At 38.7% G+C, this 57,671-nt stretch carries 49 protein-coding genes (1 of these 49 running past the window's edge); 32 read left to right on the forward strand and 17 right to left on the reverse strand.

The genetic code is table 11. The features are described 5' to 3' along the window. Positions 1 to 15: 15 nt before the first annotated feature. The 7 genes from rpmG to A37Q_RS0108655 form a co-directional block, all read right to left on the reverse strand. Positions 16 to 171, reverse strand: a complete 156-nt coding sequence (rpmG, locus tag A37Q_RS0108625; RefSeq protein WP_018299875.1) for a 50S ribosomal protein L33 — start codon at positions 169 to 171, stop codon at positions 16 to 18. A gap of 23 nt (positions 172 to 194) precedes the next feature. Next, a complete protein-coding gene (gene rpmB, locus A37Q_RS0108630; RefSeq protein ID WP_018299876.1) occupies positions 195 to 431 on the reverse strand; it encodes a 50S ribosomal protein L28 in 237 nt (78 codons plus the stop codon). Between the two features lie 215 nt (positions 432 to 646). Continuing rightward, positions 647 to 1,000, reverse strand: a complete 354-nt coding sequence (locus A37Q_RS0108635) for a histidine triad nucleotide-binding protein (protein WP_018299877.1) — start codon at positions 998 to 1,000, stop codon at positions 647 to 649. Between the two features lie 23 nt (positions 1,001 to 1,023). Then, entirely contained in the window at positions 1,024 to 2,688 is a 1,665-nt protein-coding gene (gene ubiB / locus A37Q_RS0108640) for a ubiquinone biosynthesis regulatory protein kinase UbiB (RefSeq protein ID WP_018299878.1), read from the reverse strand. After that, on the reverse strand, positions 2,681 to 3,313 hold the full coding sequence (locus A37Q_RS0108645) for a ubiquinone biosynthesis accessory factor UbiJ (RefSeq protein ID WP_018299879.1): 633 nt from the start codon (positions 3,311 to 3,313) through the stop codon (positions 2,681 to 2,683). Before A37Q_RS0108645 ends, ubiB begins: the two co-directional genes overlap by 8 nt. Before the next feature lie 18 nt (positions 3,314 to 3,331). Further along, positions 3,332 to 4,108 (reverse strand): bifunctional demethylmenaquinone methyltransferase/2-methoxy-6-polyprenyl-1,4-benzoquinol methylase UbiE, encoded by a 777-nt coding sequence (gene ubiE / locus A37Q_RS0108650; protein ID WP_018299880.1) that lies wholly within the window; start codon positions 4,106 to 4,108, stop codon positions 3,332 to 3,334. A 53-nt stretch (positions 4,109 to 4,161) separates the two neighbouring features. Beyond that, complete coding sequence (locus tag A37Q_RS0108655) at positions 4,162 to 5,418, reverse strand: dicarboxylate/amino acid:cation symporter (RefSeq protein ID WP_018299881.1); 1,257 nt, start codon at positions 5,416 to 5,418, stop codon at positions 4,162 to 4,164. 324 nt (positions 5,419 to 5,742) lie between these two features. Here A37Q_RS0108655 and A37Q_RS0108665 point away from each other — a divergent pair, with 324 nt between their 5' ends. From A37Q_RS0108665 to A37Q_RS0108695, 7 genes are all read left to right on the forward strand, one after another. Continuing rightward, entirely contained in the window at positions 5,743 to 7,878 is a 2,136-nt protein-coding gene (locus A37Q_RS0108665) for an adenosylcobalamin-dependent ribonucleoside-diphosphate reductase (protein ID WP_018299883.1), read from the forward strand. 31 nt (positions 7,879 to 7,909) lie between these two features. Beyond that, on the forward strand, positions 7,910 to 8,596 hold the full coding sequence (locus tag A37Q_RS0108670) for a TSCPD domain-containing protein (RefSeq protein ID WP_018299884.1): 687 nt from the start codon (positions 7,910 to 7,912) through the stop codon (positions 8,594 to 8,596). Between the two features lie 5 nt (positions 8,597 to 8,601). Beyond that, positions 8,602 to 9,084 (forward strand): hypothetical protein, encoded by a 483-nt coding sequence (locus A37Q_RS0108675; protein WP_018299885.1) that lies wholly within the window; start codon positions 8,602 to 8,604, stop codon positions 9,082 to 9,084. Between the two features lie 75 nt (positions 9,085 to 9,159). Further along, on the forward strand, positions 9,160 to 10,152 hold the full coding sequence (locus A37Q_RS0108680) for an HlyD family secretion protein (protein ID WP_018299886.1): 993 nt from the start codon (positions 9,160 to 9,162) through the stop codon (positions 10,150 to 10,152). Then, on the forward strand, positions 10,149 to 11,066 hold the full coding sequence (locus A37Q_RS0108685; RefSeq protein WP_018299887.1) for an ABC transporter ATP-binding protein: 918 nt from the start codon (positions 10,149 to 10,151) through the stop codon (positions 11,064 to 11,066). Before A37Q_RS0108680 ends, A37Q_RS0108685 begins: the two co-directional genes overlap by 4 nt. Continuing rightward, positions 11,063 to 12,205 (forward strand): ABC transporter permease, encoded by a 1,143-nt coding sequence (locus tag A37Q_RS0108690; RefSeq protein WP_018299888.1) that lies wholly within the window; start codon positions 11,063 to 11,065, stop codon positions 12,203 to 12,205. Before A37Q_RS0108685 ends, A37Q_RS0108690 begins: the two co-directional genes overlap by 4 nt. Positions 12,206 to 12,334: 129 nt before the next feature. After that, complete coding sequence (locus tag A37Q_RS0108695) at positions 12,335 to 12,553, forward strand: hypothetical protein (protein ID WP_018299889.1); 219 nt, start codon at positions 12,335 to 12,337, stop codon at positions 12,551 to 12,553. Here the strand turns inward: A37Q_RS0108695 and hslR are convergent. The 6 genes from hslR to A37Q_RS16260 all read right to left on the reverse strand — a co-directional run bounded on the left by hslR (position 12,550) and on the right by A37Q_RS16260 (position 18,193). Continuing rightward, positions 12,550 to 12,951 (reverse strand): ribosome-associated heat shock protein Hsp15, encoded by a 402-nt coding sequence (gene hslR, locus A37Q_RS0108700; RefSeq protein WP_018299890.1) that lies wholly within the window; start codon positions 12,949 to 12,951, stop codon positions 12,550 to 12,552. The two genes, A37Q_RS0108695 and hslR, sit on opposite strands and share 4 nt — an antisense overlap. Positions 12,952 to 12,961: 10 nt before the next feature. After that, the gene (gene gorA, locus A37Q_RS0108705; protein ID WP_018299891.1) at positions 12,962 to 14,323 is read right to left on the reverse strand and encodes a glutathione-disulfide reductase; all 1,362 of its coding nucleotides are present in this window, start codon (positions 14,321 to 14,323) and stop codon (positions 12,962 to 12,964) included. Between the two features lie 132 nt (positions 14,324 to 14,455). Then, complete coding sequence (locus tag A37Q_RS0108710) at positions 14,456 to 15,928, reverse strand: APC family permease (RefSeq protein WP_018299892.1); 1,473 nt, start codon at positions 15,926 to 15,928, stop codon at positions 14,456 to 14,458. Between the two features lie 98 nt (positions 15,929 to 16,026). Next, positions 16,027 to 16,764 (reverse strand): queuosine precursor transporter, encoded by a 738-nt coding sequence (locus A37Q_RS0108715; RefSeq protein WP_018299893.1) that lies wholly within the window; start codon positions 16,762 to 16,764, stop codon positions 16,027 to 16,029. Further along, positions 16,757 to 17,938, reverse strand: coding sequence for an MFS transporter (locus tag A37Q_RS0108720; protein ID WP_169710271.1), 1,182 nt, complete (start codon positions 17,936 to 17,938; stop codon positions 16,757 to 16,759). The genes A37Q_RS0108715 and A37Q_RS0108720 overlap by 8 nt, the downstream gene beginning before the upstream one ends. Positions 17,939 to 18,025: 87 nt before the next feature. Further along, positions 18,026 to 18,193 (reverse strand): hypothetical protein, encoded by a 168-nt coding sequence (locus A37Q_RS16260; RefSeq protein WP_018299895.1) that lies wholly within the window; start codon positions 18,191 to 18,193, stop codon positions 18,026 to 18,028. 243 nt (positions 18,194 to 18,436) lie between these two features. Here A37Q_RS16260 and argS point away from each other — a divergent pair, with 243 nt between their 5' ends. Both argS and A37Q_RS0108735 read left to right on the forward strand, forming a co-directional pair. Further along, positions 18,437 to 20,230, forward strand: coding sequence for an arginine--tRNA ligase (gene argS, locus A37Q_RS0108730; RefSeq protein WP_018299896.1), 1,794 nt, complete (start codon positions 18,437 to 18,439; stop codon positions 20,228 to 20,230). Positions 20,231 to 20,378: 148 nt separating this feature from the next. Then, positions 20,379 to 20,585 carry a cold-shock protein gene (locus tag A37Q_RS0108735; RefSeq protein ID WP_018299897.1) on the forward strand — a complete coding sequence of 69 codons (207 nt, stop codon included), beginning with the start codon at positions 20,379 to 20,381 and terminating at the stop codon, positions 20,583 to 20,585. A gap of 30 nt (positions 20,586 to 20,615) precedes the next feature. Here the strand turns inward: A37Q_RS0108735 and A37Q_RS0108740 are convergent, their stop codons facing one another. Then, the gene (locus A37Q_RS0108740) at positions 20,616 to 21,038 is read right to left on the reverse strand and encodes a hypothetical protein (RefSeq protein WP_018299898.1); all 423 of its coding nucleotides are present in this window, start codon (positions 21,036 to 21,038) and stop codon (positions 20,616 to 20,618) included. Positions 21,039 to 21,414: 376 nt separating this feature from the next. Here A37Q_RS0108740 and A37Q_RS0108745 point away from each other — a divergent pair, with 376 nt between their 5' ends. From A37Q_RS0108745 to A37Q_RS0108790, 10 genes are all read left to right on the forward strand, one after another. Then, positions 21,415 to 22,080 carry a hypothetical protein gene (locus A37Q_RS0108745; protein WP_018299899.1) on the forward strand — a complete coding sequence of 222 codons (666 nt, stop codon included), beginning with the start codon at positions 21,415 to 21,417 and terminating at the stop codon, positions 22,078 to 22,080. Then, the gene (locus A37Q_RS0108750) at positions 22,080 to 22,934 is read left to right on the forward strand and encodes an RHS repeat-associated core domain-containing protein (RefSeq protein WP_018299900.1); all 855 of its coding nucleotides are present in this window, start codon (positions 22,080 to 22,082) and stop codon (positions 22,932 to 22,934) included. The genes A37Q_RS0108745 and A37Q_RS0108750 overlap by 1 nt, the downstream gene beginning before the upstream one ends. Positions 22,935 to 23,280: 346 nt before the next feature. Further along, positions 23,281 to 26,076 carry a hypothetical protein gene (locus tag A37Q_RS0108755; protein ID WP_026196607.1) on the forward strand — a complete coding sequence of 932 codons (2,796 nt, stop codon included), beginning with the start codon at positions 23,281 to 23,283 and terminating at the stop codon, positions 26,074 to 26,076. A 13-nt stretch (positions 26,077 to 26,089) separates the two neighbouring features. Further along, positions 26,090 to 27,676 carry an RHS repeat domain-containing protein gene (locus A37Q_RS0108760; protein ID WP_018299902.1) on the forward strand — a complete coding sequence of 529 codons (1,587 nt, stop codon included), beginning with the start codon at positions 26,090 to 26,092 and terminating at the stop codon, positions 27,674 to 27,676. A 120-nt stretch (positions 27,677 to 27,796) separates the two neighbouring features. After that, a complete protein-coding gene (locus tag A37Q_RS0108765; protein ID WP_018299903.1) occupies positions 27,797 to 29,485 on the forward strand; it encodes an RHS repeat domain-containing protein in 1,689 nt (562 codons plus the stop codon). A gap of 108 nt (positions 29,486 to 29,593) precedes the next feature. After that, positions 29,594 to 31,186 (forward strand): RHS repeat domain-containing protein, encoded by a 1,593-nt coding sequence (locus A37Q_RS0108770; protein WP_018299904.1) that lies wholly within the window; start codon positions 29,594 to 29,596, stop codon positions 31,184 to 31,186. Positions 31,187 to 31,241: 55 nt separating this feature from the next. Continuing rightward, a complete protein-coding gene (locus tag A37Q_RS0108775) occupies positions 31,242 to 32,831 on the forward strand; it encodes an RHS repeat domain-containing protein (RefSeq protein WP_018299905.1) in 1,590 nt (529 codons plus the stop codon). A 38-nt stretch (positions 32,832 to 32,869) separates the two neighbouring features. Then, entirely contained in the window at positions 32,870 to 34,405 is a 1,536-nt protein-coding gene (locus A37Q_RS0108780; protein ID WP_169710273.1) for an RHS repeat domain-containing protein, read from the forward strand. A 155-nt stretch (positions 34,406 to 34,560) separates the two neighbouring features. Next, the gene (locus A37Q_RS0108785; protein ID WP_018299907.1) at positions 34,561 to 36,123 is read left to right on the forward strand and encodes an RHS repeat domain-containing protein; all 1,563 of its coding nucleotides are present in this window, start codon (positions 34,561 to 34,563) and stop codon (positions 36,121 to 36,123) included. A 72-nt stretch (positions 36,124 to 36,195) separates the two neighbouring features. Next, on the forward strand, positions 36,196 to 37,860 hold the full coding sequence (locus A37Q_RS0108790) for an RHS repeat-associated core domain-containing protein (protein ID WP_018299908.1): 1,665 nt from the start codon (positions 36,196 to 36,198) through the stop codon (positions 37,858 to 37,860). Between the two features lie 128 nt (positions 37,861 to 37,988). Here A37Q_RS0108790 and A37Q_RS0108795 read toward each other — a convergent pair whose 3' ends face one another. After that, positions 37,989 to 39,224, reverse strand: a complete 1,236-nt coding sequence (locus A37Q_RS0108795; protein ID WP_018299909.1) for an SLC13 family permease — start codon at positions 39,222 to 39,224, stop codon at positions 37,989 to 37,991. Positions 39,225 to 39,508: 284 nt separating this feature from the next. Between A37Q_RS0108795 and A37Q_RS0108800 the strand changes: the two genes are divergently transcribed. The 9 genes from A37Q_RS0108800 to A37Q_RS0108840 all read left to right on the forward strand — a co-directional run bounded on the left by A37Q_RS0108800 (position 39,509) and on the right by A37Q_RS0108840 (position 50,801). Then, entirely contained in the window at positions 39,509 to 40,582 is a 1,074-nt protein-coding gene (locus A37Q_RS0108800; protein WP_018299910.1) for a hypothetical protein, read from the forward strand. 10 nt (positions 40,583 to 40,592) lie between these two features. After that, on the forward strand, positions 40,593 to 41,420 hold the full coding sequence (locus tag A37Q_RS0108805; protein ID WP_018299911.1) for a hypothetical protein: 828 nt from the start codon (positions 40,593 to 40,595) through the stop codon (positions 41,418 to 41,420). Positions 41,421 to 41,427: 7 nt separating this feature from the next. Beyond that, positions 41,428 to 44,037, forward strand: a complete 2,610-nt coding sequence (locus A37Q_RS0108810; RefSeq protein ID WP_018299912.1) for a WD40/YVTN/BNR-like repeat-containing protein — start codon at positions 41,428 to 41,430, stop codon at positions 44,035 to 44,037. A 182-nt stretch (positions 44,038 to 44,219) separates the two neighbouring features. Beyond that, complete coding sequence (locus tag A37Q_RS15085) at positions 44,220 to 45,242, forward strand: hypothetical protein (RefSeq protein ID WP_018299913.1); 1,023 nt, start codon at positions 44,220 to 44,222, stop codon at positions 45,240 to 45,242. 16 nt (positions 45,243 to 45,258) lie between these two features. After that, the gene (locus tag A37Q_RS0108820) at positions 45,259 to 46,527 is read left to right on the forward strand and encodes an ATP-grasp domain-containing protein (RefSeq protein WP_018299914.1); all 1,269 of its coding nucleotides are present in this window, start codon (positions 45,259 to 45,261) and stop codon (positions 46,525 to 46,527) included. A gap of 1 nt (position 46,528) precedes the next feature. Further along, a complete protein-coding gene (locus A37Q_RS0108825) occupies positions 46,529 to 47,584 on the forward strand; it encodes an MFS transporter (RefSeq protein ID WP_018299915.1) in 1,056 nt (351 codons plus the stop codon). Between the two features lie 90 nt (positions 47,585 to 47,674). Further along, positions 47,675 to 48,241, forward strand: a complete 567-nt coding sequence (locus tag A37Q_RS0108830) for a flavodoxin family protein (protein ID WP_018299916.1) — start codon at positions 47,675 to 47,677, stop codon at positions 48,239 to 48,241. Positions 48,242 to 48,393: 152 nt separating this feature from the next. After that, complete coding sequence (locus tag A37Q_RS0108835) at positions 48,394 to 49,479, forward strand: RHS repeat-associated core domain-containing protein (RefSeq protein WP_169710277.1); 1,086 nt, start codon at positions 48,394 to 48,396, stop codon at positions 49,477 to 49,479. 128 nt (positions 49,480 to 49,607) lie between these two features. Further along, positions 49,608 to 50,801 carry an RHS repeat-associated core domain-containing protein gene (locus A37Q_RS0108840; protein WP_018299918.1) on the forward strand — a complete coding sequence of 398 codons (1,194 nt, stop codon included), beginning with the start codon at positions 49,608 to 49,610 and terminating at the stop codon, positions 50,799 to 50,801. A gap of 30 nt (positions 50,802 to 50,831) precedes the next feature. Here A37Q_RS0108840 and A37Q_RS0108845 read toward each other — a convergent pair whose 3' ends face one another. Both A37Q_RS0108845 and A37Q_RS15090 read right to left on the reverse strand, forming a co-directional pair. Continuing rightward, complete coding sequence (locus A37Q_RS0108845) at positions 50,832 to 52,928, reverse strand: RelA/SpoT family protein (protein ID WP_018299919.1); 2,097 nt, start codon at positions 52,926 to 52,928, stop codon at positions 50,832 to 50,834. 67 nt (positions 52,929 to 52,995) lie between these two features. Then, positions 52,996 to 53,622, reverse strand: coding sequence for an ATPase (locus tag A37Q_RS15090; protein ID WP_018299920.1), 627 nt, complete (start codon positions 53,620 to 53,622; stop codon positions 52,996 to 52,998). Between the two features lie 241 nt (positions 53,623 to 53,863). Between A37Q_RS15090 and A37Q_RS0108855 the strand changes: the two genes are divergently transcribed. The 4 genes from A37Q_RS0108855 to gcvPA form a co-directional block, all read left to right on the forward strand. Next, positions 53,864 to 54,928: an RHS repeat-associated core domain-containing protein gene (locus A37Q_RS0108855; protein ID WP_018299921.1), complete on the forward strand. Its 1,065-nt coding sequence runs from the start codon at positions 53,864 to 53,866 to the stop codon at positions 54,926 to 54,928. Positions 54,929 to 55,039: 111 nt separating this feature from the next. Next, positions 55,040 to 56,146: a glycine cleavage system aminomethyltransferase GcvT gene (gene gcvT, locus A37Q_RS0108860; RefSeq protein WP_018299922.1), complete on the forward strand. Its 1,107-nt coding sequence runs from the start codon at positions 55,040 to 55,042 to the stop codon at positions 56,144 to 56,146. Between the two features lie 31 nt (positions 56,147 to 56,177). Further along, on the forward strand, positions 56,178 to 56,570 hold the full coding sequence (gcvH, locus tag A37Q_RS0108865; RefSeq protein WP_018299923.1) for a glycine cleavage system protein GcvH: 393 nt from the start codon (positions 56,178 to 56,180) through the stop codon (positions 56,568 to 56,570). A gap of 174 nt (positions 56,571 to 56,744) precedes the next feature. Continuing rightward, positions 56,745 to 57,671, forward strand: partial view of an aminomethyl-transferring glycine dehydrogenase subunit GcvPA gene (gene gcvPA / locus A37Q_RS0108870; protein ID WP_018299924.1) — the 5' portion only. It continues 453 nt past the right edge of the window; 927 of the gene's 1,380 nt are visible here — the first part of the coding sequence; its start codon is at positions 56,745 to 56,747; its stop codon lies off the right edge, out of view.

Genomic DNA, 57,671 nt, shown 5'->3' on the forward strand with positions numbered 1-57,671 from the left:
AATTGTTAAAGAGAGCTATTTGATTTTTGCTTCTTTATAAAGAACGTGCTTACGCGCAACTGGATCAAACTTTTTGATTTCCATTTTGTTAGGCATAGTACGTTTGTTTTTAGTTGTTGTGTAGTAGTGACCTGTGTTTGCACTAGATACTAATTTGATCTTATCACGCATTACTTATACTCCTGAATCGGTTCTTAGAATTTCACGCCACGGGCACGTAAATCAGCTAATACAAAATCGATACCTTTTTTATCGATAATGCGCATACCTTTTGAGCTGACACGTAAACGAACATAACGGTTTTCGCTTTCTACCCAAAAACGGTGAAAGTGAAGGTTCGGCAAGAAACGACGCTTTGTCTTGTTCTGTGCGTGCGAAACATTATTTCCAGTTATTGGGCGCTTCCCAGTAACTATACAAACTCTAGACATGTTATCCTCCAGTCAATTCTTATTCTTCTAAAATGTTATAATTATAAAAACTCTTAAAGGGCAACTTTATATCAAAAAAACACGAGCCTTTCAAGAATTTTGTGAATCTTGCCAGATATTACGAGGCTAATTTTCGAGCTGCATTCTAGCATTAACAAGACGCGCTTACAATCTTTAGTTTCATTTTATCTTAAAATCATGATTGAGCTTTTCACTTAGCCAATATGTTTCAGTGATTCCAAGGCATGAATTTTACCACCAATAATATGGTAGTGTAAGTGAAAAACTTGCTGACCGCCGCCTTTACCTGTATTGATAAGTGTCTTATAGCCAGCATCAAGACCAAGTGTCTTTGCAATCTTGGGAATATGTAGAGTTAGTTTAGCAATTAGCTTCTCATCACTACTATCAAGCTCATTTAAACTGGCAATATGTTTTTTGGGGATAACTAGAACATGGACATCAGCGGCAGGCTGAATATCATGAAAAGCCAGTATATCATCATCTTCATAAACTTTGTTTGAAGGGATATCGCCTTTGATAATGCTGCAAAATATACAATTACTCATAATTATGTACGCTCCATGAGTTATTACTGTCTTGGGTTTGTAAAGAAATACCAAATTAAAATGATAATGCCAACAACGCTCACAGCGACAGAGTGTGTGCTGAGAAACTGATGTAGCGTGTTTAAAAACTCTTTAGCGCCACTTGCTAAGATGCCAAAACCGGTTAAAGCAATGCCAATGCCTAAAAGCACGCCTCTTCTTTTAGAGCGTTCGGCTCGTGTTTGATTTTGAGTTTTGTCTTTACTTTGCTCTTTAGTTTCTTTTTGTTTTGCCTTTAATATATCAAATATAATCTCTGGCAGCTCTGGCAGTGATTCACTTAAATCAGGTAAATGTGCCTTGGCACGTTTAATAAATCCCTTATAGCCAACACGCGCTTGCATCCAGTTTTCTAAAAAAGGCTTAGCAGTTTGCCAAAGATTTAAATCAGGGTAAAGCTCTCGCCCAAGGCCTTCAATATTAAGCAGTGTTTTTTGCAGCAAAATCAATTGAGGCTGAACGCTCATGTTAAAGCGTCTAGCCACTTGAAAAAGCCGCATCAGGGTATAACCAAATGAAATCTCAGCAAGCGGTTTTTCAAAGATAGGCTCGCACACGGTCCTAATGGCAGATTCAAGTTCATCAACACGCGTATCAGGCGGAACCCAGCCAGATTCCACATGAAGTTCAGCAACTTTTTTATAGTCACGATTAAAAAAGGCCAAAAAATTGCCAGCAAGATAGTGTTGATCCTCACTTGTTAAAGTGCCAACGATGCCAAAGTCAATGGAGATATATTTAGGATCGCCTGGGTTCTTTGCATCGACAAATATGTTGCCAGGGTGCATATCAGCATGGAAAAAGCAATCACGGAATACTTGTGTGTAGAAGATCTCAACCCCACGCTCAGCAAGGAGCTTTAAGTTGGTGTTTTTCTCTTTCAGTACTGGAATATCCGAGACAGGAATGCCATTGATTTTTTCAATGACAAGCAGGTTTTTGCGGCAATATGGCCAATAAACCTCTGGTACATAATGGATGTGACTATCTTTAAAGTTTCTTCTAAGCTGTGATGCATTGGCAGCTTCACGTAGCAAATCAAGTTCATCAAGCAGGTTTCGGTTAATTTCTTCAACCACTTCAACAGGTTTAAGGCGCCTTGTTGAAGGAAGGTAGCGCTCAAGCATGCGAGCGAGCATTTTTAAAAGAGCAGTATCTTGTTTTAATACTTTGTGAATATTCGGGCGAAGCACTTTTATCACCACTGACTTTCCATTGGGTAATAAAGCGCTGTGCACCTGTGCAATAGATGCTGAGGCAAGTGGTATCTCATCAAATGAGATAAAGGCATCACTGACTTTCATTTTTAAGGCAGATTCAATGGTGCTGATCGCATACTCGCTTGAAAAGGGCGGGACTTTATCTTGTAGTTTTGCAAGCTCTCTGGCAAGATCGCCCGGTAATAAATCACGCCTTGTTGAAAGCGCTTGACCAAATTTAATGAAAATGGGGCCGAGTGTTTCAAGCGCAAGGCGAAGCCGTGTTCCACGATCAAGTTTCTTTCTTGCTGTCCAGTAAAAAGGATTGCAAATCACAATAATTTTCAACATGCGAAGGAGTGGGACATCCGCAAGCATGGTTGTAACATTATAGCGATTAAAAATATAAGCGATATAGATAAGTCGGATCCATTGTTTTACTTTATGCATCCTTTTTTCCTTGTGGATTAGAATGTTTGATTTGGGAGAGCTTTGCAAATTTTGCCTGCATGCGATCTAAATCTTCTTTGAGTAATTGAACATCATCAAAAAAGTCTTCCATTTCTTCTTGTGGTGGAAATAGGCGTTTTTCTTCTTGGAGATATTCACTAAGATCATTTAAGGTGTTGGTGTGATTAAGCTTCAACCATTCTCTGGCAATATCATGTGGCTTTTGCAGTAAATCAGCAAGTGGTAGCTTACAGGTTTGGTTTAAGTGAAATAATAGATCAGGACGAATAGCGCTAAAGAGCTGGTAATAAGCCTGAAGCGCATGCATGTCTCCTTCAAAGTGAATAGATTTTTTACGTAAGTAGCTTTGAGGGTCTGGGCTTATCCCCATGGCAAAAAGTGAGCCTGTGTTACCAGTAAGCTTTGTGAGTTTTTCACTTTGAGGGTACGTCTTGGTGACAGTGAGTCGATTTGCCTTTGGGTATAAATAGAAAGTCGTATTAAGATCAGTAATCTTAATCGCAAGAACAGCATCATTAAGCTTTTGTAATAACAGCTCTTTTTGTGGGTCAAGATTTAAAATGGCATTGATCGAGTTATCGAGAATGTATCCAATATCTTTCATGATCTTTGCTTAGCACCTTTAATACTTGTAACCAATATGTAGGGCAACAATGCCTCCAGTAAGGTTGTGATATTGCGCTTTATCAAAGCCAGCTTCAAGCATCATTGATTTTAATGCTTCTTGATCAGGGTGCTTGCGGATAGATTCAGCTAAATAGCGATAGCTGTCCTCATCCTGTGCAATAAGTTTGCCAAGAATGGGTAATATTTTAAAAGAATACTGATCATAAACCTGACTTAAAAGTGGCAAAAGTGGCTTTGAAAACTCTAAAATTAGAAGCTTTCCGCCGGGTTTTAATACCTGATACATAGAGTGAAGTGCTTTTGACTTATCAGTGACATTTCGAAGTCCAAATGAGATGCTGATGCAATCGAAATAATTATCTCCAAATGGAAGTGCTTCTGCATTTGCTTGAACATATTGAATATTGCCAACACAGCCTCTGTTGGTCAGTTTTTCTTTACCTACATTCAACATTGAAGCATTGATATCGCTCAGAATAACAAGACCATCTTCGCCAACTTTTTGCGTAAATTGATAAGACAAATCACCTGTTCCACCTGCAATGTCAAGCACACGCGCGCCTAGGTGGATATTTGCTTTTGAAATGGTGAAACGCTTCCAGAGCCTGTGAATACCAAGCGACATCACATCGTTCATTATATCATATTTGCTGGCAACCGAGTGGAAGACTTCTGCAACCTTTGTTTGCTTATCTTGCCACTTTACTTCTTCAAAACCAAAGTGTGTTGTTTGTTCATCTGTATCTTTGGTTTTAGTTGTTTTATCTGTCATTTTTGGTTGCAATGTCTCAGCAATTAATGGGCTCAGTATATACCACTTATAGCTTATTTTACAGCGCTTGTTTGAAAGGTTTTTTCATCGAGCTGTTTTTCAGTTTTAGCAACAAGTGTCGTAACCGCAGCATCACCTGTTACATTCACAGCGGTTCTTATCATATCTAAGATTCGATCGATTCCGATAATAAGCGCAATGCCTTCAACAGGCAGCCCGACTTGTGTTAAAACAAGCGTCAGTGTAATAAGACCGATTCCGGGAACACCAGCAGTTCCAATGGAGCTTAATGTTGCGGTTAAAATAACCATTAGATACTGAGTTAAGCTCAAATCAATGTTATAAACATGGGCGATAAACACCGTTGCAACCCCTTGCATAATGGCAGTTCCATCCATGTTAAGTGTTGCCCCAAGTGGTATTGTAAAGCCTGCCACCTTATTATCAACGCCCAGATTTTTTTCAACGGTTCTAAGTGTAATCGGTAGTGTTGCATTTGAGCTTGCGGTTGAAAAGGCAAAAAGTTGCACGGGTAGCATTTTCTTGAAAAAGATAAATGGGTTGACCCGGGCAAACACCGATAAAATAATACCATTGGTAAAGAATAAATGGATAAATAGCACCAGTATTACTGTGAAGAAGTAGCCAAAGACATATAAGAACTTCGATAGCTCGGTTGTAATGACAAGTTTGGCGATAAGTGCAAAGACACCATATGGCGTAAGGGCAATGACAATTCTTACAAATGACATAACCACTTCATTCATGTCATCAAACCATTTTTTAACTCTTGATCCTGATTCTTGCGTCAGATTAATAGCAATGCCAAACATAAGGGCAAACACAATAATTTGCAGCATATTTCCTTTAGCAAAAGCATCAAATGGATTGGATGTGAATAGACCGATAATGGTTTGAGTTAGGGACTGTGGTTGAGCGGCGCTGAAGGTGTTGCCATCTGTTGGAATGTTTGCCCCATGTCCCACCTTAAGTAACAATGAGATAATCACCGCAAGGGCAATGGCTATTGCAGTTGTCATGATGTAAAGCACAATGGTTTTTCCACCCACGCGCCCAAGAGATTTTGGGTCAGTGACATTACTGGCGCCACACACAATTGAAACAAAAACAAGTGGCACAACCAGCATCTTCATGAGGGTGACAAAGATAGCCCCAACAATAAATAAAATGCCATTTGTAACATAGCCATTGACCCATGATATATCGGAAAAAGGATGAAATATTAGCCCAACAATAGCCCCTAGAATCATTCCCAATAAAATATTACGCGTTAGCTTATGATCTGTCATATTCCCTCCCTAAAGAACTTAGACTTTAATTGCAAACTGCTGAATTGTTGTACGTTATAAGCGCACAATAACAATTTACAATTGATGTAAGACGTTCACACGAATTTAACTATAGGGTGTTTGAATTTATTTTTCAAATGGAATTTTATGACAAAACAGCCACACCAAAGGCGCTGTGGTTAAGTCAAGTGGACCTAAAAAAATATATGCAAAAAAGTCATGGGGTATTTTCAGAAAAAATCGTTAAAATAATCAGATAGATGGGAACGTCAGTTGCAACTGAATGTGTGATTGGTGTGGGCAATAAACAAATAGAGTGTAATTATGTCTATACGTGAAGCGATAGTTGATTTGGAGTTACAACCAGCATCTTTGGATATTTGGGATAGTAAATACCGATTAAAAACAAGATTGGGTGAAGCCGTTGATGAAAATGTAGATCATACGTATCAGCGTGTTGCCAAAGCATTATCTGATGTGGAAAAAACGCCAGCGCTTAGAAAAAAATGCTATGAGAGCTTTCTTTGGGCGCTCCGACATGGCGCAATTCCAGCAGGAAGAATTATTTCAAATGCAGGTGCGCTTGAGCACAAACCTGCAACCTCGACAATTAACTGTACTGTATCAGGGACAGTTCATGATTCGATGGATAATATTTTGCAAAAAGTACATGAGTCTGGATTAACATTAAAAGCAGGGTGTGGTATTGGCTATGAGTTCTCTACGCTCAGACCAAAAGGGGCCTTTGTTGCAGGGGCTGGAGCAACCACCTCAGGGCCACTGTCTTTTATGGATATCTACGATAAAATGTGTTTTACCGTCGCCTCTGCCGGTGGACGACGCGGTGCACAAATGGGCACATTTGATGTGGGTCACCCTGATGTACTTGATTTTATCCGAGCGAAACGTGAAGATGGTAGATTACGACAGTTTAATCTTTCGTTATTAATTACAAAAGATTTTATGTATGCCGTTGAGCATGATTTACCATGGCAGCTTGCTTTCCCAATGACAGAGGCGGAACAAACAGCGCATAAAATTGACTTAAAAAATAAGAAGAAAGTCTTATGGCGTGAATGGCCAATTCAAGAGGGCTATATTACCGATGAATCAGGATTGGTTGCGTGTAAGGTTTATAATACGATTAAAGCTAGACGACTTTGGGATATGATTATGTCGTCAACCTATGATTATGCAGAACCTGGTTTTATTTTGATTGATAAGGTTAATGAAGAGAATAATAACTGGTTTTGTGAGACAATTCGTGCAACAAACCCTTGTGGCGAGCAGCCGCTTCCACCTTATGGGTCTTGTCTTTTAGGCTCGGTGAATCTAACTAAATTTGTAAAACACCCCTTTACTGATAAGGCTGAATTTGACTGGTCAAACTATAAAAAAGTCATTCGTATATTTACTCGTATGCTTGATAATGTGGTTGAAATAAATGGTTTGCCATTAGAAAAACAACGTGAAGAGATTACCTCTAAGCGCCGTCATGGAATGGGCTTTTTAGGGCTGGGTTCAACTTTAAGCATGCTTAGAATGAAATATGGCTCTAAATCCTCTGTTGATTTTACTGAAGAGGTGGCAAAGCAGATGGCGTTAGAAGGCTGGCGTGAAGGCGTTGCCCTTGCTAAAGAAAAAGGCAGTGCGCCTGTGCTTGAGAAAGATTATGAAGTGACACCAGAGTTTCTAAGACTTCGCCCAGAGATGTCCGCAGATGGAGTGAAAGTGGGTGATAAATTAAAAGGGCGCACACTGCATGCGAAATATTCTCGTTATATGCAGCGCATCGCCAAAGAAGACATCTCCATTATTGATGATATTTGTGAATATGGTTGTCGTTTTACGCATCACAGCTCAATTGCCCCAACCGGTACCATTTCTCTGTCATTAGCAAATAATGTAAGTAATGGTATTGAGCCAAGCTTTGCACATCATTATTCACGTAATGTCATTCGAGAAGGTAAAAAAACGAAAGAAAAAGTGGATGTGTACTCTTATGAGCTTTTGGCTTATCGACATTTGATCAATCAAGAAGCGATGCCTCATGCAAAAGAAGACAGCGAGAAATTGCCAGAGTATTTTATTGCTGCAGATGATGTCACGCCAAAAGAGCATGTCGATATTCAGGCAGCTGCACAAATATGGGTAGACTCCAGTATTTCTAAAACTGCAAATATCCCAACAGATTTTCCTTTTGGCAAGTTTAAGGATATCTATCTATATGCATATCATCAGGGGCTTAAGGGGTGTACAACTTTTCGCTTTAACCCGGAGGTGTTCCAAGGGGTGTTGGTTAAGGAAGAAGATCTTGCCAAGACAACCTATCGCTTTACTTTGGAAGATGGGTCTCTTCTTGAATTAAAAGGGAATGAGATGATTGAATATGATGGGGAAGAGCATACGGCAGCGAACTTGTATGATGCGCTAAAAGAAGGCTATTACGGCAAGTTTTAATTGTGAATTGAAGTGATATAAAGGTAGAGAAATGGCTGTAAAAATTGAAAAAAAAATCACCGGCTTTAAAATTGTTAATGAAAAAGAAAAATTAACAAAAGTAACCGCTGAGAAAAAAGAAAAACGACATCAACAGATGAATGAAGATATTAAACGCCCAGAGTCACTGGTTGGCGAGACTTATAAAATCAAGCCGCCACAAGCAGAACATGCACTTTATGTGACGATTAATGATATCGTGCTAAATAAAGGAACTGAGCATGAAGTCAGACGGCCGTTTGAGATATTTTTGAGCTCAAAAAACATGGAACATTTTCAATGGACCATTGCATTGACGTTGATTATTTCTGCGGTATTTCGTAAGGGTGGCGATATTACTTTTCTGGTTGAAGAGCTTCGTTCTGTATTTGATCCAAATGGGGGTTATTTTAAACGTGGCGGGAAATATATCCCTTCTTTGGTTTCAGAGATTGGTGATGTGATAGAAAAGCACTTGAAAAAAATTGGAATGTTGCCAGATGATGAACTGGATGAGGAGCAACAGCTTTTTATTGCAAGCAAAAAAGAAGAGTTTTTAAATAAGCAACAAGCCAGCAATGATAACAGTGGTGGTTTCCCGCCAGAGTCTCAGCTTTGTAGCAAGTGCAGCACAAAAGCGATGGTGAGAATGGATGGCTGTATGACTTGTTTAAGCTGTGGCTATTCCAAATGTGGATAGCATAAATGTATCTGTTGTTCTATTTGGCGTTTTGCATCTACTTTGCCTATTTTCTAAGATCAAAAGTGGCAGTAGCAATTCTTCTTGTATCGCTTATCAGCTGGGCTGCCATTAGACTCAGTCCTGAGATTAATGCTAATTTCAGTTTAAGGGCAGTGCTTTTAATTATTTCATATGGATTTGAGTTTATTATCCTTGGTTATTTTATCCCTAAAAGGGTGATTGAACTCACAAAACCCAATATCAAAAAATCACTTATTATCGCAGGCTTTCTGCTTATTTTGTTTAGCCTGATTGTATTGTATACAAGCTTATATATTCCCTATCTGCAAAACTATGTGATGCAGTCTGACTCAGTTGATGTCAATCAGGTAATTCAAGAGGTGAATTTCAATTATCGTTTGGGCGTGTTTACAGGCTATTTGTGCTTTTTCAGTTATATTTATCTTTGGTTTGGTATCTCTAAACTTATGTTTATCAGGCGGTAGTGTATAACGATTGCCAACTAAATTATAACTTAGTTATACTCTGTCTTATGGGTTTGTCAGAGTGTAAAGCGTTAAGTGAAAAAATATATCCAAGTGATTACTATTTTATTAGTGGTTGTTGTAATTATCAGTTTTCTTATTTGGCGGGAGTTCAGTGAAGATCAAAAACCGCTTCCAGGCTATATTGAGGCGAATTTAACTTATATCTCTGCCAATAATGTTTCCGGTGCGCTGAAGAAATTAATGGTGTCGCGTGGCCAAGAAGTTAAAAAAGGCCAGTTGTTGTTTACTATTGATCCCACACAGTATCAACTGCAAAGACTTGCAGATCAGCAAAATTATCTTTCAAAAAAAGCCAGTTACGAAGATTTGCTAACAGCAAAGCGTAAGCCTTATATAGATCAAGCTAAAGCAGATATTGAAGAAGAAAAGGCAAATCTGATTTATTTGGAAAAAAGTTATGAGCGCTCAAAGGCGCTATTGGCTGATGGTAACACTTCAAAAGAAGATTATGATTTAAGTAAGTCACAATATGAGCAAGCAAGAAAGTCTTTAAGCTCACTTGAGCAGCAGCTCAGTATTTATAAGCTCAAAAAAGGCAGAGAGAATGAGATTGTAAGCGCCAAAAAAAGTATGGATATGGCAAATGCTGAAGTGCAGCTTGCAAACTGGAATGTGGCGCAAACGAAAGTTACCTCTCCTCAGCATGCGCGTGTTTTTGATACGTATTATTGGCCAGGCGAGCAAGTACAGGCATTCTCTCCGGTATTGTCTTTGCTGGTTCCAAATCAGATCAAACTTATTTTTTATGTGTCAGAGAAGGCACTGCATCGTATTAAACTTGGAGAGAGAGTTTCTTTTCAGATTGATGGTGTGAAAAAAACGTTTTTGGCAGAGGTTAGCTTTATCTCACCAGAGGCAGAATATACGCCACCTGTTATTTACAGTGAGAATGCAAGAGAAGACTTAAGTTATAGAATAGAGGCTAAAATCATGAAATCACAAGAGAATATCTGGCACCCCGGTCAACCGGTGAGTGTGTATCTTTCAAGTGAGAAAACTTCATGAGAACGGTTATTGATGTAGAAAATATCAATAAAAGCTTTTATGGTAAAAAGGTTGTGAACAATATTTCTTTGAAGGTTGAAAAGGGAGACATTTATGGTTTTTTGGGTCCAAATGGCTCTGGGAAAACGACAACTATTCGTATGATTTGTGGTTTATTGCCTATTGATAGTGGAACTGGGACTTGTTTGGGCTATGACATTCAAACGCAAAGTGCAATGATTAAGCAGCGAGTTGGTTATATGACTCAAAAATTCACACTCTACAGTGATTTAACAGTAGAGGAGAATTTAAAATTTTTTGCTCAGCTGTTTCAGGTAAAAGATAAAAAAAGAAAAGTAAAGGAAATGATTGAGCAATTAGAAATTGGTCAGGCGCGGAAAAAACAATTAGCTGGGACACTCTCAGGTGGTTGGAAACAGCGTCTTGCGCTTGGTGTGGCAACAATTCACAACCCTGATCTATTATTGCTTGATGAACCTACAGCAGGGGTTGACCCAAAGGCTAGGCGAGACTTTTGGGATGAAATATTCAGACTATCATCACAAGGGATAACAACACTTGTTAGTACACACTATATGGATGAAGCTGAGCGTTGTAATAAGCTTGCTTATATTGCTTATGGGAATATGTTGATAAAAGGAAGCTGTAAGGATGTCATTGAGTCTGCTGGAATTCAAACGTGGTTAGTTTCAGGGGATAATTTAAATCGGCTTGCTAAAGCATTAGAAAATTGTGTGGAAATATCACAAGTCAGTGCGTTTGGTCTTGAGCTTCATGTCAGTGCTCCTGCAGCTGAAAACCTTACTTTTATTATTGAGCGCTTTGCAAAAGGCTACAAGTGGCGTCAAATTACACCATCACTTGAAGATGTCTTTATTCATTTGATGCAGGAGAATAAGGATAACTTTGCATGAAAATGATCATTAATTTTAGTGTCTCGCGTTATCTTGCTCTGGCAATAAAGGAGTTTATTCATATGGCTAGAGACCGAGTGACAATTGGCATGGTGATTGGCATTCCGCTTATTCAACTTATTTTATTTGGCTTTGCTATTAACACCAATCCAAGGCATTTGCCAACGGTCTTAATTAATGCAGATAACTCACCACAGGTGCGCACCTTAGTTACTGCACTTCAAAACTCCTCGTATTTTGACATACAGCATAATCATATTTCAGTTGCCAAAGCAGATCGATTAATGCAAGAGGCAAAGGTGCAGTTTATTATTCAGATTCCTGCAAATTTTTCCAGAAAACTGATTCGTGGTGAAAAGCCAGATATGCTTTTGATTACAGATGGGAGTGACCCATCAGCTTCTGCAGCAGCAGTGAGTGCGGTTGAATATCTTGTTGGTCATGTGTTTAAAGATACATTTGAGAAAAATGGCCTAGCCTATTTACAGAATAAATCATCGTCTTTTAATGTGGTTGTCCATAATCGTTACAACCCTGAGCAAATTACGCAATATAATATTGTTCCGGGGCTTGCTGGTGTGATTTTAACGATGACTTTGGTGATGATCACAGGTCTTGCTATTACGCGTGAGCGTGAACAAGGAACGATGGAATCGCTGTTAGCAACGCCTGTCACGCCACTGGAAGTTATGCTTGGCAAAATTACACCATATATCATCGTTGGTTATATTCAATTATTGCTCATTGTTTTTGCAGCAAAGGTTTTATTTTCCATCCCTATTTTAGGCAGTGTGCTATTGCTGCTTGTTGTAACTTTCCCCTTTATTATCGCAAATTTAATTGTCGGAATCACCTTTTCAACTATTGCAAAAACACAGCTGCAAGCAATGCAAATGACCTTTTTCTTTTTCTTACCTTCCATTTTGCTTTCTGGGTTTATGTTTCCATTTTATGGCATGCCGAAATGGGCGCAGTGGCTTGGAGAGATTTTACCCCTAACACATTATTTAAGGATTATTAGAGGCATTATTCTTAAGGGGAATACTTTTGAAACCTTATTTTCAAGTATTTGGCCGATTTTGATTTTCATTTTAATAGTGGGGATTATTTGTATTAAGCGTTATCGTCGTACGCTGTAAGTTTTTACGTATTCAATACGCTATGAAGTGAAAGATATTTTACCTACAATGGCGCCTATATTGATTTTGTCTTTGTAATCAGGATCACTGTAATATCATTTAGACATTCATAAGAGGAGAATAATAAATATGATGAGCATAGTTAATATCTATCGCATTTTGGCCTGTTTTTTGCTTTTAACTGTCGCCTTTGGCTTTGCCTCTGGCATTGCTACTTCAACCGTTAATGTGACCAATAAGCCATTAGAACATCAAAAGAAGCCACTTTTTGAGCAAAAGAAGGTTGATTATAATAAAACAAAACCTGCCGAGCCGCATGATCATAGCGTAACATTGGCAAACTTCTAATCTTGTTGTTTAAAGGAAATAATTTTGCGCCTTTCTTTTTTGGTTGGCTTAGTAGGATTGGGGGTGTTTGCCTTATTTAATTTACGCAAGAGCGCCTCTTTCTCTCTTTTGGCGAGACTATCTTCAGTCTCCTGATAAAGAAGCTGTGCGTTGGCGGCAGGTCCACGCTTATCTGATAGGGCGTTGACAACAATAGTTTTAATATCATAGCCCTGCCTGATGTCGATGACAGCATCAATTTCGACCTTTTTGCTTACCTTGCTTCGCGTGCCATTATAGTGCACTTTCCCGCCTTCAATCGCTTCCTTTGCAAGTTGTCTTGTTTTGAAAAAGCGTGCAGCCCATAGCCACTTGTCAAGGCGAACTTCTTTTGCTTCATTGGACTTGTTATCAGCCATGTTGATATTCCTAGCGCATAGTTACAAGCTCTTCTGCACTTGTCGGGTGAATTGCAATAGTGTCATCCAAGTCTTTCTTGGTTGCTCCCATAGAGATAGCAACCGCAAAGCCTTGTAATATTTCATCTGAATCAAGTCCAATTAAGTGGCAGCCGACAACTTTCTCTTTCTCTGTTGCGGTAATTAATTTCATCACTGTAGGCATTCTAAAGCCTGAAATGGCAGAAAAAAGTGGCGTAAATCTGCTTTGATAGATTTTAATATTGTCCTTGCCATATTGTGCTTGCGCTTCTTTTTCTGTTAAACCAACTGTGCCAATAGCTGGGTGTGAAAACACAACAGTTGGAATGAGTGAGGCGTTGAGCTTGAGATCTTTTTCATTATTAAATAATCGCCTTGAAAGCCTTCTACCTGCAGCAATAGCAACTGGCGTCAGTTGAGCAGCCCCAGTTGCATCACCCAAAGCAAAGATATGTTTCGAAGTTGTTTGCTGATAAGCATCAATGGGAATAGTGCCATCATCTTTTAATGTAATAGAGGTATTCTCAAGTCCAAGGTCACCAGTAAGCGGTGCACGCCCTGTTGCCCAAATTAAACAATCGACATGGGAGATGATTTCATTTGTGTGAAGTGTGATGGTGAGTGTATTATCAGCTTGCTTTTCTATATGCTTGATATTTGTGTTTACTTTGACATTAAGCTCAAGCAGCTTCATAGACTCCAAAAGTGTGTCAGATAACATTTCATCAAATTCTTTTAGGGGCTTATCACGTCGGATAATCAAGCTTGTTTCAGTGCCGAGCTCATGAAAAACGCCGGCAATTTCAACACCGATGTATCCTCCACCAACAACAACCGCTTTTTTCGGCTGTGTTTCAAGTTCAAAAAACTCATCTGAAGTAATACCCAATTCAGCTCCCGGAATATCTTTAGGTATGATTGGGTGGGCGCCAGGAGAGAGATAGATATAATCAGCAGTGATAATTTCACCATTATCTAAAACAACACTGTGCTCATCTTGAAGTTTCCCCCAGTTATTATAGTGAGTTACTTCTTGTGTTTGAAATAGCTTGTTATAAAAGTTATGGATGTTCTGGATATATTGATCACGTTTTTCTTTTAATACTTTCCAGTTGAAGCCTTTATACTCAACGTCAAAGCCATACCCTTTGAAATCATGTTTGAGTAAATGTGCAAGATTGGCACCATACCACATTGCCTTTTTCGGTACGCAGCCGCGATTCACGCAAGTGCCACCTAAATCTTTGTATTCAACTACCGCCACTTTTTTTCCTAAGCGTGCAGCTTGAACGCCAGCTGCGATCCCGCCACTGCCGCCACCTAAAGCGATAACATCAAAGTGTTTTGTCATTTTCTATTGTATTGATTTAATTTTAGACTAAGCACATTATATCAAATTTAGTATAAAAATCAGTGGCTGCATGCAAAGCGTTTTTATCAACTTCTTTTTGCTAAGTGGCTTATGCTTGTGATGGAGCTACATCTAAGGCTTTGCGGTGTCCCCTTGAAAGCCAACAATAGTGTGCTCCAATCGCTGTAGAAACTTCTCATGGCTCATGATGACAAAAAATACACAGGCAACAGCAATAACAGCAAGTGAGCTTGCTGCAACCAGCATCGTAATCCATAAGAACAATACAAACAATAATGCATATGGGTTAAAGCTGCCTTGGCGGTATTGTAATGCTGCATAAATGACCATCATGACAGTGACAACAAGGTTGCTAAGTAAAAAGTCATCAAATGGTAATGTGCTCATTAGTAGAGCAAGGCAGACAAATACAAACAAGGTGGCAAGTTTTGTTCTAAGCGAGTTTCTAACAAGCACAGATAGTGCAAGTGGTGCACCCATGTAACCTATGACATTAAACGCAGTGGTAATCACCATCAATGATGCCCAGCTACTAGAGTTGAAAAGGATAATAATGCCAATAATGAAGTTGATGGTTAGTGAGCGCTTTGATAGATGATGCACTGGACAGATTTTTGCAATCCATTTTGGCATTTGACCTTTATCTGCCATTGCATAGAGCATTCTTGAGCAAGAGCCAAGGTAGGTTAAACCGGTAATAGATGGGCTTACCACTGAGTCAGCAATCAGTAAAATAGTCAGAAGGTTCAAGCCAAGAAGCATTGTTAAATTTACAAGTGGGCTTGAGAAGTTAAGTGCAGCCCATCCTTTGGAAGCAACATCATGTGGTAGTGATGTCATAAAGGTAAGCTGTAAAAGCATATAAAGTGCTAAAGTGATGGCGATAGAAATAATAATGGCACGTGGAATGGTTTTTTCAGGGTCTTTGATTTCACTGGCAAAAGAAGCCACGACCTGAAAACCATTAAATGCATAGACAAGACCTGCGCCAATAAGGGCTATTTTGATTGAACCTGCGGTATAACTATTTACCGCTAAATCAAGATTGGTTGTATCAAAATGTGCTGCTAATAGCGTTATGATGGTTAAAATAGGAATAGCAATTTTAAACACCGTTGCAACGTTATTAACCTTGGCAAGAAGCTTAATGCCAAAATAGTTAATGGCAAAATAAACAGCAAGGATAATAATCGCAAATAGCTTTCCACTAGCTGTCAAAGAGGCGCCTTCATAGAGGGTTGTAAAGTGAATAAAAGGGCTTAAATATTGTACCGTCGCCTGTGCTTCAGTTGGGATCATTGCTAAAAGCCCAAACCAAATGGCAAATGCAAACACCATGCCAAAGTCTTTTCCATGGCTAATGGAAACACATTTAGCATTTAATCCGCGCTCTGGATAAAGTGCACAGAGCTTTGCAAAGCAAAGCCCAACAATAAGCGCAATAAACGCTGCACCAATCCAAGCAATAAAGGCATAATTTCCCGCAAGCTGTGCGTTTAATTGTGCGCTAAATAGCCATCCAGAACCAACCATAGATGTCACCGGAATGGCGACAGCCGAAAAGAGTCCAACTTTATGTTTCATAATTCCCCGAGTCCCTGCAAATAAATTGTATTGGAGAAATTATATTAGCGCGGAATATTTTGAAAGAAAAGTAGCGCTATGTAATTTTTTTTCAAATGTTACTGGTAGTGGTTGGCTTCTTTTGTGTAGCGATCATCAAGTGAAAAGAGACTAAACTGGGTGTCGCTATCATAGATATCAGTACGCTCAGCGCGCTTTAAACGTTTGGATAAATAAACAGAAAATGGCAATCCAATAAGTTCAATACAGACCTTGATTAACCACATTGTAATGGCAAGTGTGATAATCGTTTTAATGCTAAAAATATGTGCAAACGCAATAAAGCTAAAGATAAAACTATCGATAAAGGCGGCAATAAAGGTTGATAGGAAAAAACGCACAGGCATATACTTTCCTTGAAAGCGAAGCTTCAATTTGGCAACCAAAAGTGCATTTAAGGGCTCACCACAAAAATAGCTGACTACAGAGGCAATAATAATCCAGATATTCATGCTAACAATCATATCAAAGGCATGATTGGTGCTGGTTGCAAATTCAGGTGAGGGAAGATTGACAATAAGAATGCCAAAGAGTAAAAAAAGCATATTAAGCAAAAAAGCGCACCAAATTGCCATACGTGCACGTTTATAACCATAGACTTCGGTAATAATATCTGCACAGAGAAAACTAATCGGGAAAATCAGTGTCCCAGCATCCGTATTAATGCCAAAAATAGAAATAATGCGTGCATCATACCAGTTTGACATTAAAAGAACGGTGACATACAGCACAATAAGAAACCATAAAAAGCGATAACCGCTCGTGTGAGAGGGTGATGTATTGGCTGTTTTAGGCATGCTGTTTTCTCCTTCTTACGAAAAAGCTCAATAACACAGCAACTCCAAGGCAGATAAGAAGAGGCATAAGTGCACTTTGAAAGCTTTGAACTGAATCAGCATTACAGGCAAATGCATTTTGATACCAGCCAAGAATCCAGCCGATAACAGGTTGTAGTATGGGGCCACCAAGTCCGATGATAATCATATTGGTAAATCCCATGGCAACCCCTTGAGCATCTTTATGTGCAATTGCTTCGATGCTGGCAAAAGGCAAAATATAAGCACCAGAGCTTACACCTAAAATAAGCAGTAAAACATTGACCATGATAAAACTGACAGGAATATAAAGAAGAATAATAAAGACAATAAGAGCCACTATACTAAAGAGCTGCATGATGATTTTACAGCCAAATTTATTGCCAAGATAGCCACTTAAACCTGCCCCAATGGCCGCACCAATGAAGATGAAAGCTGTGGCGAATGAAGCGCTGTGCATATGATCTGGATAGAGAGCCTGCAAAAAGCCAATACTCCAAAGTGAGGCAAATGCACTGATAATGGCAAAGATGCATCCACCAAAAAGACAATGTTTCCACACTTCAATATTTTTAATCAAGACAACAAAGTGCTTTATAGTATGCGGATCTTGTTTTTTTGTGGGGACATTTTCTGCTTTACTATTTGATTTGGTACGAACAAAAATGAGGATTAAAATAGCTAGAATAATACCAATGATCGCACTTATAATCATCGCGACACGCCAGCCATATTGATGAATACACATTTCTAAGAAGAAATCACCAAGTGCGCCGCCTAACATTCCCATCATCTCAAGAAGGCCTGCGACAATAGCAAAGTGTTTCGGAAACCATCTTGCGGCTAAAAACATAGCACAAGCAACGCCGGGGGCGCTGGCAATTCCCATGATGATTCGAGAGAGGTTTGCGCTCATAAAGCCATCAGAAAAGGAAAAAGCAAAGGTACTAAGTGCAAGAATAACTGTCGCAACAAAGAGTGTTTTTTTGGGACCAAATTTGTCGACAAGAATCCCCGATGGAATCTGCAACAAAATATAAGGATAAAAAAACGCAGAGGATAAAAAGCCAATTTGTGTTAAGTTCAAGCATAGGTTATCCATCAGTTGATGAACCATTAAGCTTGTTGATCCTTGAATTAAAAATTGGTACAACACGAAAAAGCCACCCAGAAAACAAATCCAGGCCGCAAGTATTTTATCTCGGCGGAACATCTTTTAATTTGCTGTATGATTAATATGTGCCTATTTATAAACAACTTTATTTAGATTGCAACCAGAGTTTGATTTTATTTTTTTATCACTCAGTTGTAACTTGGTTTGGACAGCTGCTGCCAGTAGAAAGGCTAATATACCACCCGCAAACCATTTTACCCTATTTCTGCCATTGAGTTTCTTGTTCTTTTGAGTCATCAGATATTGCTAATAGTCCGAGCTATTACCTGCAACCAAATGACTCAAAACTATCAAAAACTTCTTCAACATTAAACACCGCAAAATGATTCGCGAGTGGTATAGCATTGTTTACGGTGACTGATGCAATATTTGTTGAAGTGGATTTTAAAACCACAGAATTAAAATCTCCAAAATAATATACAAGTGGTATAATGGCTCAACTTTTTATAATTTTGTAAACGAAAATAAACGATTAATATCATGACTAAAGCCGTTTTTGATACTCCTGATCTTGAGTCTCTTATAGAGAAACATGGTAATTTAGAGGCCTATTTGAGCCATTTGTTTGCTTGTGTGTTTGATCAGCTTGGGTTTGATCAAAAGTATGCTAAAGTGCAAGTTTCAGCAAGACCTGAACTTAGCCAGTTTCAATGTAATGGCGCAATGCCGTTGGCAAAGATAGCAAAAAAAGCACCATTTGACATTGCAGAGCGTATTGTTGAGTGTCTAGCAAATGAGTCAATCTTTAAAACTATAGAAGTGGTTAAACCTGGGTTTATTAATATCACCTTAACAAATGGGTTTATTGCTAAATGGTTAGCGGCAACTGCCAAGTTAAAACATCTAGGGTGTAAACAAGTAGAAACGCCAACAAAAGTCATGTTTGATTTTGGTGGACCAAATGTCGCTAAACCGCTTCATATTGGACATATTCGCTCGCCACTGATTGGTGATTGTTTACAAAGGGTTTATCGTTTTTGTGGCGATGAGGTTTTAAGTGATGTTCACCTTGGTGACTGGGGTACGCAAATGGGGATGTTGATCGAAGAGATTCGTAAGATGTACCCAGATTTACCTTATTTTGATCCTGATTTTACCGGTGAGTATCCCAAAGAATCTCCTGTTACAGTGGATGAGTTATCTGAGATTTACCCGCGTGCCTCGAAGCGCTGCAAGGAGGATGAGGGAGAACTTGAAAAAGCTCGTTTAGCAACAGCTGATTTACAGCAAGGGCGAAGAGGTTATTTTGCATTATGGCGACATTTTGTTGATATATCAGTTTCTGCGCTTAAAAAAGACTATAGTGAGCTTGGCGTTCATTTTGATCTTTGGAAGGGGGAAAGTGATGTTCAACCTTTAATTCATGATATGGTAAATGAAGCACTTGAAAAAGAGGTTGCTGAGAAAAGCCAAGGTGCCATTATTGTGCCAGTTGCTAGAAATGAAAGTGATAAAACCCCACCACTTATTTTAGTAAAATCCGATGGTGCGGTGATGTATGGCACAACAGATTTGGCAACCATTTTAGAGCGCGTTAAAGATGAGAATGCACAAAAAATTGTTTATGTCGTTGATAAGAGACAGTCGCTACACTTTAAACAGGTGTTTGCGGCAGCGCAAAAAATGGGTATCGCACAAGATGCCGAACTGGTGCATATTGGTTTTGGTACTTTAAATGGTAAAGATGGCAAGCCATTTAAGACAAGATCAGGAGGGGTAATGCGTTTAAGTACTTTGATCGATGAGGCTAAATCACGAGCTGGATTAAGAGATATTGAAGGCATTAGTGAGCAAGAGGCAAAAGACATTGTGAATAAAGTTGCTTTAGCAACGGTGAAATTTGCGGATCTGTCAAACCTCTACACTTCTGATTATATATTTGATTTGGACAAATTCTCTCAATATGAAGGTAAGACAGGTCCATATTTGCTGTACTCAGCTGTGCGCATTAAATCCATCTTGCGTAAAGTTGGTACAGTAACCGAAGCTGAAATTTCCCCGGCGACAAGTGAGTCAGAGCTTAAGCTTCAACTTACACTTGCATCCTTACCGAGCGCCGTTGAGAAAACTTATCAAAAGTGTGAGCCGCACCATTTATGTGACTATGCTTACAATCTGGCATCAGTCTTTAATAAGTTTTATGCAGATTCTCCGATTGCCAACGAAAGTGATCTGGATTTAAAAAATGCAAGGATAGCGCTTTGCATGCTGACGCTGGCGCACTTTGAAGTTGTGCTCAACCTTTTGGGTATTGACATTCCTGAAAAAATGTAAAGATCATCGGTAAAACTAAGTGTAATTTTTTACCAACACTGATATACTCTCTTTGGCTGTTGAAACTTTAAGCGCATTGGGTGACCAATATGTTAAAGGATTTTTCGGTCAATATACGTTCAATTTAAGTTAATAAGAGAGTAAAGTTATGTCGCAGCTAACAGGCGAAGTGAAGTTTTTTAATGAAACAAAGGGATTTGGATTTATCAAGCCGGATAACGGTGGAAAGGATGTATTTGTACACGTGACAGCGCTAGGTGGTTTACAATCACTTGCTGATCAACAACGTGTTACTTTTGATGTTGAAGATGGACGTCGTGGTCCACAAGCTGTTAACGTTCAAGTTGCAGATTAAGCTTATTTTTTAATTTTTTGGGAACATTTTTTATGACATTTTGGTTGTAACTTGTTTCCCAAAATCTTCTCCTTTTAATAAATCATTCGAGAATATCAATTTTGGTTTTTTCTTCCATCTCATGCATTGTGTCATGAAATAGTTTGTTCTAGAGTCAAAAATTATGCAGTTAGTACTTTCTTGTTGGAGTAGTTGTTTGACTGTCTCAAAATAAAAAACCGTAACATCAAAAATTGTGAAAGAGCAGTTTTCTTGTCCTATTTTTTTTGTCCATTCCTGACAGAAGGAGTGTTTCGTATTTTCAAAGTCATGTATAATTGATGCATATGGTGCTATTTGTAAAAGGACATGAATTTCCAGTTTGCAATGCTGTCTGTTTGCATAATTTTTGATAAGTTGTATGTGTTTAGGGGTGGCTGTGCAGCGCCTTGGGATATAAATAACTTTACTCATGATTTAATCATTTGATTAATTATTTTAATTACAATATAACGCTGTACCTATTAAATAACAAGGTAAAATTGTGGATTATTTTGTATATTGTTGATCTTTTAATTACCGACATCCAGTTATACCACCCGCAAACCATTTTACCCTATTTCTGCCATTGAATTTCTTGTTCTTTTGAGTCATCAGATATTGCTAATAGTCCGAGCTATTACCTGCAACCCAATGACTCAAAACTATCAAAAACTGCTTCAACATTAAACACCGCAAAATGATTCGCGAGTGGTATATGATTTTTTTGATTTAAATATTTGATTAACTTTGTGGCTAGGCTGGAGTGGTATTTATTACATGAGATTTTAATGCTAGGGGTAAATTTACTATGGATACTACAGATCAGTTATTGCGATGCGTGTTCAAATGGGATACCGAATCTTGGCAAAAATGGATATATGTTATTTATGGCTGCTTGTGTCTAGTAGCTACAATGATTTCTTTAACCGATGCATCACAAAGAATAGAGAATTATTTATATGACTCAAATGGAAACTTATTAGGTGCTGTATATTCTGGAAACGTTGTTCTAAGGTTCAGCTATAATGCACTGAATAAGCTGAGCCGTTACAGCGATTTAATAAATGGGCACCAATACCAGTATGTGTATACTGGCAATGGTCAAAGAGCACAAAAAAGCAAACCTGCCGGCACGGATAGCGTCTATTTTTATTATGATCAAAAAGGTCAGTTGCTGAATGAACGGTTTTTTGCTGTACCGAGTCAGAGTTACTGGAGTGAGTATTTTTTCAAAGAGCGCACAATTCAAGAGGATAGCTTCCCAATAGAGAGTATTGTAGAGTTTCCTTTGCTTATTAGAAAAAATAGCGCGGCAACCGTGATAACATCAAAGGGTCTTAGTGATGAGATAGGCAGATTTTTAGATGACTATGGTATGCAAAGTAATGAAAAAAGTTGTTTGATCAAATATTGCCTACCAGGAGAAAGCATTTATGGACTGATTCAATTAATAGAGATGATAAGATCTCTTTAATGGAGTTTATTTATAAGCCTTTTATTTATGGTGGCGGCTATTATGATAGGGAGTCGGGCTTAAATTTCCAACAAGCACGCTACTATGATGCAAACATACAACGATTTATATCACAAGATTCAAAGAATTTAATTAATCGCTATCATTATGCTAATGCCAATCCGGTGATGAATTATGACCCAAGTGGACATAATGCAGTGAGTGTGATTAAAAAAGCCATTCATAGTGATACTGGCATTTTGACACTTAATTTAATTGGGCTTACGGGGTCAATTGCGTTAGGGGCTGGGGGAATATTTCTAATAGAAGATAAAGTGGGCGTGAATTTTATCTCACTTGGAATTAACAGTGCAATTGGTCTACAATCAGGTATTGTCGGGATGGGGAAGTATATTCAGTTTAATAATGAATCGAGTGAGAAAAAAAGTGAATCTAAAGAGATTGCCTTTGGCTCAGGCATTATTGCAACCAGCTCTGTATTGCTATCAGTTTTTGCGCTAGCGGGGAAAAGTGCAATGAGTTCAAAAATTACATTGTTTACCAATGAGGGTGAGGAGAGAAGTGAAAGGAGTATTTTAGATGTAGGCACTTCGGAGTTTAGAGGGCTGGGAAGAGGTTCAGCTTCTATTGGCAATGTGACAGAGCCAGTGGGAGAAGAGAGAGTAACAGACATATCAGCGCTGCCATTTCAGGAAGCGAGTTTGCCCCATTTAAATTCTCCGCAAATAAGGGAAGTTTATTTCAGTGGACGGCAAGAGCTAAAGGACGGGCAAATATTTTCGTCACGCTCAAGTGGACCGATAGTTCAAAGCGAAGCGAATCAAAAAGGCTGTTTCGGATGTATCATCTTATAGTGTGCTGATCTAGTGTATGGTGTCAGTCTGTAGTCAAAAAATCATATGATTTAATCATTTATATTGCTTAGCACAATAATAAAGGGTGCTATTCCAATTGTAATTAATTCTATGTTTTCCATCAAAAATGTCTATAAATTCGTTTAAATAGTAACGTTTGGTTACTTTTTCCATTTTTGATAATGAGATTGTAAATGTGAGATTCTCCTCAAAATAAAATCTTTTATTTAAAACAATTGATTTATTTCTGTGGCGCGATATGATGAGGGTGACTTAAGTGTGTGGAGCACTTTTAAAAAGTTAAAGTTAATGTGTTTGATATAAGAAAATAATGGGTGTACTTAATATGGGAAATTTTACAAGAAAACCGATTATCACACTTTGCTCAGCGCTTTTTATGTATGGTGCATTACAGGCAGGTGGAATAGACGCTGGGGGGGATTCTAGCGCTTTTCAAAAGGTGATTGCTAAAAGCGAAGCAAGTGTTAAAGAGGCTGCAAATAAAACAGCTGAAAAGTCCGTTACAAAATCAAATGGATCTATCGATTCTCAACAGCAAAAACTTTCTGTTTCTATGTTGGGTGATAGCGCTGATAGCACAGCGGCGGCTTCAAATAATACAGAAGCAGCCAAAAAGTTTGCTTTTGGAGAGATTTCAGTTGCTTTACCAAGTGGAGCGATAACCGCATCTGTTAAAACACCTAGTTTTTCAGCAATGATGGATTTAACGCTAAGCTTTAGCTCTGGGCTTTACCAATCACAAAAAGCAACGAATGAAGGCTCAAGTGCGTTTGGCTTGCCTTATGGACTTTTTATTAAGGGTTTACCGTATATTCACTCTGTAGTGAACAACAATAAAAACTATTTACTGCTTTTTTGGGGAGGAGCAGATTATTACATTAGCACGGATTATCAAAGTGAGGTTAGCTGTGATAGTGAGGGCGATAACTGCACTTCTAACTATCAAAGTGGCTTGAAATATCAAACATCGAAACTGTATCACTTTGCCACTACTCTCGGTATGATTACTATTCACCGTGAAGATGGTACAACAGCCAACTTTAATTACTCATATGTATTAAGTTACGCTAATGGTGCAACCTATTATTTTAATGATCAGGGGCTTTGCACCATTATGACTGATCGTTACTTTCAAAATGATACTGAGGATAATTCAAAGCATATTATTCAAATTGATTATGTCTATAGTGATCGCGGTGCAATGGATAATTTGCTCAGTAAAATTACCGATGCTGATGGTACGGTATTAAACTTTAAGAATGTTGGGAACTATTTAAGTGAAATTGATTATCCTAAAAATGCATCAGCAGAGGGTGAGGTGTTTAAGTTTGATGTGATAAATGGTTCACTTTTAGGGATATCCTCGCGTTTAGATGACAGCTACGATATCGGGTTTTATTTTGTTTATGATACCAATGGTCTGATCAAAAACATTGAGCAGGTGCTATATGACAAAGGTGGCTTTAATATTTCACGTCATTATGTAGATAATGAGTTTAGCTACTATAAGGCGACAGATGATAACAATGCCTATAAGATCACAGCGGTAGATAAAACGATCTATGGTGGTGATGGTTCAGTTGTTGGTCATGATCAAGAGTCTTATGGCTATACGGTGATGAGCAAGCCTTCATACCAGTTTGGTTCGGATGTTGCGCTTGATAATGCCAGTAGTTATGACTATAACCATGCGACAACGATAGTGAGTCAGTGTATTGGAATTAACTGTGATTTGAAAATTACCCATAACTATAATCAAATGGGGCTTGAGCTATTAACGCAAACCGCTGAAAATGTTGATGGCACAAAATATCGCAAGATTTCAGATACTTACTATCAATACTCAGGCATTGATGATAGTGATCCGTATGACAATGCCAAGCTTGCAGCGAACTATAATCAACCTATTCGCACTATTAGTATTGGCTATAATAATGATGAGCTACCTGTTTCGATTGCAAAACAGGAAGTCAGTTACAATGATTATGGCTCACCTTTGGTGCAATTAGCATATCCGGCAACACTTTATACTCAGACGACAGAGTCGACACAAGGTGTTGAGCAAAAGCACTTTATAAAGAGATCAAAAAATGTAAAAGCGCAAAATCTTGGTGCCAGTCAAGTTATTATGATGCCAAGCTATCCAAATGGCATTGATCCTGTGAGCAAGGTAACCTATGGCTATGATTCACGGTATCAAGAAACTATTTTAACCGATTCGCTTGACTGTGGGGTGGGGGTGAATCATACCGATTGCACAAAAGCGCGTGAGACGATACAAACGAATATTCTTACTGAAGATGGCAGACATGTTGAAAAAGAGCAGACAACGCTTAAGAACTTGGCAACAGGTGAGTCTGCTGTTATGCCAGAGGTTAACTATGTATATGGTAGTGATACCGCACCTTGTCTATCTGGTGATAATTATTTCAATGCTGCTTTGGTGTGCAAGAAAACAGTCAGTGATAGTAGTGGCAAAAGCGTAACAAAAAGCTATGGCTATACACGCAATGATAAATCAGGTTATTTCCCAGAGATGGTGACTTCAGAGTATCGCTCGTATATTGATCCAACGGGGGCTACTACTGCTGCAGAGGTTGCAGGAGCATCACAGGAATCCCAAGGGGTGAGTGTGACAAAAACCACAGGGGGTTATGAAACAAATGTGGTTTCAACCTTTGCAGCAGTAACGGGCATGGACAAGCTCGGGACACAAAGCTTATCGAAAGTCACAAGTTATAATGTCTATGGTCTACCTTTAACTCAGAAAGATAAAGAAGGGAAAGTGGTGACACATAGCTATGATTTTAAAAATATGATTATGGCCTCTTATCTGTCACCAACTTCAAGTGTGAACGGTGATAACACAAGTCCAATTTTACAATCACGGAAGCAATATGATGGGCTCGGTAATGTAATTAGACAATATGCTGAAACTTCAGCAGGTAGTAATGGCGCGGATCCAACCTATATTGTGACGCAAACCAACTATTACGACTACAAAGAAGGCAAAGCGCTACTGGCAAAACAAACAGATGCCTTTGGGAACTATAGTACTTATCAATATGATGCCCAGCTTCGCCCAGTACTCAAGCAAGTTTATCAAGTTCAAGATGCATAAAGTGGGGAATATGATGAAATATAAAACAATCTCAAAGCTTATCTCTATAGCGCTTGTTTCAACGCCTGTGTTATCGATTGCTGATGGCTATGATTTAACAAGTAGCAATTCAACGAGTTATGATACGGTGTGCGATACAACTTATGGTTGCTACCAAAAAATACAAAGCTCAGATGATGTAACAAAATCCTCGACTTTAAGTTATATCATCTCTCAAGATCAAGATGGCAAAGCAATTAGCGCTTACAATGAAAACCGTATTGATGGCAAACTTATCAGCTCTGAAGTAACGAACTATACACCAAGCAATCGACTGCTTGGCAATGAAAGTTATTTTGGTGTTAGTAATCATCTGGTCGCTGATAAAAGCTATGATTATGATGTCTATGATCGCATCGAAAAAGAAACGCTCAAAAGCTACGATGATAACGAGGCGCTTTTTCAGACGAATTATCTAACCCATGAATATGATAATTGGAATATTGATAAAGAAATTCAAAAAACCTTAAGCTCAACGGTGGCAAACTCAGGCGCATATAAAAACTATCGCATTGCCTATGATGTCTTTGGGCGAGCGATATCCATGAGTTACTCGCTGAATGGAAAAACTTACAGTACATCCAGTCAATATGACGGTGCCGATAGAATGGTGAAAAGTACCGATTTTAATACCAATGCGACCACTAAGCTTTATGATGATAATGGACATTTGGTGCAAAGTGTTACAAATGGTGTGATCTCGAGCGCAAGTGGCACAACGCCAGATAATAAAACGATTAATTACAGCTATGATAATTACGCGAGGCTTAAAACCAGCGCGCTTGATGATAGTGTTTTGGGATACAGCTATAACGCAGTGGGTCTTCAAAGTGCTCAAAGTGTTGATAATAATATTGATGGCAGCAACGATAGTGCAGCACAAAATTTCACATATGATGACTATAACCGTTTGAAATCATACACAGATTATAACGGCATGTTATATAGTATTTTCTATAAGCCAGATAGTGAAATCGATCATGTTACAGTGAGCTCGGATGTGTTAAATGGCACGATGACACCGCTTAAATATGGCTATGATGATAGCGTTGGTTATTGGCTAAAGGGCAAGCGCTATCAGGTGACGATTGAAATGAGTACAGGTGGGCATACGCAAACAAAGATTGCCAATGTAGAATATTACTCGCCAAGTGATGCGGTTTATCCCATTGAAATTGGAATGAAAAAATCCATTAGCTATGTGGTGAAACAAGATGGTGTCAATGTCGCTGATTTGAAGGTTCAGACAGCTTATGATGACCAAGGGCGAATCACTGAGGAAGCTTATAGCTCGACAAGTGGAGATAATAATCTAAATAAAACAACGGATTATGTTTATGATCCGCTAAATCGTTTGGTGCAAAGTGTTACTATCTTTACAGGAACGATGGGGCTTAAAAAGCAAATCATCGATTATGTGTACAACATCAATGGCGATATTTTAAAACGCACAGAGGCAGATACCAATGAGGATGGCTCTGTAACGACAACTGTCAGTGATTATACCTACAACGAAATTGATCAGCTGTTAACAAAAACAGATACGGTCACTACCAGCTGATTAACTTGACCTTAGCGTTACATAGAGTGAGTTTGGTACTGTAACACTAAGGTTGAGTCAATAACTACTGTGTTACTGATGTGGGGTGAGTAATACAGATATAAATGGGGGATAAGTAAAATGGAAAAAAAGAGCCAGAAAATAAGCAGTTTTAAGGCAATAAAAAACAAACAAAGCATGATTTTTCAGCTTTGGTATAGCCTCAAAGTGAGGGTGAAAAAAGTGATTACGATAACACTTATGCTAGTAGTTAGTTTACAACAGCAAAGCTATGCAACATCGCTTTTAAATGTACAAAGTGCGCAGATGATTACTGTGTATAGCTTTAGCTATGATCAAAATGGTAATTTAGTAGCTGAAGCTCAAGATGGCACTTTGCTTAAGGGATATCAGTATAATGATTTGAACCAGCTTGAGTACTTTAGCGATGAAAAAAAGAGTAAAACCTACCTGTATCATTATTACTCAAATGGACAAAGATCACAAAAAGAAGATGTTTCTACTGGTAATATTATTCATTTTTACTATGGTCAAAAAGGTAAGCTATTAAATGAAGCATTGAGTTTTACAGGAGAAGAAACAAAAAGGAGTAGCTACTTTGCTGGCAATCGTTTTATTCGCAATATAAGCAATCAAAATGATAGCACACTGCAAACACCGCTGGCAATTCGCAAAAATAACCCACTGAGCGTTGATTTATCAGCAGGTGTTAGCACAAAAAAAAGTATTCATTTGGATGATTATGGTCTTCAAAGTGATGAAAATAGCCAAGTTAACCAGTCACTCCCAAGTGGGGACAAGCACCCAAGGATGGGTGCTTACGAGGAAGATGATTTCAATTTTAATCGGAATCCATTTATCTATGGCACGGGATATTATGACAGTGAATCTGGTTTAAACTTTCAAAGAGCGCGTTATTATAATCCCGCAACACAAAGCTTTATGGCGCAAGACTCTAAAGACTTGGTAAATCGTTATAATTATGCCGACAGTAATCCTGTCATGAACTATGATCCAAGTGGGCATAATGCGATAAGTGATGCTTTTCACAAAGGTATTTCTGTATTAGGTGGGAAAGGGGCAGTCTATGGCTTAAATAGTGCTGCGATGTTAACCAGTCTGCTTTCTGCGGGCTCTTTACTGTTACTACCTCCGAGCCCGCTTTCTTTTATGGTGGTAAGCGCTGAGATTATCTCATTTACTGCTGGTGGAAGTGCGGTGTTTGCACAAGCTGCAGCAGACTATAAGTTCTTTGATCATCAAACCTCTCAAAGATTACATGATGCTGCTGATATCATTGGGCTAATTGATTTACCTTTTTCTGTTGTTACAGGTGCTACAGGCATTGCAAATGAAGTGGCAAAAAGGGTGGGTCAGGTAGACGGCGTTGGTTTGTTCTCTAAGGCAAGTGAAAAATTGAAGATGTATAGCAAAACTCCCTTTGGATCAACTTGGGTTTGGCTTGAGACAGGTTACGGGAGATTTAAATATAAAGCTACGAGCTTATTTGGACCTTCTTTTGAAATTTATAACATTCGACAAACTGAAAAGGGTTTTAGCATGTTTATTGAAACGAAGCGTCTCTCTGTAGCAGATAAGTTAGCAGATGATGGTGAGAGAATATTTACAAATAGCAAGATTCAACGAGCTTTAGCCAAACAGCACCCAGAGACATCTATTGAAAATATACAACATGTCTATTCAACTTGGACGAAATTTGACGTCAGAGGACCATCTACAGAAAAATTAAAAGGGGTGAAATATGGTCAATCATACACCGTCGAGGTTGAGTATGAATTGAGTGTATAGAATACATTCAGTGGTGTTTTGAATTTATAAACGTCAAGAGAGTAATTTATTTTATAAAGTCTACAAAGAATAGGAAGTCTGTCATTAGCGTATTATGGTGAAAGAGTGATGAAAATAACATTGATTATAGTTTGCTTTTTAATAGAGGTTCTGCCAGTGATAGCTCGAGAAAGTGTAACACTATATCGATATGATCAAAATGGTAATTTAGAGGAGCTCTATCAAGATGGTGAGTGTATTGAGAGTTATCAATATAATGCACTGAATCAACTATCTCTAGTCTCACAGAATAGTGCCTTGCCTGCAGCTTATGCTTATCACTATTATCCAAATGGACAGAGATCTAATAAAGAGAACCTTTTAGAGAGAAGCGAAATTAACTTTTACTATGGGCAGAGAGGCAAGCTTATTAATGAGTCATTAATATCAAATGGGAGTGAAATAAAAAAGGCAACTTATTTTATGGGTAATCGTTTTATTACCAATGTTAACAATATCAATAATAGCGCTTTGCAAGTAGCACTAGCGGTTAGAGAAAATAACCCTATTAGCATTGAGCTGTCACAAGGGTTGAGTGATAAAGTGAGTGTTCAGCTGGATAGCTATGGTTTACAAAGTGATCAAAATGGCGCTCAATCTCAGTTAAATAATAAAGAAGTATTAATAAAATCAAGTTTTAATAATAATCCGTTTATCTATGGTGCGGGATATTATGACAGTGAGTCTGGTTTAAACTTTCAAAAAGCACGCTATTATGATCCAAGCGATGCGCGTTTTATCTCCCAAGATAATCGAAATTTAGTCAATCGTTATAGTTATGCAAATGCCAATCCTGTGATGAATTATGATCCAAGTGGACACAGTGCAGTCAGAACAATTGCTGCTTATACGATAGGAACAAATGATTTGCAAATGGGTCTAACTGCTGTCGGTATACTGACTACTCCTTTTCTTTCTGTTGCATACTATCAAGCATTTTCTTATGTGCTAATGGGGGGGATGTTAGCGGGTGGCGCTATTTCTTTGGTGCATATTGAAAAAGATAAAACGATGGATACGACGCAAGCTTTTGCTACCGCTGGGATAATGGCTCTATCGCTTGCCAGTATGTATGCCTTACATTATCGTTATAAGAATGGCTTTACTGATCCATTGATCGCGGAGGAGTCAGGTGTGTATCATGCTGTGCAAGATGCTGAATCAGAAGTGCTTGTTAGTGAGAACACTTTGCCTGCTTATCAAGAGGTTGGAAGAGGAGCTGAAGGGGTTGAATCTCCACCACCTTATATCGAGTCTGGATCTTCGAATGTTGTGGCTCCACCTGCCTATAGTGAGCCTAATGAGTCTAGCGTTGAATTTACACGTGAAATAGAAGATGGCATCATTACACAGTCAGCTCGAATTGAATCTGATGGTGGGAGAAAATGGTTTCGCATCGGTTATGCAACAAACACAGCCAAAGGTCGAAGCATTTTGAAATGGAAAACACGGCTGTTAAAACTTAGACTTTATTTTCTATCTGCCTCAATAGATGCAGAGGTGAGAAGCGCCATTCCAAAGCTAAACTATGATGCGCTTAAAAAAGTAGGCGAGTTTTATGAGTTAGATGAGCTTGTTGCACTTGATGGTACTGAGGCACACCCAGGTCGGGTGACCTTGGATGATGAGGTGAATAGGTTTCCTTTACGTACACCTGAGTAGCAGTTATTCAAAGTGATATTTCACTAAAAGTATTGGTTATAGTCTGGAGGTTATGATGCTTACAATAAAATGTCGGTATATAAAAAAATTTTATTTAGTTGTACTCAGTGAGCTTTTGTGCAGTACGGTTTCTATCGGAAGTACACATTATCAGTTTGATTATGATGTTGAGGGGAATATAACTCAAATCATAAAAAACAAAACTACTTATCAAAGCTATTACTATAATGCCTTGAATCAACTGGTCTCGGTGGTGAATCAGAAAGATCTGAATGTCTTTATATACTCATACGATTCAAAGGGGCAGCGTCATTTTAAAAAGGTATTATCTAATGGAGATAGCATCTATTTTTACTATGGTCAAAAAGGTAAGCTATTAAATGAAGTGTTGAGTCTTACAGGAGTAGAAACAAAAAGGAGCAGCTATTTTGCTGGCAATCGTTTTATCCGCAATATAAGCAATCAAAATGATAGCACACTGCAAACACCGCTGGCAATTCGCAAAAATAACCCACTGAGCGTTGATTTATCAGCGGGTGTCAGCACAAAAGAAAGTGTTCATTTAGATGATTATGGTTTTCAAAGTGATGAAAATAGTCAAGTTAACCAGTCACTCCCAAGTGGGGACAAGCACCCAAGGATGGGTGCTTACGAGGAAGATGATTTCAATTTTGATCGAAATCCATTTATCTACGGCACGGGCTATTATGACAGTGAATCTGGTTTAAACTTTCAAAGAGCGCGTTATTATAATCCAGCGACACAAAGCTTTATGGCACAAGATTCTAAAGATTTAGTCAATCGTTATAATTATGCCGACAGCAACCCTGTCATGAACTATGATCCAAGTGGGCATAATGCTTTATCTTTAGCTGTCCCTCTTGGTATTGCTGCTATAGGGGAGTTTGGGATTATGTCAACCATTTCAATCGCCAATCCGTTTACTGCTGTGGCAGCTGGCGTTATCATAGGTGGAGTCTCTGGAGGTGCCGCGGAAGCCTCTCAAGAGTATTTTAATCATGAGTCAGCCAATGCAACAAGAATAGTAGGCTTTACTTGGGTAGGGATGATTTTAGGTGGTGCTCAAGCAGCGAATTTGCAGTACGCTAAGGCGCTAGAGATAGAAAACTTCATATTTTCAAAGAATAAGCTAAAAGGCAATGCTATCGACGAATTTCCAACAGCAATTGGAGATAAAAATCCACTGATCGCATCTAGTCCAAGTAATAAAACCACAGCGGCTCTTGAACAAAATCCTGTAGTTGAAAGTGAGGGGGTTTTTACAATGGATGGAGAAGCTCATGTTCCTGTGTCTAAGAGTTTGTTAGATGCTGAAGCCGCTCCTGAAGTGGTCAAAGCTGAGAATGTTATCAATCATCCACCAGCACATTTTCCTCTGAATCATGGTACGACGCCTCCAAGGGGGGTAATAGATGAATCTCTCAAGGAATCCCTTACCGTAAAAACAACCGAGGTGAACAAGCTAACACAAGAGGAGATCAATGCTCTTCCGGCACAACGTCGACAATGTTTGGAAAATGCTAAGCGATTAGATAACCAAGTTGTAACTCGTGTGGAAAATAGCGCTCCAGATCAGATACCTCATCAAGAGGGTGAGTTCCAATTCGATGAGCTATTTGAGTAGAGATGAAGCAAGTTTACATACAGTTAGGTGTAAGGCCGATGATACAAAGAAACAATCAGCTAATAATATTATTCATGATGGTGATGGGGCTTTTGTGCAGCATTTCTCTGGGTGCCGCCAATACGCAGTATTACCGATATGATATGGCTGGCAACCTTACTCAAGTGGTGGAGGCAGACAAGGTGCTGCTTGTATATGAATATAACGCGCTTAATCAGCTGTTATATTTCAGAGGAGGAGATAACGAAACCTATCAGTATGGCTATTATAGTAATGGGCTACGCTTTCTTAAAAAAAATGTTAATGCCGATCATAAGCACATATTTTTTTATAAAATGAATGGAGGTGTATTACTGAATGAAAAGCAATATGCACAGCAGCAAAGTAAAGAAGATGTAAGCTATATCTTTCTGAATCGCTATGTACATAATGAGATAGAGCAAAATTCAATATTACAATTAGTGCTTTTTGTCAGGCATAATATCCCCTTGTCGGTTAGCTTTTTGCCAATGCAAGTTGCTCTGCAAACCAGACACATTACTGATTATGGTATGATTCAAAATAATAAGCAATCAAATGAGCGTAATATAACTGATACTGAACAGAGTAATCCATTTATTTTTGCAGGAGGGTATTTTGATCAAGAGTCTCACTTACTTTATTTGCAGTCTAGGTACTACTCCAATAAGATGGGCAGCTTTATCTCTCAAGATGCTAAAAATCTTCTAAATCGCTATCGTTATGCAAATAGTAATCCTGTGATGAATTATGATCCAAGCGGTCATAATGCCATTCAGGATGTTATCGGGACATCAGCACTTGTTTTAAGTCCAGTTATTGGTATGGCAATGAGTGTGCCATTGATTCGTGTTAGAAGCTCATTGGTAGCACTTACTCTTGGAGGAATAATCGGATCTGGAAGCAGTGTCGGTGGTTTTGCTGTTAATGACCTTGTTCATCAAAATACCATGGATAATCAAGAGATCAAGTATCTTTTATTGATAGGTGCCATAGGCGGTATGCTTGATGTGTCAATGTTGCGTTATGCAAAATCGCTAAAGTTGCGTATGCACTACAAGGAAATAAGTAAAGGGGCGGTAGTGGTGGAAGATGAGAGAATCTCTCGTCCTAATGTGGCTGAAACTCTGGGAAAAAAGAGAAAAAAAAGAATAGTCAAATTTAAGGAGGGGCTAGAAGACAGCGAATCATCACGCTTTGAGCGCGTTCTTGGCAATAAGGAAAGTTCTAAGGATGCTAATGAAGAGTTCATGGCTAAGCTGGATAAGAATTGGGAGGAGTTTTTAGGAAGAAAGGATTATGGTAAATATTGGTTGCTTGGTTTGGAGGACGGGAATACTAACCCTCTTGAAATAGAAAAGAAACTCAGTGGTGATGAATTACAATCTTCTATAAGGGGAGAGACTGTGCAAAGTGAAGAGGAAGTAGAAAGTGAGTTACTTGAGGCATATGAAGCACACACACAACAAATTCCACGAAGAGCAAAGCCATTCAATATTCCTGGTGCAGTTGATGGTATATCAGATGGTGATCTCATCGTTGGTAACCCTACTTGATATTGGGGATGTAAGTATGGAAAGAATAGAAAAAGGTGCTTAATGTGCTGAAAGTGCTCTCAAAATAGAGCTTTAGCTTATGTATGTTGGTGGCATAAAGGCTAGCTATAAGCGATAGAAGTGATTGAGTTAAAGTTAATTGGTATAGGTATGTTATGGGGAAAAATTTCAGAAAAGTCATTGTGATGATGATCTTGATTTGTTCTCTTATTTATGTGGCATGGGCAGGTGGTAAGACAATTGATGCCTATCAGTTTTGTTATGATGATAATGGTAACCTTCTAGTCATCACAAAAAATGAAATACAAATAACCGAATACCAGTATAATAATTTAAATCAGCTTGATCGCGTTCAATCTCAATCTGAGGGTACATATCACTATGGCTATTATGCCAATGGGCAAAGAGCGTTAAAAGAAGATGTGACTGAAGCGACAGTGATACGGTTTTATTATGGCAAACAGGGGAAGCTTTTAAATGAAAGTTATACTGAGGATCATATTCTAAAACAGCAAAGTAGTTATTTCTCAGGCACTCGTTTTATTCAAGCGGTTTCAAGTGAGAATGACAGCATGTTGCAAACACCTCTGGCAATTCGTAAGAATAATCCACTAAGCGTTGATTTATCAGCAGGTGTCAGCACAAAAGAGAGCGTTCATTTAGATAACTATGGGCGTCAAAGTGATGAGAACCAGGATAATTGTTCAGACCAGCACGCTCAAAGTAGCGCTAATATGGCTGATGTATTTCACTTTGATCAGAATCCATTTATCTATGGTCAAGGATATTATGATAGTGAGTCTGGTTTGAATTTTCAAAGAGCACGCTATTATGATCCGAAAGATGCGCGTTTTATTTCTCAAGATTCTCAAAATTTAGTCAATCGTTATAACTATGCCAATAGTAACCCTGTGATGAATTATGATCCAAGTGGGCATAATGCCATTCAAAAGATTATGCCACATAGTAAAGCGGATAAAATTGGCATCGCTCTTGCGGGTGTTGCTTTAATGATTGCAACTGATGGACTTATTTCTTCTTTTGCTGCGCCAGAGATAATAGCTGGTAAATCTATTGCTGAAAGTGCTGTATTTTTAACAAAAAAGCAAATTGCCGCGAGTATATTTAATTTGAGTAAAAATGAAGGTATTTTAATGGCCATGGGCTATTGGCAAGAAGGCAGTACAAAAGCAGCACTTAATACGGCTGGTTTTTCGCATCATGCAGAGGGATTTGTAGTAAATCTAAGCTCAGCTATTGCATGGATGGCTGTTGGCACCAGTTATGACCTTGAAAAAGCAATGACTTCAAGGCTCGTAAAGACAAAAGGGGCTGACCTTGCAACAACTGGCTTGTTAGAGAGGCGAACTTCATCTTGGGTGTTAGAAGGGTTGGCATCAAATGTCGTTGCGCAGGAAGTCAGTGCGCTTTATCAGCAAAAACCAGAGATTAATTATGGATCACTCTTATTGTCACTGCAAATTGGTATTCACTGGGATCTTCTATTAGAGCAAGAAGTATTTGCAAACCCTTATCTTCGCTCACTTGTTGGTACTGGATGGGGGGCTACAGTTAATTATTTACATGATGCGGTATTAACCGATAGTTTTATAGATAAAGATGAACAATCAGCCAATGCCTATATTTCAAATGCTATGATGTATGGTGCTTTTTTCTCTACGATGCCTGGACAATGGAAAATTAAAACAAATGATTAAATAATTTGTTTACCAAATGTTTTTTTTTGATTACTATTATGACTGTCAGTCAAAATAATCATGGGAGTTAAGATGCGTGATCATAATCTTAAACAGTTGTTAATGGGGAGTGCTCAAGTGTTAAAAGAAAAACCACTATTAAAATATAGCGCTGTATGTATATTAAGCGTGTTATTAATAAACAGAGCATTGGCATCGAATATATCAGCTATAGGGAGTGTTAAAACAGTTGAAAGTATCTCAAGTTATGTTTATCAGTATGATGCAAATGGCAATACCACTTTGGTAATGAAGGATAATCAAAAGGAGTATACCTATCAGTATAATGTCATTAATCAAATGAGCGATATGAGGGATGTTTTACAAAATAGCAGTTATCACTATGCGTATTATGCTAATGGGGCAAGGTCAGTTAAAATGGCGATTGATAGTGGTGAGGAGATTCACTTTTACTATGGTCAAAGAGGGAAGCTCTTGAATGAAAGTGATGTGATGAATAATACGGTTGATCAAACAAGTAGTTACTTTGCTGGTTTGCGTTTTGTGGAGAATAAGACAAACCCATTAGATAGTATTCTCATCGAGCCGCTAGGCTTAAGATATAACATGCCAGCAAGTTTGAGTGTCTCATCGGGGGTGGTAAGTGCAAGCAGCTATCATATTGAAGATTATGGGCGACTTGATAATACGAATGCCAATGTTTCAGAGGGTTCTGGAGAAACAAAAGGGCTTCACTTTGACGGAAATCCTTTTATTTATGGGGCAGGATATTATGACAGCGAATCTGGGCTTAATTTTCAGCGAGCACGTTACTATGATCCAGCCTCAGGTCGTTTTATCGCACAGGATAATAAAGATCTTATCAATCGCTATAACTATGATAATGCCAATCCTGTAATGAACTATGATCCAAGTGGTCATAGTGCACTGGATACAATCACACACGCTATGGGCACAAGAGAGGGCACTAATGTTATGGCAGGTGTTGGGATGCTACTCTCTGGGATATCAATTATGGCGGCAGTGCCAACAGGAGGCTCATCAATACTCATTGCTGGTGAGGTGCTTGGCTTTACATCAGGGTTAAGTACTATGATTGGTCAGAATATCTCCGCTGGGGCAATGCATGACAATAAAAAATGGGATTTAGCAGCTGAGATTATGGGCACAGCCTCCCTTGCGATTGGTGTTGGAGGGATTATGAGCAGCATTAAAAATGGCTATAAGATTGGACTAACCTTTGATGATGAGGTGGAGGCTGCAATGAAAAGAAGTACAACTATGGGAACCACTGTTAGCGAGAATTCTACTGGAGGAGTTAGAGCTGTTGCTGTGAGTGAAGATCAAAAAACACAAGGCGTAACAGCTATTATTGAGACAAATATCAACTCTGATGCAAGAACCTTCCAGCGTGTAGGGGAAGGTAGTGGTATGAAGGTCAGAGTATACAAGTTTAAAAGCGCTAAGATTGCACATGGTTTTGAAGCAAGTGTAACTGAACAGCAGCTAACAGGATTTCGTTTGCCGCTTTCGAGACAAGCTAAATATAGAGGATTTGAAGTGGTGCAAGAGCAAGGTCAGCCAGCTTTAGAAGGAAGTGTAGCCGAAGCTTCAGCAGAAACGGATCCATTGCTTGCATCACCTCTACCCGAGTCTACCTCCAGTAATAATACAATGCAAGTTAATACGGATCCACAGACTGAGGTGGATACAGGCACTGAGATTACACCTCTATAGACATTATGACGCAAAAAAGACGGGAAGAGCTTAAGCCAATAGCCTATCCTTAAGCTCACTAAGTTAGCAATATTCAAAAAATAGGGTATCAAATATTTCAAACTGTTGATCAGGTCATTTAAACCAGATTATATGCTGAAGTAGTAAATAGCAAAAAAGCATAAGCTTAGGGTGAATCCGATAGTAAAAAACGACAAAAACCGAAAGGCAAATACTTTTGCCTTTTCTGCATATTGAAAAATGATAACATTACTTGCAGCGCCAAGCATACTAATATTGCCAGAGAGTGTGCTGCCAACAGCGAGCGCCATTAAGAGCTCTGTTGCATGTGTATGTTGGCTTAATAATGGTAAAAGTAGCATCACCGCAGGCACATTAGAGAGCACTTGGCTTAATAGAAAACCAATGATAATTAAACTAAAGGGGTTAACAAGCCAATTTTGATGCGTTTGTAAAAAAGACTGCGTGACCTCTGTCATCCAAACAGCGTGCATAAAGATAAACATGGCAATGAAAAAGAGGATGCTGTGCCAGTCTACATGCTTTATTACGTTTATGCGCTTTGGGTAAAAAAATAAAATGGGAATGCAAGCAATAAGCGCAATTGTTGTCAATGAAATAAAAGCGCTGGCGGTGATAGTAAACAGTATTTTGATGATAATTAGCACAAGAAAACTTGCCATTGACAGCATAATTGGCCATAGGGCCTTTTTCTCTATATTGAGGGGGAGGACTTCGCTTGCTGGCATTATAATCGGTGCAGCTAAGGCTTTTCGATAAACAAATCCCACTAACCTATGGCATAGATACAATGTGATAAGGCTTGGGAGAAATAAATAACTGAAAAAGCTATTAAATGGTGTGCTTAATGTGTTGGCAATAAGAAGGTTTTGCGGATTACCAATGGGGCTAAAAAGGCTGCCGATGGTGCTACTAAAGGCAAGCGTGTATAAATAGGGTTTGGCATTAAGATTAAAGCGCTGAATAAGTGGTAATAGAATGCCAATGCCGATAACAGCAATAGTATCGTTTAAAAGGAGCGCGGAGAGCAAGCCACTACTAAAACAAACAAGAAATAAAAGTTTTTGCTGAGAGGGCTGCTTGGATAGGTGCTTTAATAGCGCAAGATCTAATATTTTACTATCTTGCAAGGCGCTACCAATAAAAAATACAGCGATCAAGTAAAAAATAGTCGCAAAATCAATGGCGTGAAATGCCGATTGAATCGAGATGTTTCCACTTGCAATCACAACCAGAGCACAGATAGACATAACAAACCAAAGTGGTAAGGAAAAGCGTCCTATTTTGCGCACAGAGGCGCTAATTAGCACAAAAACAAGCAAGTATAGCGGTAGATAGTGCAATGTATTTTTTCTTAAACAGCTATTAAATCAGTATACCGTTTGTAGATGAAATTACTAGACACCTATTTCCCTTATCTTCTCCATCCTTTGAGCGTGAAATATCTTGAAAAGGCCAATAATTAAATCATATGATTAAAAAATATATTTAAATCCATTGATTATCATATAAAATATTGTTACTATTTTGATCAGGTTATCAGATGAGGCAGTGGAACGTATTACTCATTTGGAAATGATAATGCTGAAATTAAGTTAAATTAGATGAAAATGGGGTGAAATTAGTAATGGGAAAAGAACTATTAATTGTAATCAGCATGAGCTTAAGTGTGATAAGCGCTTATGCTGATCCACACCGAGAGGTGAGCTTCGGTCAGATTAATGTGCTAAATAATGGATCTGGTGTGCTTTTATGCGGCATTGGTGGTATGCCAAGCTATACAGGGAGCTATAATGAGCAAAATGTCAGTGGGGAAAAGTTTCTACTGCCTTATATGAAAAGTCCAGTAGGGGAGCATTATGATCATGATGATCCGATGGGAAGTGGAGCCATGTCACCTTATTTTGCCTATTATGCGAATAGTAATGGTAAGAATATGGCGATGTTTACAGTCGATGGCTGGGTGACAGATACAAGCTATAACGCTTCAACATCAAAAGATTATATCTATGATCCGGTATCACTTGATTATTACAGTTATGATGCCAATGATACGATGCGAAACTTGATTCGTGTTGGTGTAGGAGCGGCATATATTATTACGCCGAATCAATATAATAAAGATCTTGATGGGACAGATCATTTAAATCCATTTAGTACCGATGTGTTTAGCTCGCAAAATTTAAACTATGTTAGTTTTTCTCAGCTGGAGCCTAAATCTGGTTGGTATGACAATGGTTATACTGCTTGGGGAAATCAGTGGTTTACACATCAATATATTATGCAAAATGGTACCTTTAGCCATGCATTTAAATTTTTGCAAGATTTCGCCTCTGATCATACGGATAAATATGATCAGCCTGAGTCGATGGGTGTTGCTTGTTTGGTGTATGACTCATTGGATGATGCCAAAGCAAGAGCGCCTTATGGCCAAGGATTAATTGGCAGCTTTAAAATTCGCTTTAAGATCGATCCGGCAAGTGAATCGGCAAGTGTTGTTCCTGAATCTTATGATCCAAAGATTATTGTCAGTCAAAGCTACTCATCGACATTAGCTAAGACTAGAAAGACTAAAGGTTCAAAACACGGCGCTAAAAGCATGCTAAGTAACCTTAAAGAGCCCTCTCTTGGCGGGGCGCCTGGTGTAGATGAAGACCAGAATCAAACAGCCATCATTAAAACCTATACTATTAATTATTAAGGGACGAAAAATGAAGTTTATTAATACCTTATCAAGCATGTTATTGGCTACTTTTTTACTAGAAAATGCTTATGCTGGAATCGATCAAGAAACACATGTTGAAGTCAATATTTACAATCAAACACAGGATTTATCATTAAGGTGCTATGGTGAACCCATTCGTCAAGGGGATGTGGGGAATATGTATGACAATATGGATTATGTCAATATTGGTAATAATGATATAGATAGAGGCCGCTTGATTGCAGATAGCTCGCCGGCGCATCATTATAATATCGATGCAGAAACGATCTATGCGGATTTTGTTGATTATGCCAATACGTATAATGTTAGTTGGGCGGTCTGTTATGTTTATCCAAGTGTCCATTTAAGTTGTATGGATACGAATTATCAAAGTGTGCCCGTTGATATTACGGATAAAACCTCTGCCAATGCCTATGCCTATAGCACAGGGTATATTGGAGGCCCTGACCCTTGGATCTTTTTTGCCCCAGCAACAGACTATGACGATATGCCGCAAGTTGAGCGTTATGATTCACCGATTGCCGTCATTGAAATTGGTATGACACCGATGTCGGATGTTTTTTATAACACCACGCCGCTTTATAACGTTGGTTCACCTTATGCGAGTGTCAACGAAGATGGCAGCGCAAGTTATCACTATGATAATATGGGGAAATTTGACAGCTGTGAGGCCGAAGGATATCAAACAGATAGTACCAAAGCTATTTCTTTTGATGCCAGTCGCTTGCAGTTTTCGATTGTCTATCAACCAATCGCAACAGGCAGCTATAACGATAAATTTTCACTCACGTTAACTGATAATTCAGGTGTTTAATCATATTATGAAAAAGATAATCAAAGCTTTGCCAAGGCTTATTTTGGCTACAGTTTCTTGTGCAGGGGGTAATCTTTTATATGCCTACTCTGATAATTTGTCAGGATATAATATAACCCATATTGCCGAGGATAATATAACACACAGCATTTATGCCGGAACAGATCAAGGACTTTTTGTTAGTAGTGGTGGGATGAAGAATTGGACCCTAAAAACGACAGCAGATGGGTTGCAAGGAAATAAAATTTTGGATATTGCCACTAATGGTAGTGATGTTTATGTAATTGATCAAGATGCAGATGGGATTCGTTATGCAGATGTCTCGCATGATCAAGGACAAAGCTGGACAGTTTTAAGTGATGAATATAGTGGATTATATAAAAATGTAGAGTATGACAATGGGAAACTCTATCTTATGGCTGCTCTTGATAATGCTTCTAGTTCATTTCTTCCAACAGGGTATATTTCAGAGTCACAAGATGGTGGCAAAAGTTGGAAAGATCTCAATTTCCCTGTAGATACGGTTAAAGAAGACTCACTCTCGGTAAGTAGTAATAATTTGTGCTTTGTAGATTGGTGGACGAATTTTTTATATGTTAGCGTAGATGATGGTCAAACATGGAGCTATGATGGCATTTATGATTCATCTGGTGGAAGACCGCATTTAAACTCTGTTGTTTGTGATGCTAAAGACAATGTGGCTATTGTGGCAACGGATAAAGGCACGAATGTTCGCTCGCTTGATTTTCACTCTGCGGGCCCCATGAACATGACAGGTGCAGACACTGAAATTGTTAAAAAGAGCATTGAAGATCCCTTTGGTGAAAATTGGGCAGTGACTGATGATGGGCTCTATATTGGTACAGGTGCGGTTTTAGGGAATTTAAATTATCAAGATTATGCCTCAGAGGAAAGTGCATTGCCATCAAGAATGATCAATGATGTTTATGCGAATAATGAAATTGCTTTAGCTGCAACAGATAATGGGCTTTCCTCACTGATGAAGGTCTTTAAATTCAAAGCAAAAGACACGGTAAATAACATTAATTTCACGCTGTTACCAGCCTATCAAGACACTGCCTATACTGATCAGGGATTTTACCCTGAAATGTTGAGTAATAATGCTTTCCAAGATGGCGTATTTAGCTTTTCTTTGGCGGAAATATGGAATTTAAGTACGCAAAACGCAACTAACTTTGTAAATGATGTTGGTGTGGGGGCTATGTTTGGACTAACCACGAGTGCATCAAGCCCTGATAAATTATATTTTTACTTAGAGGGAACACTTGAAATCAATGGTAGCAAAGTAAGTGAGGCTATTTATTTGGCACAAGGTGATAGTGCTTTTAACTGGTGGGTTGGCGTTCCAAACTCAGTGATGCAAAACGGGATTTTAAGCGTTCATACAGAGGATGGAAAAGAGTATTGCATACAGGGTTACGGCAGTGAGAAAAATGAAGTTACAATTGGTAGTTGTCAAGATGGCGGCGGCGATAGTGGCACGGAGCTTAAGGATAATACCGTTAGGATATATCCTGGAGGTGGTGTGAGTAGTGTATCCTATCAAATGGAAGGCTTTGAGGTCAGTGATGGTCAGCCGTACTCAAGCAGTTTGAAGGAAGATGAATATACCAGCGATGGGTATTTGAAGATTACTTTCTCGGCGGGCAGACACAAGACAGATAAAGTCGCAGATGACTACCGTGGTGCAGTAGGAGATCATTCAAGCTATGGCAGAAACACATCGGCTGACTATCCAGGGTCATTGAATTTCTACATCTATGGACCACTTACGATCAATGGCAGCCCTGTAACGGAGGATGTTTATTTAGCACAGGGGAGTAATGATAGTGGGAATAATTGGTGGTTTGGCTCTAAAAATGCTTGGCAGGATAGTGGTGATTTTATGTGGGTCAAAACAGCCGATGGGCATCAATATTGCATTAGCAATGGGAATGAAGATGATTATACTTTTATGGTGTCAGATAAATGCCCAAGTAATGATACAACGCCGCATATGGCTGAGATTGATATTGATCTAGGAGATGCGATTTACTCAGTTGAATTTAAAATGGATTTGGGTAATACCGTTGTGTCCTCTGGTCAACCACATGCTGATTTGTTATCACGTTATACGCTGAAAGATAATGGCAGTGATGATAATCAGCTACAGATGGTGTTTAATGCTGGTCATCATGAAAGTGACTCAGTGGCAGATAAGTTTAACTCAGGCGATATTGCGGCGATTAACACCTTCTCTGATAATAATGATTATACCAAACCGGGGGAGTTATATTATTACTTCTATGGAGATCTAATCATTAACGGCAGCCCTGTCGTTAATAAGGTCATGTTTGCTGAGGAATCGTTAAGTTTTCATTATGATAGCAATACGGCTTTTGGAATGTACAGCTCGTCAGGATCATGTAAGCGAGATGCGTGGTGGGTAGGCTCTGAAGGGGCAGAAAATGCTGATGGCAATGATAAGCTTGAGCTTTATACCGCCAATCACCAGTGTTATGTGCTTGAAGCTTATGACATGGATGATGGGACTTGTTCGGATGCAGAATATCATGATCATGATCATAAATTCAAACTTTATGGGTGTTATGCATAGTAAGTTGAATAAATGCACGTTCATAAAAGGGTGATATAAAACAAAACCCATGTTTCATTTTAATAACTCCAAGCAATAACATAAAACGATATTCTAGCAGGTAAAATATGTAGCTTCGCTATCTGTATATCCGGTAGCACATGTTTTTTATGGGGTTTAAATAATGTTCATGGGGTTTAATTATGTTGTCGTGTAACCATAGTCAATTAGGAGCGTTTTTTAGAGGAACAACTTTTGATGCTGTGGATTTCTTTAAAAGAGAGATCGCAAGAGAAAGAGTCATTAGCGCAGATTTGAGCTATTTAAATAAGGATTTGTATGCTTGGTGGGAGAGTCGTCAAGATGAAAAAAATTTATATCAACTCAAGATTGAGGTATCACAATTTCTCTTGAACCGTATGTATAAGGCACATAAAAGTTTACTTAATGCATTGGGGGTGAAGGGGCGTTATCTTGCAGCCGTATGTTTTAGTAATATTTTCACAATAGACTCAGCTAAACTTGCATTTGTAATCCATGAGGCGATGTCAGATTTGTTTTATGTAAATGATATTCAATACCCCTATGAAGAGCATAAAGTCTTATATTTAAACTCTTCAGGAATGGACTATGATGAGTGGGGGAAGGGATGGGGGAAAATAAGTCCACATCAAGATGATATTTATGAGGCCATAAGTACTGATTACCTTGCTCTGACTGTTTGTAGAGATACAACGAAGACTCCAACTAGATGCTATTTACCAAAGGATATCGTGGACGGTTTTAGTGATAAGGAGTTGTGGCAGTTAATGAATACAAAGGCAAAGTTTATTTCAGGCAAAAATGTCAGCGGACGGGTGATGTGTAGGGAGTGCAATATAGTTCAATTTAACCCCTTATATGGTATAACCTTCAACCTTGATTTTAGAATAGATAAAAACAATGGCCAGAGGATGGTGGCTATGGATAGCAAGGGAGAATCCTTGCTTCAGAAGTTAAGAGCAAATTTAGCGTCATGCTCTTATGTTGAATCTGTTGCTAAGACGGGAACCTTCTTTATTGTAGCAAATCACAAGGTTCTTCACTCAAGAGCAGCATTACCTCAGACAGTAAAAGGGTGGGAGAGTAAGCAAAATCATTTTGGTGAGTTGCCCTCACGCTTACTTTATAGAAGCAAGGGTAATCGAAAGAGTCTAGCGTTTGATGATATAGCCAAGTTTCACTAAAAAGTTGAGAGTATATATGAAGCTTCAAGATGTGGTTATTGTATTTGGATATAATAATACGAGAATTTATGATATAGAAAAGATAAAATTACTGTGCTGGGAGAGATTTAAAGCCGTTATTTTGTTATGTAAAGATGATATTAATGATCAAGATAGATTAATAACAGATTATACGCTTCAGGTGGTGTTGGAAAAACATCTGGAGGAAAAAATTAAAGATGCGCTAGTGGTTATTGATGAATATGTATACAAAAATAAATTAAACCCAGTTGCCTGTTTGCCCTTTTCAGATAAAGGTGTTCCTTTGGGAGCTTACTATGCTAAACATATAGGGTTAAAAGGCGATGGGGTGACTTCTTCGTTTGCCTGTGTAAATAAGATTGCATTTAGAAAGTTAGAGCAAGAAAAAGCTGCTCCCTTATGGTATAGGAAGCCTTTTTTTAAGTCATTGTATTCTTATGGTGATGCGTTAGAGGTGCTTCAAAATGCTGAATTTCCAATTTTTTTAAAGCCTGCATGTGAAGGGAATAGCAGAGGGTGTATGAAAGTTGAAAACTTTGAGCAATTTCTTGAGAATCAAGACTTTTTCTCTCATTATTTTTCCGAAGGTATTATCGCAGAGCAGTGTATAGAGGATTGTGATGAATATAGTGTTGATGGGGTTAATGGAGTATATGTGGTCACGGAGAAAAAAACATCTAAAGGAAAATATCGTGTAGAGATACAGCATACAATTCCAGCGCCTATAGATGCTGATGTTTACAATAAGCTGATTGAAGCGGGGAGATATGTCGCGGCAACTACAGGCAGCAATGGTGGTGCAATTCATCATGAGTTTTTCCTCAGAGAATCTACAGGCGAGGTTTTTTGTGTCGAGCCCAATAGACGCCCTGCTGGAATGAAACTTTGGGATTTTGCTAATGAGTCATTTGGCAGGTTAAATTACTGGAATCAGTGGTTAGATTGGGCGTATGGGAAAAATATAGAGCATGAAAAGGGAATGTTAAAAAGAGAGTTCTATACTTCTGTTAGGATGCTTATTGGGGAAAAAAATGGTCATATAAAATGTATAGATCATCATTACATTGAACAACTGAATTTATCAAATAGTCATATTATTGATATTGAAATTACAAAAAAAGTAGGTGATATGGTTGTTAATGAGCCGAAAGATAATAGTGATTTTATCGGGTATATTGTCTGTAAATCCAAGACAGTATCAGACTTACATATGCTATTAAGCTGCATTGAAAAAAAGGTTTCAATTGCTATTGTGATTGAATAACATGAACATTTTTATTTCTAGAGCCGTATCTGCACTTTGCTTATTCTTAATATTGGCCGAAGCAAACCTATGGTTGAATGGCATTGATAACACTATTTTTGTGCTAGGATATAGGCTCTTTATAATTGTCACCCCAATCTTGTTTGCCATTTTTAGAAATAGACTGACTTTTTTTGCGTTTGTTTTGGCTGAAGTTGGTTTGTTCCTTTGGATTATGCATATAGATTTAATTGGAACAGTATTGATTTCCCTTGGGTTAGCGGTTAGTGGGTATATGATAAAGTATTATGTGGCATCGACAAAAAAAGGCGTATCTGGAAATAAAATAGCACTTAATGTAGGAAGTTTACTATCTGGTCTGCTTATTTTTATAACGCAAAATAGGTTGATTATGCTGCTTGCATGCATGGTTTTAATTGTGACATCTTCAATGTCTTTTTTACTATTTTATAAAGCAAACAAATTTAAAGATTTAAGCATAAAGAAAAGCCATTTCTCTTATGTGGGAATAGTATCAAAACGCGCAATAGCTTGGTGTATTGTTGGTTTTGTGTCAGGTGTGAAGCTAATCGCTATCGTGTCAATATTGCCTCAGTTTATGCTTCAGGCATTAAACGGGAAGCTCCCTGCTTGGTATGGTTTGATGTTGAGCTTAAATTGTTTGGTGATCATTATACTGCAAGTTCCAATTATAAGGGTGGTTTCTAGGCTTGAGACAATCAAAGTATTTGTACCTCTTGCTATTGGCATGCTGATAATAATGTTGTCCTACTTTTTCGACCTCAATTCCTTTTTGGGTGCATTTATTTGGACTTTTTTTCTGTCGATTATTGAGTGTGCAATTACGTATTTAGATAAATTGGCTAGAGAGGATGATTTACTCTTAGTGAAAGAGGCAGCAGTGGGGATCGGAAGTGCTGTAACGGTTTGTGTAGTTAGAAGTGTTTCATCAAATTACAGTGCTTTTTTGGTAGGCTTGATTTCATTAGCTTTATTATTAGTGGGCATGACGCTATTTTTCTCAGATCAAAAAGAGAGTGTGATAAATGCTCGCTAGAGTTATTTGCAATAGAATAAAGCAAAATGATGTACGATCATCATAGTCATGATACACTGTAGAGAGTTAAGAATAATTCTCATCTAGATTATGAAAAATGTTGCGATTGTCTATTTCAGTGGTTATGGGCATACCAAAAAAATAGCAGAGCATATTAAAATTGGCATCGAGCAACTGCCAAATGTGTATGCGAGTTTATTAAGTGTGGATGAAATCCACGATGTTGATGCACTGAATGATTATGAGGCGATTATTTTCGGTGCGCCAACCTATATGGGATCAGTGCCGTATCAGTTTAAAAAGTTTATGGATGATGCCTCGAAAATCTGGTTAAAACAAGGCTGGAAAAATAAACTTGCTGCGGGTTTTACCAATTCAGGTGCATTAAGTGGAGATAAATTCAATGTGTTAATGCAGCTTTGTACCTTTGCCTGTCAACAAGGAATGCTATGGTTATCCCTTGGAGTTGACAATACCTCCAATCAAGGCGAGCATACAAGTGGTCATTTGGAGGCGCTTAATCGTATGGGCGGCTCACTTGGATTGATGACACAATCTGAAAATGATATACCTGAGGTCACGCCACCATCTGGAGATAAGCGTACAGCTGAGCTCTTTGGACAAAGAATTGCGGAGTTTGTGCTTAGACTAAACTGATTGGAGTGATACTAGAACAAGAACAAGCGTTTTTTATTTTAATAGCCTAATGATAACTTAACTTGATTAGAATCCCATCCTCAATGTTGATTTAATTTACTTTCTTGAAGATGATGAGATGTCTTAAAATAATTATTTTTATGCTTTTAGGCATGTTGCTATCACTACAGTTTGTGTTTTCACAGCCCATTGATACCAACACTATTCAAACATTAACCTTAGCGGGCGACCCTTATGGCTATGATAATGAGTATCAAGATGATGAGGATGGTACGGTTTATTTAAGAGCAAGAAACTATGATGCAAAAAGTGGCGAGTTTATTTCACAGGACAGTTATGGTTTTTTTAATCGCTATTTGTCCTTTAGTGCCAATCCTGTTGGTGATGTTGATCCAAGTGGTCATGCTGCTGTCAGTTTCTTTACACAACATTACTGGCATAAAAAATCAAATTGGGCATCGATAGTTGCCAACATTGTTCCTTTGATTGTTGGTGAAGGAATAAGTGGAGTTATTGGATATACGGGTAGATACTATGAGAAGAGTATTGCAATAAAATGGGGTGCTAGTATGGGTGCGCTTTCCGGGGGGCTTTCTAGTCTCTCTGGGATATTTACACAGGCGGGACTTAGACACCCATCTCGCGTATGGCATGTGCTTGGGAAGGAGGCTGCTCGAAATTCGGTTAATTTTCTTGCACAAACAATTTTAGGTGCGGCAATGGGTGAGCTTATGAACCATCGCTTTAACGTTTCAGAGTATACCGTAAGTGATGTTGAGCTAAAGCCAAACGGAGATGAAGCAGTTATTGCAGAAAAAAGGTCTCAAGTTTCTGATGAGAATTATAGAAGGGGTCAACGTAGTTATTCTATGGGGGAACTTTTTAACTCTCATACAGAATATGCAAATCAACAAATTTTTGAACCAGCAATAAATAACTATCCTAGTAGCTATCAACTAAGGATGCCTCAAAATATAGAAGATCACACAACCTATGATATCAAACAATTAGAGAATAGACTGATTGCAGTTGCTCGTAATATAAACGTGACGGATGGTAACAACTTGGTAGCGCAGACTGATTTAGAAGTTGAAGTTAACTTTGACAAAAGTGGCAATGTATTATCATATGCAGCGCGCTCTAAATATTATAGGCCAGTTGTTAATGGTCGAGCAGTTTGTTGTTGTCTTTGTTTTATGAATCATCCGTTTGCTGGCAATCAAGCTATCTGGTATTAACTACAAAAAAATAAAACAAACGTTTCCCTTTCATATTGCTAAGCATGTTTGTAATCACTGTAAAATGACAAGGTGTATAGCAATTCTTTTTGGAGATAAGCCTAGTTTTGGGTATATGGGGTGTCATTATGGGTTTCAGTCGGGTTATTCTTTTCATGCTTTTAGGCATGTTGCTATCACTACAGTTTGTATTTTCATTGCCTGCATATGTAAATAATGTTCAAACATTAACTTTAGCGGGTGACCCTTATGGCTATGATAATGAGTATCAAGATGGTGAGGATGGTACGGTTTATTTAAGAGCAAGAAATTATGATGCAAAAAGTGGCAAGTTTATTTCACAGGATAGTTATGATTTTTTTAATCGTTATTTGTCTTTTAGTGCCAACCCTGTTGGTGATGTTGATCCAAGTGGTCATGCTGCTGTCAGTTTCTTTACGCAACATTATTGGCATAAGAAGTCGAATAGGTCTGCCATAGCTGTCAACATCGTTTCTTTAATCGTTGGTGAGGCGATAACTGGTGTAGCTGGTTATTATACAAGATACAGTAATGCAAAAGCAGTTGGTGCTGTAATTGGTGGTCTTTCAGGAGGATTTTCTAGTCTTGCAGGTATACTAACACAGGCAGGTTTAAGCCATAATTTTCGCTCACTAGGCACACATTGGGCAAGAAACTTTGTTAATTTCGATATCCAAGTAGCATTAGGAGGGTTAATTGGTATGGGGGTTTCCTCTCGCTCTAGTATATTAGGTCAAGAAAGCGCAATAGCTAAAAACTTCGAAGGGGAGGTACCTTTATCAGTAGGTAGGGAATTTGACTCTGATAGCTCTAGCATAGAGGATGATGCCGCCCGCGGCACAAAGTATAGACTAAATGGCCAAGCCTTAAGTGCAGACGAATTTTCTCAGCAAAGAAAAGCAGGAAATATCCCAGACTGGGTTCATCAAGGCCTATCAACTGATGGGATAAATAAATTTCATGAGATAAATGATGACTTTGTGCTTACAAATCAATTTCGAGAAGATGTGCAAAAAACAAACGTCCCAAGGACAAATAGCTATTCAGTAGATGGTGCTAGAGTAACGGCAATGTATAAAGGGATGGGAGTTAAGGATGCGGCTAACGGCAATCTAGTCGGGACACTAGACCTGACCATTGTTCGTTCAGAGGGGAGATTTACAGGTACCTATTATGCTAGATATAGTAATTTTCAGCTGTATAGCGAAGCGCAAGATGCTGAAGAGGAAGTGGCAGTGTCAGAGATAGGCGCAGATGAGATAGGTCAGCCAAATGAAGCGCCAGAGAAATTTGAGGTTTAAATGGTTACATACCTTTTTGCCATCATCAATCTATCTTCTCTCAACCTTAATACAGATCTTAAGACGCTTTAAAGCGCGAATAATATGCGCAAGTTGAATGCGGTTGTTAACTTCCAAAAGCACTTCATTAATTGCATATTGCTGATCAGATTCTGTTACATTAAACCCAATGATATTGACCTCTTTTCGAGTTAAGGTACTACTGACTTGAGCAATCGCGCCTTTAATGTTTTCAACGGTAATATACAACCTGACAGGGAAGCTAAGGTTTGCGCACTCTCCCCAGCTGACATCAACGGTAGCATAACCTTTATGGAGCTCCTCTGCCAAAACATCACACTGTGTACGGTGGATTTCAACGCCTTTCTCAGGCACAAGAACTGCACTAATGGGATCATCTGGAATAGGGGTGCAGCAATTGGCAATTTGTTTAAGATGTTCACTGGCAATAATATGTTGCACCATGCCTTCAGCGGCTTTTTGGACATTTGATTTTGAAACTTTCTCTTCGATAAAAAACATAAAGTCATTTGCTGAGAAGCTTGCGTTCCCAATGCTGGCATACAGCTCGTTAAGTCCCGGAAAGTTAAACTTGGCAAGCGCTTCTTGTAAAATATCCTGTTTAATCTCACTAATCAGAATGCTCTTTTTAGAGAGAACTTGATCAAGAATTTGTTTGCCCATCAGAAGAAGCTCATCTTCTGCTTGGCGTTTAAGTGCATGTTTGATCGCATGTTTTGCCCTTGCGGTTTTGACAAAATCAAGCCAAGCGGGATTCGGGTGTGCTGCTGGGGATGTGATAATTTCAATCGTATCACCATGTTTTAGCACATAACTCAATGGTGAAATGCGTCGATTGACCTTAGCAGCAATACAGTTATTGCCAATATCTGTGTGGATATGATAAGCAAAATCAACACAAGTTGCGCTTTTAGGCAGCTCAATAATCTCGCCATTTGGCGTAAATACATACACTTCATCTGGGAATAAATCAAGCTTCACACTTTCAATAAAATCAACAGATTTAGTCACATGCTGTTGTAGATCAGAGAGTTTCTCCAACCATTTTTGCGCACTGTTATGACTTAACGGTTGTGATTTATAAAGCCAGTGTGCGGCAACCCCTCTTTCAGCGGTATCATCCATCATTTGTGTTTTAATCTGCACTTCAACCGGGACACCATAAGGGCCAAAAACAGTTGTATGGAGCGACTGGTAGCCGTTAGCTTTGGGTGTAGCAATATAATCTTTGAATCTCCCGGGGATTGGGCGAAAGAGCTCATGAATAGCGCCCAGAATAACGTAGCAATCACGTCTTGATTTTGCGATGACCTTATAGGCATAGATATCCATAATCTCAGAGAATGACATATCTCGATCACGCATTTTTCGATAAATGCTATAGAGGCGCTTTTTTCTGCCAGTAATATAATTTGAATCGTTGACATCTTCTTTTAGATGATGTTGTAGCTTTTCAAGAATTTTATGAAATAGGCGCTTTCTGTGTGCTCTTGCGTGAGTGACTTTGGTTTTAAGCGTCTGATAGCGATAAGGGTGAATGCCTTCAAAGGCAAGCTCTTCAAAACTGTTTTTAAAATGATGCATCCCAAGGCGATGGGCAATAGGGGCATATATCTCCAAGGTTTCATTGGCAATGCGTCTTCTTTTATCGGGTCGAAGTGGTGCCAAGGTTGTCATATTGTGCAAGCGATCAGCAAGCTTGATAATGATAACGCGGATGTCCTGCACCATCGCCAAAATCATCTTTCTGAAATTTTCAGCCTGTTGTTCAGCTTTGGTATTAAACTCTATTTTGGTAAGCTTCGTGACCCCTTCAACCAGCTCTGCCGTTTTGCTGCCATATCGCTTTGAGATATCTTCAGAGGTAAAGCTTGTATCTTCAATGACATCATGCAAAAGCGCGGCAATAATTGTTTCAATATCAAGGCGCATCCCAGCGAGCACGCAAGCAACAGCAACAGGGTGAGTAAAATAAGGCTCTCCTGAGCTTCTTACCTGTGTCTCATGCGCATCTGCACCAAACAAAAAAGCATCGGCAATAAGCTTTCGTTGTGCTTTATTTAAATAATGGTGCGTGGCTTTATTTAACTTATAAAATAGAAACATAGCAGCTTTTATACTCCGTCAATATTTCTAGTATACACTGCTTTAAAGCGGTTTTTTAGCGGAATTTTCAGCGCTTGATGATCTCAAAGAGCTTCTTCGCCCAGTTCTCTAATCTATCATATTGAATAAATTGATTGTCATATTTGGAAAACTGAACTTTGTAATAATCTTTGGAGTTATCAATAACATGTAGCTCATCAATATATTGTTGAGATAAAATAAGGTTCTCTATTGACTCACTGTAGCGTTTGATAATCAGCTTCCTATCTATATTATGCCCACCTTTTTGTACTCGCTCTGCCACCCGTTTGATATTCAGCTCAACATTTGAAAGGCCTACAAAGTAAACAAGCACACGATAGCCTTTTTCTTTTGCTTGAGAGAGGCGCTTCATAGCAGATTTTCCTGCCAGCGTGCTTTCCATGCAGAGATTTAGATGATTTTGAGTTGCATGCTTGAACATCGTCAGTGCCTGTTTGGAGGCAAATAAAAGATAGTTTTCGTTGTGGGCGTTTTTTGCAATGCGATTAAGTGCATCTAGGTCAATATTAGTTTGAATTGATGATAAATTCAGATACTCTCGAAGTGAGCTTTTACCCGAGCCATCCGCCCCAAGTAAAAAAACAGCAAGCGGCCTGTTTGTATGAGAAATCTGTATTTGCGAGATCACTGAGCGGTTTAGGTTATTATTCATAAAACTAAGGCTCAAATTACGATTTGGTTAGTATATCAAAGGATGTGTAGTAATTCATTGATTTATCAACTTAAAATAATGTTACTGCACTATAGGCATATTTTCCTTGTGAATACTGATTTGATGAACCTGTGTTTTGCATTTTATTTCCCTCTTATATTCCTCAATTTATGTATGATTGCACAGCTGGCTTAAATATTTTGGGTTGCCAGCGATCTTAGTATTATGGGGTATTGACTAAATGGGAAATAAGAAGTTATGGTGCGCTCTTGCTTTATGCTTATTTAGCATATTATTATCAAATGTATTTGCAGCAGATCAAGGTTATGAAGGTAGTTTAACCCTGCTAAAAGATCCATTTAGTTATGATAATCAGAATAGGGATAGTGAGAGTCAAACGTTATATCTCAGAGCGAGAAATTTGGATGTCCAAAGTAGACAATTTATTTCACAGGATAGCTATAAACTTTTCAATCGTTATTCGCCTTTTTCTGCGGATCCCGTTGATAATATTGATCCAAGTGGTCATAAAGCTAAAACACTTAGACGTATTGCTCGAGGAATAAGTGCTGTGGCTGCTGCAGGAGTGAATTTTTTGACCAATTCAACAACATGGGGGGCGGTTTCGGTTAATGCCAAGTGGCACTTTAGGGCAACAGATAATATTTTAGGCGCCAAAACTTTAGTGTCACATAGTAGGCTATTTCTTAAAAATTTAAATCCATTTAACTTTATGGGCGCTCACCTTAGGTTTTCCGATATGGTTTTTTCTTATGCGACGGCGATATTTACGGCAGCTACCTATTTCCATACAGCTATGTCTATTATAACACCGTATCTTGGGGTATTAGGCCCTAGCACTCCATTTAACGGTGATGATGCGCCAAAAACAACATTTAGATATATGCGGGATAAATATTTTTCTCTTGAGGGAGAAAGTCAGCTTAAAGAGACATTTAACAACCCTGACGTGGTATTCTCAATACATTTAAGGGCAATAGAATATAGCATGAGTCGTTCCGCTCCGATGTGGAGTATGACTAATAGCTTTATTTCTAGTTACTTTTTTTCTTCTGATCAAGGACACACTAACGAGACCTACTTAGCCCTTTTGAACAGGCAGGCGAGAACAAATGATGTGCTTTTTCTCAACAAAATGAGAGACTATGGGTTGCTTGCAGAAAGGTTTGACAGATATACGCGTTTAGAAAGCTCTTTAGCCTATCGAGTACCAAAATTACTTTTTGCTGGTGCTCGCTATTTTGGCACAATTAGCGCTACTGACTCACTAAGTTCTCGACATTAAAAGATGATCAAAACGCACTCTCGAGACAAACTGCTGTTTTTTGATTTTAACTGTAGATTCTTTTCGTTATAATGTCGCCATTGTAATAAATTTGGGTTCGGGAGTGTCTTGATGGGATTGAAAACGCCATTATATGAAAATCATTTACAAGAAGGTGCGAAGCTAGTTGATTTTGCAGGTTGGGATATGCCAATTCAGTATAAATCACTGATGGATGAGCACCATGCTGTGAGAACAGATGCTGGTGTATTTGATGTTAGTCACATGCTGACAGTGGACATCAAAGGTGCTCAGGCGTTTGATTTTATGCGCTATCTCTTAGCAAATGACATTGCGAAAATAAACCCCGGGAAGGCAATTTATTCGTGCATGTTAAATCAAGATGCGGGTATTATTGATGATTTGATTGCGTATTATTTTACAGATGATTTTATTCGCCTTGTGATTAATGCAGGCAATAGAGAGAGTGATGTAATCTGGATCAAAGAGCACGCTCAGCGTTTTAATGTGGAAATTATCGCTAGAGATGAGCTTTCGATCATTGCAATACAAGGGCCTAATGCCAGAGAAAAAGTGCACCAAGCATTAACAGGCAACCTTGCTGAGGCAGCAAAAATGCTAAAGCCATTCTCCATGGTTAAAGCGAATGAGTGGATGATTGCAAGAACAGGCTACACTGGTGAAGATGGTTATGAGATTTCTCTGCCAGCGGCTGAAGCAAGTGCCTTTTGGCAGCAGCTACAAGATTTGGGTGTCACACCTTGTGGTTTGGGCGCAAGAGATACACTTCGCTTGGAGGCTGGAATGAATCTTTATGGTCAAGACATGACCGAGCTAACAACGCCAATTGAATCAGCACTTAGTTGGACAGTGTCACTGACAGAAGATAGGGACTTTGTTGGTAAATCGGCACTTATGGCAAAGAAACCTTCTATCTCTCAAGAGCTCATTGGTCTTGTGCTTGATGGTAAAGGCGTTCTTCGCCACGGCCAGCGTATTTTTAATGATCAGGATGAAGATATCGGTGTCATTACCAGTGGTTCTTTCTCGCCAACCTTATCTCAAAGTATTGCATTGGCGCGTATTGATAAAGGAAACACGGTGATTCAAGTTGGCATTCGTAACAAAAAAGTACCTGCAACAATTGTGAAATTTCCATTTGTCCGTAAAGGCAAAAAAGTATATAAAGAATGTGAAAGTATTGTTCCAACGGTTTAATTGAATACAAAGTTATTGAAAGGAGATAAAAATGTCAGAAATACGAGAAGGTCGCTTATATGCCTCATCACATGAGTGGGTTTTGGTTGAAGATGATGTAGCCGTTTGCGGTATTAGTGATCATGCTCAAGAGCAATTGGGTGAGCTTGTCTTTGTTGAGCTGCCTGAAATTGGCGATGAAGTCAAAGCAGGAGATGATGTTTGTGTAGTTGAATCTGTTAAATCAGCATCGGATGTCTACACACCTATCTCTGGCACCATTATTGAGGTGAACGGTGTTTTGGAAGATACGCCAAATTTGGTGAATGAGTCACCTTACGATGATGGCTGGTTGTATAAAATTCGCCTTGATGATGAGGAGTGTGACACAGATCTTCAAGAGCTTATGTCACATGAGGAGTATGAAAAGGACGTTGTCTCTTAGTGCAATTTTGTGAGTAGCCTCATGGATGTTATTTTGCTGGAGGAGACTTTCGCGCTTGTCACTCCATAAGAAAAACAGCGTTATAGAGGCTTCTTTTTTATGGAGTTGTAATGGCGTTATGGTTGTGACCGTAGCAACAAAAATCTAGATTAAAATATATGTTAAGGGGGGTTTATGGCTTTTGTCCCACATACAAAAGAAGATATAGCAAGCATGCTGAGAGAAATTGGTGCCAATAGCATTGAAGATTTGTTTGATGAAATTCCAGAGAGTATTCGCCAAAAAAGTCGCTTAAACTTAGCTGATGGCTTAAATGAGTGTCAGCTTGTTCGTTCATTTAATGATAAATGTGCAAAGAATATCGTACAAAGCAATTTTATTGGTGCTGGCGCCTATCAGCACTATACGCCGGCAGCGGTGATTGATATCATCACTCGCGGTGAGTTTTACACCTCTTATACGCCTTATCAGGCAGAAGCCTCACAGGGAACCTTGCAGGTTATTTATGAATACCAAAGTATGATGGCTTCTTTAACTGCTCTTAGTATTTCAAATGCATCGATGTATGATGGGGCAACAGCTTTGGCTGAAAGTGTCCTTATGGCCGTTAGAGCAAATAAAAAGGCAAAAAGTAAAAAAGTACTGATCGCTGATCACATTTTTTCGCATTATGTTGATGTGATTAGAACCATTACCAGAGCACAAGGCATTGAGCTTGAGTTTGTTGATATTGCAAATACCAAAGCCCGTACAACACTAGAAGATTTAGCGGCTTATGAGCAGACTCAATATGCAGCAATGGTTATTCCGCAAGTGAATTTCTATGGGCAAATTACTGACTTTGATGCGCTCACCAATTGGGCACATGATCACAAAGCAATGGTGATTGCACTTGTTAACCCAACCGCGCTAGGGCTACTAGAGGCGCCCGGTAACTGGGGTGAGAAAGGTGCAAATATCGCCTGTGGTGATGGACAAACACTCGGTTTACCACTAAGTGCAGGTGGGCCTTATTTTGGTTTTATCACGGCATCAAGTGAGTTATCTCGACAAATGCCAGGGCGCATCGTTGGGCGCACGGTTGATAAGGATGGCAAGGAG

It is taken from the genome of Fangia hongkongensis FSC776 = DSM 21703 (assembly GCF_000379445.1).
Classification (GTDB): Bacteria; Pseudomonadota; Gammaproteobacteria; order Francisellales; family Francisellaceae; genus Fangia; species Fangia hongkongensis.

Coding starts and splice junctions, on each gene's coding strand:
- A37Q_RS0108675 (WP_018299885.1), top strand. CDS start 8,602: ATGTATCTGTTGTTCTATTTGGCGTTTTGCATCTACTTTGCCTATTTT.
- hslR (WP_018299890.1), bottom strand. CDS start 12,951: ATGGCTGATAACAAGTCCAATGAAGCAAAAGAAGTTCGCCTTGACAAG.
- rpmG (WP_018299875.1), bottom strand. CDS start 171: ATGCGTGATAAGATCAAATTAGTATCTAGTGCAAACACAGGTCACTAC.
- A37Q_RS0108785 (WP_018299907.1), top strand. CDS start 34,561: ATGGGGAAAAATTTCAGAAAAGTCATTGTGATGATGATCTTGATTTGT.
- A37Q_RS0108770 (WP_018299904.1), top strand. CDS start 29,594: ATGAAAATAACATTGATTATAGTTTGCTTTTTAATAGAGGTTCTGCCA.
- A37Q_RS0108810 (WP_018299912.1), top strand. CDS start 41,428: ATGAAAAAGATAATCAAAGCTTTGCCAAGGCTTATTTTGGCTACAGTT.
- A37Q_RS0108765 (WP_018299903.1), top strand. CDS start 27,797: ATGGAAAAAAAGAGCCAGAAAATAAGCAGTTTTAAGGCAATAAAAAAC.
- A37Q_RS0108635 (WP_018299877.1), bottom strand. CDS start 1,000: ATGAGTAATTGTATATTTTGCAGCATTATCAAAGGCGATATCCCTTCA.
- gcvT (WP_018299922.1), top strand. CDS start 55,040: ATGGGATTGAAAACGCCATTATATGAAAATCATTTACAAGAAGGTGCG.
- A37Q_RS0108835 (WP_169710277.1), top strand. CDS start 48,394: ATGTTGCTATCACTACAGTTTGTGTTTTCACAGCCCATTGATACCAAC.
- A37Q_RS0108825 (WP_018299915.1), top strand. CDS start 46,529: ATGAACATTTTTATTTCTAGAGCCGTATCTGCACTTTGCTTATTCTTA.
- A37Q_RS0108665 (WP_018299883.1), top strand. CDS start 5,743: ATGTCTATACGTGAAGCGATAGTTGATTTGGAGTTACAACCAGCATCT.
- A37Q_RS0108820 (WP_018299914.1), top strand. CDS start 45,259: ATGAAGCTTCAAGATGTGGTTATTGTATTTGGATATAATAATACGAGA.
- A37Q_RS0108845 (WP_018299919.1), bottom strand. CDS start 52,928: ATGTTTCTATTTTATAAGTTAAATAAAGCCACGCACCATTATTTAAAT.
- A37Q_RS0108715 (WP_018299893.1), bottom strand. CDS start 16,764: ATGCCTAAAACAGCCAATACATCACCCTCTCACACGAGCGGTTATCGC.
- A37Q_RS0108745 (WP_018299899.1), top strand. CDS start 21,415: ATGGATACTACAGATCAGTTATTGCGATGCGTGTTCAAATGGGATACC.
- A37Q_RS0108755 (WP_026196607.1), top strand. CDS start 23,281: ATGGGAAATTTTACAAGAAAACCGATTATCACACTTTGCTCAGCGCTT.
- ubiE (WP_018299880.1), bottom strand. CDS start 4,108: ATGACAGATAAAACAACTAAAACCAAAGATACAGATGAACAAACAACA.
- argS (WP_018299896.1), top strand. CDS start 18,437: ATGACTAAAGCCGTTTTTGATACTCCTGATCTTGAGTCTCTTATAGAG.
- A37Q_RS0108800 (WP_018299910.1), top strand. CDS start 39,509: ATGGGAAAAGAACTATTAATTGTAATCAGCATGAGCTTAAGTGTGATA.
- A37Q_RS0108840 (WP_018299918.1), top strand. CDS start 49,608: ATGGGTTTCAGTCGGGTTATTCTTTTCATGCTTTTAGGCATGTTGCTA.
- A37Q_RS0108830 (WP_018299916.1), top strand. CDS start 47,675: ATGAAAAATGTTGCGATTGTCTATTTCAGTGGTTATGGGCATACCAAA.
- A37Q_RS0108690 (WP_018299888.1), top strand. CDS start 11,063: ATGAAAATGATCATTAATTTTAGTGTCTCGCGTTATCTTGCTCTGGCA.
- A37Q_RS15090 (WP_018299920.1), bottom strand. CDS start 53,622: ATGAATAATAACCTAAACCGCTCAGTGATCTCGCAAATACAGATTTCT.
- ubiB (WP_018299878.1), bottom strand. CDS start 2,688: ATGCATAAAGTAAAACAATGGATCCGACTTATCTATATCGCTTATATT.
- A37Q_RS0108780 (WP_169710273.1), top strand. CDS start 32,870: ATGATACAAAGAAACAATCAGCTAATAATATTATTCATGATGGTGATG.
- rpmB (WP_018299876.1), bottom strand. CDS start 431: ATGTCTAGAGTTTGTATAGTTACTGGGAAGCGCCCAATAACTGGAAAT.
- A37Q_RS15085 (WP_018299913.1), top strand. CDS start 44,220: ATGTTGTCGTGTAACCATAGTCAATTAGGAGCGTTTTTTAGAGGAACA.
- A37Q_RS0108805 (WP_018299911.1), top strand. CDS start 40,593: ATGAAGTTTATTAATACCTTATCAAGCATGTTATTGGCTACTTTTTTA.
- A37Q_RS0108790 (WP_018299908.1), top strand. CDS start 36,196: ATGCGTGATCATAATCTTAAACAGTTGTTAATGGGGAGTGCTCAAGTG.
- A37Q_RS0108695 (WP_018299889.1), top strand. CDS start 12,335: ATGATGAGCATAGTTAATATCTATCGCATTTTGGCCTGTTTTTTGCTT.
- A37Q_RS0108740 (WP_018299898.1), bottom strand. CDS start 21,038: ATGAGTAAAGTTATTTATATCCCAAGGCGCTGCACAGCCACCCCTAAA.
- A37Q_RS0108685 (WP_018299887.1), top strand. CDS start 10,149: ATGAGAACGGTTATTGATGTAGAAAATATCAATAAAAGCTTTTATGGT.
- A37Q_RS0108760 (WP_018299902.1), top strand. CDS start 26,090: ATGAAATATAAAACAATCTCAAAGCTTATCTCTATAGCGCTTGTTTCA.
- A37Q_RS0108710 (WP_018299892.1), bottom strand. CDS start 15,928: ATGAAACATAAAGTTGGACTCTTTTCGGCTGTCGCCATTCCGGTGACA.
- A37Q_RS0108645 (WP_018299879.1), bottom strand. CDS start 3,313: ATGAAAGATATTGGATACATTCTCGATAACTCGATCAATGCCATTTTA.
- gorA (WP_018299891.1), bottom strand. CDS start 14,323: ATGACAAAACACTTTGATGTTATCGCTTTAGGTGGCGGCAGTGGCGGG.
- A37Q_RS0108775 (WP_018299905.1), top strand. CDS start 31,242: ATGCTTACAATAAAATGTCGGTATATAAAAAAATTTTATTTAGTTGTA.
- A37Q_RS0108670 (WP_018299884.1), top strand. CDS start 7,910: ATGGCTGTAAAAATTGAAAAAAAAATCACCGGCTTTAAAATTGTTAAT.
- A37Q_RS0108855 (WP_018299921.1), top strand. CDS start 53,864: ATGGGAAATAAGAAGTTATGGTGCGCTCTTGCTTTATGCTTATTTAGC.
- A37Q_RS0108750 (WP_018299900.1), top strand. CDS start 22,080: ATGGAGTTTATTTATAAGCCTTTTATTTATGGTGGCGGCTATTATGAT.
- A37Q_RS16260 (WP_018299895.1), bottom strand. CDS start 18,193: ATGACTCAAAAGAACAAGAAACTCAATGGCAGAAATAGGGTAAAATGG.
- gcvH (WP_018299923.1), top strand. CDS start 56,178: ATGTCAGAAATACGAGAAGGTCGCTTATATGCCTCATCACATGAGTGG.
- A37Q_RS0108735 (WP_018299897.1), top strand. CDS start 20,379: ATGTCGCAGCTAACAGGCGAAGTGAAGTTTTTTAATGAAACAAAGGGA.
- A37Q_RS0108655 (WP_018299881.1), bottom strand. CDS start 5,418: ATGACAGATCATAAGCTAACGCGTAATATTTTATTGGGAATGATTCTA.